Consider the following 57,671-nt stretch of genomic DNA (forward strand, 5'->3'; position numbering starts at 1 on the left):
ACCCGGAAGCTAAGCCTCGGAGCGCCGATGGTACTGCAGGGGGGACCCTGTGGGAGAGTAGGACGCCGCCGAACAATCATTGAAAGAGAAGCCCCGCCCGGGGACCCCGGGCGGGGCTTCTCGCATTTCCGGGTTCGGCACGGCCGGCCAGGGGGTGGTGCTAGGTCCACCCCAAAGACGGGTGTCACAGCCAATGTGCTGCGATGGCCACAGCCAGGAAACTGATGCCGTGGCCAGTCGGACGTCGAGGTCGGGAGCAGCACCGTGGCAGTCACAACTTCCCTCGAAGGGATGAAGGTGGTCGGGCGGGGAGCGTCGGGGCGGCTCCGGGCGAGCGTCCGGGCGGTGGGCCGGTCCGCGATCGCCGCCGGCGGCGCGAGCCTGAGCGTCCTGTTGCCGTTCATGGTCGTGGTCGTCACCGGCGGTGTGACGGCCCGGATCTTCGAGACCTTCGAGTTCTTCCCGTTCTGCGTGTTCGTGACGGTGATGACCACCGGTCTGCTGGCGGTCTACCAGTGCTCCCGCCACAGCGCGGGCTGGACGAGGGCGCAGGTCCGGCGCTGGTGCGGGACCACCGTCCGGGCGGAGTACTCGCCCATGCCACCGCTGGAGCGTGACGAGCGCGGCCACTGGTGGACGGGTTTCTCCTATCACCGCCGGCACGGTGTGGCCCGGGTGGCCCGTTTCGTGCACTGGAGCGTGCGGGACGCCACGACCAGGCGGGACGCGATCTGGTGGCTCCTCAACCCCTGGTCCGCGACGTTCTTCCTGGTGCCGCCGGTGCTGATACTCGGCGGTGGGGCGGTCTTCGCACTCGTCTCCGCCGTCGACAGTGGGCTGGGCAGCAGCCACCCGCTGAAGTCCGTCATGTCACTCCTGCTCGGCCTGCTGGTGTCGGTGGTGGGCCTCCTGGTCACGCCGTACGCACTGCGTGCCCATCTCGACGTCGCCGCACGGGTGCTGGAGCCGGGGCGGTGGGCCAGCAACACCCAGCTGAAGCGCCGGGTCGAGGAGCTGACGCTGACCCGTGCCGATGCCCTGGGCAACCAGGCGGCGGAGCTGCGACGGATCGAGCGGGACCTGCACGACGGCGCCCAGGCGAGGCTGGTGGCGATCGGCATGACGCTCGGCACGATCGAGCACCTGATGGAGACCGACCAGGCCGCGGCCCGCGAGTTGCTCTCCGAGGCCAGGCAGTCCTCCGCCAAGGCGCTCCAGGAGCTGCGCGACCTCGTGCGGGGCATACACCCGCCGGTCCTGGCCGAGCGCGGGCTGGGTGATGCGGTGCGGTCGCTGGCCCTGGACAGCCCGCTGCCCACCGAGGTCACCGTCTGCCTGCCGAAGCGGCCCGAGCCGCCGGTGGAGGCCGCCGTCTACTTCTGCATCAGCGAACTGCTCGCCAACGCCGCCAAGCACTCGGGGGCACGACGGGTCTGGGTGGACATCCTCCACCGGGCCGGCCTGCTCCGGGTCACGGTCACCGACGACGGCTGCGGGGGCGCTCAGCCCGGCCGGGGGAGTGGGCTGCGCGGCATCGAGCGGAGGTTGGGTACCTTCGATGGCACGCTCTCGCTGAGCAGCCCGCCCGGCGGGCCGACGACCATCACCATGGAGTTGCCGTGCGCGTTGTCCTCGCCGAGGATCTCTACCTCCTCCGACAAGGGCTGATCAAGCTCCTGGAGGTGCACGGCTTCACCATCGCGGCGGCGGTCGAGACCGGTCCCGAGCTCTTGGAGGCACTGCTCAACGAGAAGCCCGACGTCGCCGTGGTGGACGTCCGGCTTCCGCCCACGCTGACCGACGAGGGGCTGCAGGCGGCGCTCGCGGCCCGGCGGCAGGTCCCCGGCCTGCCGGTCCTCGTCCTGTCGCAGCACGTCCAACAGCTCTACGCGCGGGAGCTGTTGGCCGACGGCTCCGGCGGCGTGGGGTACCTGCTGAAGGACCGGGTGTTCAACGCCGAGCAGTTCGTCGACGCCGTCCGCCGGGTGGCGGCCGGCGGTACGGCGATGGACCCGGACGTGATCGCCAAACTGATGGAGAGCCGGGCCGGTTCGGGCCCGCTCCAGCGGCTGACACCCCGGGAGCGGGAGGTGCTGGAGTTGATGGCGGAGGGTTGTTCCAATTCCGCCATCGCCGCCCGACTCACCGTCAGTGACGGTGCGGTGGCGAAACACATTGCCAATATCTTCACGAAGTTGGAGCTGGCACCGGCCGAGGATGCCAACCGCCGTGTCCTGGCGGTGTTGGCGCACCTCAACGGCACCCCACAGCGGACACCGGCGTCCGGGCGGGAGGCGTGATGAAACGCGTGTACGAGTAGTATCCGGTGGGCCGAGACGGTCCACAGCACGGAGACCCCGTGTCCGGCCGAGGGTGGATTCGGCAGTAACGGTCGCTTACGGCAGCAGCCGGTCCCCAGGGGTTGATCTACTACATGGCACGCCCGTCCCTCACTCGCGCTCATCGGGCACTACTCGGCGTGGTCGCCGCCGGTGCCTGCCTGATTTCCGGCATCGGTTTCGCCGGCTCGTACAACGCGGTGCGCGAACTCGCGATGGAGAAGGGCTTCGGTGCCTTCTCCTACGCCTTCCCGATCGGCGTCGACGCCGGCATCGTCGTGCTGCTCGCGCTGGACCTGGTCCTGACCTGGCTGCGCATACCCTTCCCGCTGCTGCGGCAGACGGCCTGGCTGCTCACCGCCGCGACGATCGCGTTCAACGCGGCGGCCTCCTGGGGCGACGCCCTCGGCATGGCGATGCACGCGGTCATCCCGGTGCTGTTCGTCGTGGTCGTCGAGGCTTCCCGGCACGCGGTGGGCAGGATCGCGGCGATCACCGCCGACCGCCACATGGAGTCGGTGCGCCTGATGCGCTGGGTCCTCTCGCCGGTGCCGACCTTCCGCCTCTGGCGCCGCATGAAGCTGTGGGAGCTCCGTTCCTACGACGAGACGGTCCGGCTGGAGCAGAACCGGCTGGTGTACCGCGCGCAGCTGAGGTTCCGGTACGGCCGCGGCTGGCGCCGGTCCGCTCCCTTCCAGGCGCTCCTGCCGCTCAAGCTGGCGAAGTACGGCGTGCCGCTCGACCCGGGCATCCTCGACCGGATCGACGGTCCGCTGGAGGTGACGAAGGGCGAGGCCTCGCCCGCCGGTCCGGCTGCGGTGTCGGCCGCCGTGGCGGTGCCGACGCTGGCCAAGCTGGCCGCGGTCCGGCTGCGGGACGCGCAGGAGCCGGAGCACGACGGCACGCCGGTCTCCGAGCCGGAGGCCGCCCAGGCCAACGTCTGGATGGCCCGGGCGGTCCGCAGCTACTCGCAGCCGTCCGACGACGCCGAGGCGCCGGGCGCCCGGATGTCCCCGTGGTTCAAGCCGCCGCGGGCGGCGGAGCCGCGGCCCGTCGGAGCCCAGGCCGGCCCGATGGGCGACCTGCCGCCGTCCGGCCCGCAGGTCCTCGGCGGTCCGGCCCAGGGCGAGCGTCCGGGCCGTCCGGTGCCGGGTGCCGTGGGCCGTCCCCAGGCCGGGCCGCAGCAGGGCACGGCCCGTCCCGTCCCCGGGCAGGTGTCTCCCGGTCGGCTCGGTCGTCCGATCCGCCTGGAGCAGACCGTCCACGCCGAGTCCGAGCAGTTCCAACAGGACGTGCGCCGCTTCGCGCGGGACGGGGCCGCGGCGGAGCCGCTGCCCTTCGACCAGGCCGAGGCCGACCGTGCCGAGCTGGCGGGGCTGGACTTCGATGCCGAGGGTGTCGAGTCCGCCGGAGGGCCGGGCGGCCGCCGCTCCGGTGCCGACCCGCTCGACCCGGACGTCTGCTTCGACGCGCTGATCTCGTACATCGACACCTACGAGCAGCAGCCCGACCCGCAGAGCCTCGCCGAGTTCCTGACCTCCGAGTACGGGGTCACCGGCTCGCGCCCGGACGGTTCGGTGAACCCCGCGGACGTGAACCGCATCTGGGCCCAGCTGCAGAACCGCTACGTCAGCTCCGGCCGCGAGTAGCCGCCACCGGCTGCGGGCACACGCCGGGTCACCGGCGCAACCGTGCATCACCACAACCCCACGCACCCCCCGGAGGACTCCGACCGGGGGGTGTGCCATTGACGCCCCGGCGCGGCGAACACTACCGTCGCCTCAACAATTTGTTGAAGCGCTGGTGCGGGTGTGCGGCCGGCGCGTCGTGGAGGAGTTCTGATGGCGCAGGTCGAGCTGGACGGCACCGTTCCCGCAGGTGGAGCCTCGTTCTCCGACGCGGCCCGGACGGCCGTGGCCGCCCTGCTGGCTCCGATCGACGCCGAGCTGGCCCGCCGCTACCCGGGGGACTCCGGCAGCCGGCAGCCCGTCCACACCGTGTACGTCCCGGCCGACGCCTTCGGCGCCGACACGGTGGACGACTGGGGACGCCGGGCGCTGGAGGCGTTCGACGCGCACGCCGCGACGCCGGAGCAGCTCGCGCAGGCGCTCGGTGTCCCCGCGGACGCCCTGCTCGCCGACGTGCACGCCCGCGTCCGGGCCAAGCTGGAGCGGGAGCCCGTCGAGGACCTGCGGATCGACTTCGAGGACGGCTACGGCCCCCGGCCGGACGCCGAGGAGGACGCGGCCGCGGTACGGGCCGCCCGTCTGGTGTCCGAGGCGGTGGCCGGCGGGACGGCCCCGCCGTACATCGGCATCCGGATCAAGTGCATGGAGGCGGCCGTCCGCGACCGCGGCATCCGCACCCTGGAGCTGTTCCTCGCCACGCTGCTCGCCGGGGGCGGTCTGCCCGACGGGCTGGTGCTGACCCTGCCGAAGGTGACCTACGCCGAGCAGGTCACGGCGCTGGTCCGGCTGCTGGAGGACTTCGAGCGGCGGGCGGGGCTGCCCGCCGGCCGGATCGGGTTCGAGATCCAGATCGAGACCACGCAGGCGATCCTCGGCGCGGACGGCCGCGCCACGGTGGCCCGCATGATCGACGCCGCCGAGGGCCGGGCGACCGGCCTGCACTACGGCACCTTCGACTACAGCGCCGCCTGCGGGGTCAGCGCGGCGTACCAGAGCATGGACCACCCGGTGGCCGACCACGCCAAGGCGGTGATGCAGGTCGCCGCGGCCGGCACCGGCGTGCGGCTGTCCGACGGCTCCACCAACGTCGTCCCGACCGGCTCCACCGAGCAGGTCCACGCGGCCTGGCGGCTGCACCACGGCCTCGTCCGCCGTTCGCTGGCCCGCGCCTACTACCAGGGCTGGGACATGCACCCGGCGCACCTGCCGACCCGCTACGTCGCGGTCTACGCCTTCTACCGCGAGGGCCTGGAGGCCGCCGCGGCCCGGCTCGCCGCCTACGTGGCCAAGGCCGGCGGCGACGTGATGGACGAGCCGGCGACCGCCCGCGCGCTCAGCGGCTACCTGCTCCGCGGCCTGGACTGCGGGGCCGTCGACCCGGCGGAGGTCGCCCGGCTCACCGGCCTCGACCGCGCCGCGCTGGACGCACTCGCCGGGCGCTGACCGGCGGCGTCCGGCAGCCCGGGCGGGGAGGCGGCGATCCTGCGGCGGGTCCGGCACCGAACCGGCGCAGGACCCGGAGCGTTAGGCTGGCGGGACACCCGTGCGGGACGACCGGTGCGCCGCCGCGGCAGCGCCGTCGCCTGCCGCCCGCCGCCACCCACCTGCCCGGAGACCCGTCCCGCCATGTCGGAGCCCAGCCCGAAGCCGTACCTGACCGTCCGGGGCGCCGGCAGCCACGAGATCGAGATCAAGAAGTCCCGCTTCATCTGCCACCTCGCCCGGGTCGCCGACGAGGACGAGGCGCAGGCCTTCATCGCCGCGATCCGCAAGCGGTACTGGGACGCCCGGCACAACTGCACCGCCTTCGTGGTCGGCGAGGACCAGCGGCGCGAGCGCTCCAACGACGACGGAGAGCCGAGCGGAACGGCCGGTGTGCCGATGCTGGAGGTCCTCCGGCGGCGCGGTCTGACCGACACGGCGGCGGTGGTGACCCGCTACTTCGGCGGGATCAAGCTCGGTGCGGGCGGACTGGTGCGGGCGTACGGCAGCGCGGTCTCCGAGGCCGTCGACGCGATCGGCCTGCTGGAGCGCCGTCCGGTGGCCCTGTTCACCGTTCGGGCCGACCACACCAGGGCCGGACGGCTGGAGAACGACCTGCGTGCGGCGGGGTACGAGGTGCGTGACCTGACCTACGAGGCCGCCGGGGCGCGGATCGAAGTGGGGGTGCCGGAGGCCGGGGTGACGGGCTTTCACGCCTGGCTCGCCGAGGCCACCGGCGGCTCCTCCAGCGCGGCGCCGGCGGGGTGGAGCCACCGCGAACTGCCGATTGAGTGACACTCGAACGAATTAACCATGCCCGGAGTCGGAACTTCCGCTCCGGGCGTCTCCGTTTCCAGCACAAGGACGTCGCGCCGGCACCCGCCGGCCGATGCCGGACATCCAGCCCATCGATGGAGGACCGCAGACCCGACCCCTGCACCACGGGAGGTACCGAGCATGACGTCAGACCACGCCCCGACCTCCGGCCGCCCAGCCGAACCACCGGGCCTGCCCAGGCAGGCCGACCAGTCCGGACGCGCCATTCCCTACCGGACGACCCTCACCACCGCGCTGCCCTTCGACGACGTCCTCGCCCTGGTGGACGAGGCACTCGCCGTCTGGCTCAAGCAGGAGGGCCACGACGAGCCCCCGCCGGCCGACCGGTCCCCGAGGACGGAACGGCTCAGACTCGGCGAGCGCGTGCTCCTGGACCGCGACACCGGGCCACTGCCGGTGTCCGCCGAGACGCCGACTGCATCCACACCTGCCACTGCTTCCGACACCACCACCCCCGACCGCGACACCGTCCCCGGCCCTGACCACGGCCCCGGCCAGGGCCTTGCTTCCGGTGGCACCCCTCCGGTGGGCCCCACCGGCCGCTACGCCCGACGCCGGCTGCGCACCCCGGACGGCGCTCACCGCACCCACCTGCTGACCGTCACCATCGCCACAGCCGCTCCCACAGATGCTCCCGCAGTTGCTCCCACCGGCACTCCGACGACCGCCGGCGGCGAGGAGCCCCTCGTGCTCCGGCTGGAGGCGGAGCACCTCACCTCCGGTCCGCCGGTCCGCAGCCCCGGCCGGGTGCCGGTGCCCGAGGTCGCACGGATCCTGCTGCCCCTGCTCGACGCCCACGACGGCCCCGCACCGCTGACGGCCCAGCCGCGGGTCGTCACCCCCGCCGAGGTCGACGACCTGATCGACCAGCTCTGCGACCCGGAGCGGCGCCTGGCCGCCGTCGTCGCGAGCGTGCCCCCGTCCACCCCGCTGGAGGAGTGGCTGGCCGACCGGGTGCAGCCGGTGCTGCACCAGCTCACGGGCCTGGCCTCGCTGCACGTCCTCGACCACGCCGCCCTGCCGCTGTTCAACGTCGCCTTCGAGTTCCACAAGGTCTACGGGGGTGCGGTGCGCACGTACCTCCCCGAGGTCGACCCGGCCTCCCGCGCGGACGCCGGACGGCACCAGGTGCTCGCCACCCGCCGGATGTCGGAGGACACCCGCCGGGCGGCCGGGCTGCTGGCCCGCGAGCCCCGGCAGATCGCCGCCGAGATCCCCGTGCCGCCGGCCCTGGCCGCCGTCCCCCCGCTGATCGTGCCGCCGGAGCACCGGCAGCCCGTGCGCTCCGGGACGGCCTCCGAGGCGCCGCGGTCCCGGGCCGACGAGCGCCGCCGTCGCAGCGTTCCGCGCCCGGCCCGCTCCGGCAGCAGGCTCTGCGTGGCTCCGGTGGCACCCGTCGCGGTCCTGGCGGAGGCCGCACTGCCCTCGGCGGCCGCGCTGCGCGCTCCCGCCGAGGCGGCGTTCGCCCGCCTGGCCAGGGACACGGCCGCGGACAAGGAACTGGTGCCCGAGAGCTTCGGTGAGCTGGTCTGCCGGTTCGCCGAGTTTCCGCTGCTGCAGTTCACCGGGGACGAGAAGGAGACCGTCGCACTGGACGGGCAGCCCGACGGCTCCGGCTGGGCGCGCCTCGCCTGGGACGGGTTGACGGCCCTGCAGGAGTACGCGGCGGCTGCCGTCCGAGGTGAGGCCGGCGGTGACTTCAAGGCGTGGTGCGAGCACACCCCGCCCGGCTGCCACCACTTCCCGCCGCGCAAGGCCGTCCGCTGGGAGTCCCGCACGGTCGAGAGCCACGCCAAGTGGAAGCGCGAACGGATGCTGCCGGTGCCGCCCTGCGTGGACGCGTCCCGACGCGCCTTCATGGGAGCCCACCTGCGGATCGGCGGCGGCTCGACCGCCCCCCGACTGCACTACCTCGACGACTGCTCCGGCAGCGGCCGCATCTACGTCGGGTACATCGGACAGCACCTCACCAACACCCGCACCAACTGACACCCGCACCGACTGACCCACCGCCGGAGGGAGCCGAGGGCACAGCGCCGACACCGACCGAACCGAACCGAGACCTGACGGCGGCACCAGGGTGGCCGACGGGCACCCCCCAGGGGTGGCTCGGTCGGTGCACTGCGGTGGCCAACTCCCGTTGTTGGCTGACCATCGCATCCGAACGGTGGAGAATGCTCGCAGGGACCGCGGCCGAGCGGCCCCTGCGAGCGCGCGCGGGCTGGTCCGGGCCTCCGCGATCTCGCCGGACGACCAGTGATGCAGTGACGCAGTGGTTCAGTGACGTAGAGGCTCAGTGACGTAGTGGGGGATCGACCGCTGATGCAGCATTCACCCGACAGCCGCCCGGACGGTACCCCGTCGGCCGCCTCCTCGGCCCGGACACCATCGGCCCAGGCATCATCGGCCCGGGCGTCCGCCGCGGCCCGGACATTCCCGGAGGCGGCCGAGCCGCTGCAGGCCGGGTTCCTCGCCACGCTCTTCCGCGACCTCGGGGCGGAGGCTCCCGACGGCCCGTCGGAGGAGGACACCGTCGCCGTGCACGCCCGCGCGGCCGCCCTGACACACCATCGGACCCTCACTGTGCAGGCCGAGCACGAACACCTCGCGGACCTGCTCCGCCGCGCCGCGCTCCCCGTCTCCGCGATGGACTTCGAGAGCCAGCTGCGCAGCTACGAACCGCGGCCCTTCCCGGCCGACGCCGACCTCCCGCCGGTCGAGGCCGAGCCGCGCTGGGCCGACTACGCCCCGCCGCAGCCGCCGGCCGCCGCCCCCGACGAACCGGCCTCCCGCCGGCTGCTCGACTCCGGCTACCAGCGCGAACTCGCCCAGGCCCGGCTGCGCCACCAGCGCGACCTGCGCGAGTGGCGGGCCCGTCAGGCCGAGGGTGCCGCGGCCGAGTCCCGGGCCGCACGGGCCGCCCACGAGGAGACCGAGCAGGCGAAGGCCCGGGCGGTGCGCGAGTACAACGAGAGCCTGGAGGAGTGCCGACGGGCGTACCGGCTGTCCGAACCGGCCGCGGTGGAATCCCTGCTGGAGCGCGCCCTCGCCGCCGCCGAGGTCGCCACCCGCGACATCCCGTCCCCCTGTCGGGCCCTGTTCCGCCCGCTGACCCGGACGGCCGTCCTCGACCTCGACCTGCCGCCGCTCGACGTGGTGCCCTCGCTCTCCGGCTACCGGCTCGCCGAGGACGGCACGCCCGAAGCCGTGCCGCGGGCTCCGGCCGAGCGGTCCTCCGACTACCTCCGCCTGGCCGCCCGGCTGGCGCTGCGCGCGCTCCAGGCCGCCGACGCCGTGGACACCGAGGGGATCCTCGCCGGCGTGGTGCTGAACGGCTGGCTGCGCCGGCCCGGCGCCGACCCGGTCTGTCTGCTCAGCGTGGACGCCGACCGCGACGCACTCGCCCGCACCCGCCTGGTGGCCGACCCGGCCGACCCGGCAGGCCTGGCGGACCCGGCAGGCCCGGCAGGCGCCCGGAGCCCGGTCGTGGACGACGACGAGCCGGCCCCGGGTGTGTACGCCGACGCGGAGCACGACGAGGCGCTGTTGCGGCTGCGCGAGCTGTCCGCCGTGGTCACGCCCGACCCGTACGGGCCCGTGCCGGTGGTGCCGAACGGCACCGCCGGTGCGACGGTGCCCGCCCCGGCCGAGCTGTCGCCCAACGAGTTCGCCCAGCTGGTGCGCGAGTTGCTCACCCGGGGCGGGCTGGGCTCCTGGAGCGTGCGGCTGCGCGGGCCGATCGGGCTGGTCGCCACCGCCGAGGGCACCGCGGACAGCGCGCTGCCCGGCCGCTGGGTGGTCTGGGCGTCCCGGAACACCGATCCGGTGGCCGAGGACGAGGTGCGCACCCTCGCCGAGGCGGTCCGCGAGGAGGGCGCCGAGCGCGGGCTGCGCCTGACCACCGGCAGGTTCGGCGAGGCGGCGCTCGACCTCGCCGCGGAGGAGGGCTACCGGCGCATCCACCTGATCGACGGCGAGGGCGTACGGGAGCTGTCCCGCACGCACCTCGGCCTGCCCCTGGCAGCGGGCTGAGCGGACCGGGCCCGCCCCGCCGCGCCGGGCGCGGCCCCGGCCCGCTGCACCGACACGGCGGCCCTGTCAGTCTGGAGGGATGGGAATCGGGTTCCTGGACAGGTGGCGTGCCCGGCACGTCCACCACCCGGGCGGCATCCCGCCGCAGCCGGACGAGCCGACGATGGCCGACCTGCTCGCCGAGTGCGGGCTGCTGCGCGAGCTCGCCGACGACTCGGGCGTGCGGCTCGACGACGGAGTGACGTCGCTGACCCAGCTCGACCAACTGCTCCCGCGCTGGCGCGACGATCCGGAGGTCTCGGAGTGGCTGGGCAACGACGCCGGCCTGTATCTCGGCACGGTGCTGCACCGGCGCGTGCCCGGCACGGTCTGGCGGCTCGACGAACACGACCGCCCGCTGGTGGTGTTGCCCGGCGGGCGCGAACTCGACGTCACGGCGATCGGCCACAGCTGGGCGGTCGAGGGCTCGCCCCAACTCGCCGCGGCCTACCTCGCCGCCACCGACGGCTGAGACCGCCGACCGTGCCCGCCCCCGTAGCCGTGCGCCCGCCCAGGACGGTGCCCGCCCCGGATTCCGGGTGCATCCCCGGTTCCGTGTGCGCACCGGGGTCCCGCCGCCCGTCCTTCCCGGCGCCGCGAGCGGCGGAGGCCGACCGGTGACCGCCGTCCTCGTCGCCGCCGCGGCCTTCCTGATGACGCTGGTCGGCGGCTGGGTCGCCCAGCGGACGGGTGACCGCCGGCACCTGGTGCTCGGTTTCGCCGCCGGGCTGATGCTCGGTGTGGTCGCCTTCGACCTCCTGCCGGAGGCGGTCCGTGCCGCGCCGGACGAGATCCACGGTGTGCCGCAGGCCCTGCTGATGTTCGCGGCGGGCTTCCTGACGATCCACATCATCGAGCGCGCGGTGGCGATCCACCGCAGCCACGAGGGCGAGTACGCCGCCCACACGCACGGCCACGGGCACCACGACCACGCCCGGCAGGGCATCGGCCTGACCGCGGCCGGAGCCCTGGTCGGGCACAGCCTGATGGACGGCTTCGCGATCGGGGCCGCCTTCCAGGCGGGCACCACGGTGGGCACGGTGGTGGCCATAGCGGTGGTGGCGCACGACTTCGCGGACGGCTTCAACACGTACACGATCACCCGGATGTACGGGAACGACCGTAGGCGGGCGCTCACACTGCTGGCGGCGGACGCGGTGGCGCCGGTGACCGGGGCGGCGATCACGCTGCTCTTCACCATCCCGGTCGAGGTGCTCGGCCTCTACCTGGGCTTCTTCGCCGGCTTCCTGCTGTACCTCGCGACCTCGGACATCCTGCCCGAGGCGCACAGCCCGCACCCCTCCCGGACCACGCTGCTCTGCACGCTGCTCGGTGTGGGCTTCATGTGGCTGGTGATCGGCTTCGCCGACTGAGAACCGTCGCCGGGACCTCGTCGGACGAACCGCGGCGGACGGGCGGAGCCGGGGCGCGGCCGGCTAGCCGGGCTCGCCCGCTCCCGCCGCCGGGGAGGCCGCCTCGACCAGGGCCCACTGCTCGCGGATCGCCCGCAGGGCGGCCGTGATCGCCGGACGGCGGGAGGCCTGGCTGCGCCACAGCGCGTACACCCGGCGGGTGGGCTCGGGGGAGACCGTCCGGGCGACCACTCCGGCGGGCAGCGGCGCCCGGCCGAGCCGGGGCACCAGGCCGAGCCCGAGACCGGCCCGGATCAGCGCGATCTGGGTCTCGAACTCTCCGACCTGGTAGAGCACGTCGGGTTCCTCGCCGGCCTCGCGGAGCGTGCGCACCAGCCAGTCGTGGCAGATGTTGCCCGGCGGGACGCTGATCCACCGCTGCCCGAGCAGCCGCTCCACCGGGACGGTGGCGAGCGCGGCGAGCGGATGACCGGCCGGCAGCAGCAGGTCCACCGGGTCCAGACCCAGGTCCAGGCGGGAGACCCCGTCCTGCACGGGCAGCGGCACGGTCGGCCAGTCCTGGACGAGGGCGAGGTCGACCTCGCCTCGGGTGACCAGCTCGACGGCCGGGTACGGGTCGGTCTCCAGCAGCCGGACGTCGAGGTCGGGGCAGTGTTCCCGCAGGTCCGCGAGGGCACCGGGCATCACCCCGCGGGCGCCGGTCGCGAACGAGGCCACCAGCAGCCGGCCGACCGCCTGCCCGCGCCGCTCCTCCAGCGTCACCTCGGCCTGTTCGACCAGGGCGAGCAGTTGCCGGGCGGTGTCGGCCAGCCGTACGGCCGCGTCGGTGAGCACCACGCCGCGGCCCTGGCGTTCCAGCAGCACGGTGCGGGTCTCCCGCTCCAGCTTGGAGATCTGCTGCGAGACGGCGGAGGGCGTGAACCCGAGGGCGGCCGCCGCGCCGCCGACAGAGCCGTGCACCGCCACCGCGTGCAGCGCGCGCATCCTGCCGAGATCCAACATGACGGCCATGGTAAAGCGTTGCTGAACGGTTCGGTTCAGAATTCATCGCTGGTGCTGAACGGTGACCACCCGCCAGGCTCGACCCATGCCACCGACCACCGCTTCCGTCCCCGTTCCCCCCGTCGCCGCGGGCCGCTCCGCGTCCTCCGTCGGCGCGGGCCCCGCCGGTGCTGCGATGGCGCCGCGCGACATCGGCCTGGCGGTACTGGTCGCCGCCGTCTGGGGCCTCAACTTCGTGCTGATCCACGTCGGCCTGGAGAACTTCCCGCCGCTGCTCTTCTGCGCCCTGCGCTTCGCCGTCGTCGCCGTGCCCGCCGTCTTCTTCGTCGGGCCGCCGCGGGTCGCCTGGAAGTGGGTGGCGGCCGTCGGGTGCACGCTCGGCGTGGCCAAGTTCGGCCTGCTCTTCCTCGGCATGCACGCGGGGATGCCGGCCGGCCTGTCCTCGCTGGTGCTGCAGAGCCAGGCGGTGTTCACGGCGCTGTTCGCGACGGTGCTGCTGCGCGAGCGGCCCACCGGGCAGCGCACGGCCGGTCTCGCCGTCGCCTTCGGCGGCATCGCGCTCGCCGCCGTCGACCACGGCCTCGGCGGCCCGGTGGGTGCGTTCGTGCTGGTCATCGCGGCGGCCGTGTTCTGGGGGCTGTCCAACGTGCTGACCCGCAGGGCGGCCCCGGCGGACGCCCTGCGCTGGATGGTCTGGGTCAGCGCGGTGCCGCCGCTGCCGCTGCTCGCGCTGTCCCTGCTGGTGGAGGGTCCGGATGCCGACCTCAGGGCGCTCGCCGGGATCTCGGCGGCGGGCATCGGCGCCATCGCCTACGTCGGCCTGGTCTCCACCCTGTTCGGCTTCGTCGCCTGGAGCCACCTGCTGCGCCGGTACGACGCCTCCGCGGTGGCGCCCTACTCGCTGCTGGTGCCGGTGTTCGGGATGTCCTCGTCCTGGCTGCTGCTCGGCGAGCGGTTCAGCGCGCTCGCCGGGGCCGCGGCCGTCCTGGTGATCGCCGGGATCGGGCTCACCGCGGTGCCGGCCGACCGGGCGGCGTCGCTGATTCGTGCGCTGCTTCGGCAGCCCGCAGCGCCCGCAGCAGGACCTCCTGCTCCGCGCGGCTGACCGGCTCGAAGTAGTCCCGGGCGACCTCGTGGCGGACCTGACCGATCCGCTCCAGCGCGGCCCGGCCGGCATCGGTCAGCACCACCCGGACGGCCCGGCGGTCGGCCGGGTCCGGGGTGCGGGCGACCAGGTCGGCCTCTTCCAGGGCGTCCACCACCGCGGTCGCGGAGCGGGGGGCGATCCGCAGCCGTTCGGCCAGGTCGCTGAGCCGCATCGGGGCGCCCGGCCCCTCGTCGCAGCCGGGGGCGTGGGCCAGCGTGCGCAGCGCGCGGGCCTGGGCGGGGGTGATGCCGTAGGGCTCCAGCCGGTGCATGGTCTGCCGCCGGATCCGCTTCATCGCCCGGGTCAGCGCGTCGGCGAGCTCCGCTGCGGTGTCGGCGGTCGGCGGCGTGGTCATGGGGGCTCCCGGCTCGGAGTGCCCCGGCCCGGCCCGGGGCGGGCGGGGCCAGGGTATCGGTGAGGCAGTCCCGAAAATTTGTTGAGTCAACCTCACTATTCGACTTACCGTAGTTATGGACGGTCCGGAGCCTGCCCGGCGGGCCCCCGTCCGACGGGTGCCCGCATGCGCGGAGCGCCCCCGATTCCCGTACCCGGCACCCTGGAGATCCCGTGTCCCGATCCGAAGCCCGCGTCGCCACCGACCGCCCCGGCCGCTACGGCAAGCAGCTCGCCGCCCACCTCGGGCGCCGGGTGACCGCCGACTGGTCCGAGGAGACCGGCCGCGGCACCGTCACCTTCTCCTACGGCACCGCCGTCCTCACCGCGGAACCGGACGGCCTGCTGCTGGTCGTCGACGGCGAGCCCGACCGCCTCGCCGACCTCGAGGACGTGGTGGGCCGCCACCTCGTCCGGTTCGGCACCCGCGACGAACTGGTCGTCGAGTGGCACCGCGACAACGGCGAGCTCGGCCTCGTCCACCGCAACCAGGACGAACCCCCGGCCGACAGCTGAGCCGACCCGCGCCGGCCGCGCGGGCCGGTCAGCCGGACCCCCAGCGCGGCGGGCCGCCGCCGTCGGCCGGTACGCGGGGCAGCGTGCGCCGCACCAGCAGCGCCGCCGCCCACAGCAGCAGACCGGCCAGGCACCAGCTGGCGACCACGTCCAGCAGCCAGTGGTAGTCGCTCCACACCAGGCCGGCCCCCACGCCGAGGCAGAGCATCGCGGTGCAGGTGTGCAGCACGAGCCGGGCGTCGGCCGCGAGCGTTCCGCCGAGCAGCAGCGCCGCCGTCCCGTAGGCGATCGCCGAGGTCGCGGTGTGCCCGGACGGGTACCAGCCCCACTGGTCGGGCGCGAGCGGCAGCCCGTACGGCCCCGGGCGGGCGAACCAGGCCTTGGCGGGCACCACCAGCAGCGGGATCAGGGCCGCGGCCGCCGCGGCCAGCGGCAGCGGCAGCCACCAGCGGGCCGGCGCGGCGCGGCGCAGGCGCACCGCCGCCAGGGCCCCCGCGGCCAGCAGCACCGGTACGGCCGGTACCGCGCCGCCCAGGTCGGACAGGCCGGCGCCGAGGTGGTTGACCAGTGTGCTGTGCAGCGCGTGGCGCAGCTCGTGGACGGTGTGCCGCGCCCCGGTGTCCAGTCCGAGCAGCGGTCCGCCGACCGCGACCTGCCAGGAGATCAGCACCAGCAGCACCGCGAGCATCATGGGCACGACAAGCAACGAAAGCCGCCCCGGAGCAGGGGGGAGAGCTCCGGGGCGGCCGAGGTGATCGCCGCTCCGCACGGCCCGGGGGGTGTGGGCCCGGCGGTCGGTCGATCGGTCTGGATGCTCTGCCGCCCGCGCCGGGGCGGCGGAGGACGTCGCTAAGGGTCGCGGCTCGCTGTCCATCTGTCATGACAGTACGTCAAAGGCAGTGCCCGAGCAGAGATGCGCAAGTGGTTTCGCACAGCATCTTCACCAGCGGGAGTACAACCTCCACGCGGTGGTACCCGTCCCACCGCCGCTCGCGACGGCGCACGGCCCGCGGTCGGCCCGCAGGAGGCCCGTGGACGGCCCGCGGGGGCCGATGGAGGGAACGCGGAGCGGCCCGGTCCTGGTCGGACCGGGCCGCTCCTGCGGGGCGCTGTCCACCGCCCCGGGCTCGTCAGACGCCGGCGAAGGCGCCCTCGATGATGTCCAGGCCCTCGGTGAGCAGGTGCTCCGGCATCACCAGTGGCGGCAGGAAGCGCAGCACGTTGCCGTAGGTGCCGGCGGTCAGCACCACCAGGCCCTCGGCGTGACAGGCCTTCGCCACGGCGGCGGTGACCTCCGGGTTGGGCTCCTTGGTGCCCGGCTTCACCAGCTCGATCGCGATCATCGCGCCGCGGCCGCGGACCTCGCCGATCACGTCGAACTTCTCCTGCATGGTCCGCAGGCGGCCCAGCATGACCTCGCCGATGCGCTGCGCCTTGGCGTTGAGGTCCAGCTCCTTCATGGTCTCGATCGAGCCGAGCGCGGCGGCGCAGGCCACCGGGTTGCCGCCGTAGGTGCCGCCCAGGCCGCCCGCGTGCGCGGCGTCCATGATCTCGGCGCGGCCGGTGACGGCGGCCAGCGGCAGACCGCCGGCGATGCCCTTGGCGGTGGTGATCAGGTCCGGGACGACGCCCTCGTCCTCGCACGCGAACCACTGGCCGGTGCGGCAGAAGCCGGTCTGGATCTCGTCCGCGACGAACACGATGCCGTTGGCCTTCGCGTACTCCACGATCGCCGGCAGGAAGCCCTTGGCCGGCTCGATGAAGCCGCCCTCGCCCTGGATCGGCTCGATGATGATCGCCGCGACGTTCTCGGCGCCGATCTGCTTGTTGATCATGTCGATCGCCTGCGCGGCGGCCTCGGCGGCGCAGTTCTCCGCACCGGTCAGCCAGCGGTACGGGTAGGCCACCGGCACCCGGTAGATCTCCGGCGCGAACGGACCGAAGCCCTGCTTGTACGGCATGTTCTTCGCCGTCAGGCCCATGGTCAGGTTGGTGCGGCCGTGGTAGCCGTGGTCGAACACCACGACGGCGGTGCGCTTGGTGTACGCGCGGGCGATCTTCACCGCGTTCTCGACGGCCTCGGCGCCGGAGTTGAACAGCGCGGTGCGCTTCTCGTGGTCGCCCGGGGTCAGCTCGTTCAGCTGCTCGGCCACAGCCACGTAGCCCTCGTACGGGGTCACCATGAAACAGGTGTGCGTGAACGCCGCGAGCTGCTCGGACGCCTTCGCGACGACCGCCTCCGCGCTGTTGCCGACGTTGGTCACGGCGATGCCGGAACCGAAGTCGATCAGGCTGTTGCCGTCCACGTCCTCCAGCACGCCGCCGTTGGCACGGGCCACGTACACGGGCAGGGTGGTGCCGACACCCGCGGCCACCGCACCGAGCTTGCGGGCCTGCAGCTCCTGCGACTTCGGGCCGGGGATCGCGGTGACCAGGCGGCGCTCCTGCGGGAGCGGGGTTGCAGCGCTCATGGCGGGTTTCTCCATATCTCAGTGCTCGGTCCTCGAAGGCTACGACCGAGCCCGCGACCCGAGCATGCGCCACTCGGTAGCAGTGCGCCGCCCGAATTGTCCGGCGCGGCCAGCGCGCCCGGTTCAGCGAACACGCGCCCCTGCTCCACTACATTGAGCGCGGGCGTGTCGTCGGACCGGCGGCATGGGTATGGCATTGCCGGCGGTGGGACAGGGAGTGGGGCCGGGATGGGACTGGACGGCACTCGGGGGCAGCAGGCGCCGCAGGCGCAGCGGACATCGTCCGTCCCCCCGCAGCGGACCCTCCCCTTCGACCTCGCCGCCTGGGCGACCGAACCCCGCCCCGACACCCCGCCCGGCGTCTTCCGCCTCGGCCACCGCCCCCACGACGAGACCCGCGCGGAACAGGCCGCCGTCCCCGCCCGCCCCCTCCTCCTGCGCGCCGCCCTCAACTTTGTGGTTGCGTGGCTGGCATTCATCTACGGGCGAGGGCTCGCGCTGTCGGTCATCGCCTTCACGGTGAACTGGATGGAGATTGGCACGCCGGTCCTCGACGAGCACCAGAACGTCAAGCAGTACGTCGTGCCCTACGGCCAGCAGGACCTCGTGCTGCTCGCCGTCAATGTGCTGCTGCTCGTGGTCGTGATCCGCGTCTTCGGCCGCATGGGCCGCTGGAAGGAGGTCTACCACCGGTACGCCAAGCCGCTGCTGTCCAGGACGGTGACGCACGAGGAACCCCCGGCGGACGCCGAGACCCCCCTCACCACCGACCCCTGGGCCGGGATCCGGGGGGCTGCGCCGCAGGCGGCGCGGCGGTTGGACGGCGAGCCGGTCGGTGACGTCGACTACGCGCGGATCCGCCACGCCTGGGAGACCGTGCTGGCGGACCCGGAGCTGCTGCCGGCCTTCGCGGAGCAGGTCGAGGTCCGCGGTGCCGCCGCCTGCGCCCACCCCTCCGAGGCGCGGGACCTGCCGGGCCGCAGCGGCCGGCACGACCTGCTGACCCGTCAGGTCCGCCTCGGCACCGCGCAGAACGTGGTGAAGAACCCGCCCGCGCACCGCAGCGCCGGGTTCGCCCTGGACCCGCAGCTGATCGGCACCTCCCTGCTGGCGGTCGGCCCGGCCGGCACCGGGAAGACCGCCCGGCTGGCCCGGCCGGTCGCGGAGGCGCTCTGCCTGCAGGCGCTCGCCGGCACGGCCTGCGCGGTGGTGATCGGCGCCGCCGAGTCGGACCTCGGTCCGGACGCCTGGTACGACGTGGTGATCGCGCCGGGCGACCCGGCGTCCCCGTACGGCCTCGACCTGTACGGTGCCGCCGCGGACCCGGACGAGGCCGCGGCCCGGCTGGCCGACGCGCTGCTGCCGGACGAGCTGGCGGCGCGCGCCGAGACCGCGCGCACCGCGCTGCAGCAGGTGGTCGGCCCCTACCACGCGGCGTACGGCCGCTACCCGGGGGTGCGCGAGCTGCGGGCGCTGCTCGGCGGGGACCAGGACGCCTGGGCGGTGCTGCGCAAGGCGCTGCAGGCGGGCGGCCTGCTGGCGGTGCACGAGGCCGACCTGCTGCACCGCGAGAGCCGGCACGGCCGGGTCGACGACCCGGGCACGCTGCTGGCCGACCGGCTGGCGCTGCTGGACCGTCCGGTCTTCGCGCGCAGCTTCGCGGGCGGCCCGGACGCGCTGCCGCCGTTCGCGATGCGGGCGCTGGAGCACCCGCTGCGGGTCCGGGTGAAGCTGCCGGAGCGCAGCCACCCGGAGGTCGCCCGGATGCTGTCGCGGCTGGTGGTCGCCCAGTTCGTGCAGGCCGCGTCGGCGCGCACCGAGCGGTCGCTGTTCGCCGGCCTGGTGGTGGACGACGCCTCGGCGGCGGTGGACGCGCAGATCGTCCGCGGGCTGCAGCGGATGCGGGCGGCGAACGCGGGCGCGGTGCTGCTGCTGCGCACCCTGGTGGACCTGCCGGAGCCGCTGCGGGCGCCGCTGTTCGGCGCGGTCGGCTGCCGGATGGCCTTCCCGGGGATCGCCCCGTGGGACGGCCGGCTGTTCTCCGAGGCCTGGGGCACCCACCTGGTCACCGAGACCGCGGTGACGCACACGCCGGACACCTCCGGCGGGCTGGTCCGCAAGGCCGCCCGGGCGGGCCGCAAGGCGCTGTCCGGGACGACCGCGCAGACCGAGTCGGTGACCACCCGGGACGTCGAGCGGCACCGCTGGTCGCCGTCCGACCTGGCGCACGCGCTGCCGAGCGGGCACGCCGTGGTGTCGCTGACGACGGTGGACGGGGACCAGGTCCCGCCGCTGCTGGTGGACCTGCGCGACTGACGGCGGTCCGGCCCCGCACGGATCCGCAGGTGGCGCCGGCCGCGGCGCGGCTCCGCGGGTCACCGTGGCGGGCCACCGCGGCGCTGACTCCGCGGCGGAGGATTCCGTGCTGCCGCTTGTCCGGGGCGTACATAATGGAGTCAGCCCCCCAACCCCTCACCTGCGCGGTCGCAACGGCGCGACCGCGTCGTACCAGCGAAGGTGCCATGCCCCCCACACTCGCCTCCGTCGTCCGCAACACCGCGCTCCATCTGACCGTGCTGGCGGGGACGGACCACTTGGAGCGGCAGGTCCGCTGGGTGCACACCAGCGAGCTCGACGACCCGACGCCCTTCCTCGAGGGCGGCGAACTGCTGCTCACCACGGGCATCAAGCTGGGCAAGACCGCGTCGCGGCTGCAGGCGTACGTGCACCGGCTGGCCGACGCGGGGGTGGTCGGGCTGGGCCTGGGCGTCGGCCTGTCGCACACCGAGGTGCCGCAGGCCCTGGTGGAGGCGGCGGCGCAGCGCGGCCTGCCGCTGCTGCGGGTGCCGGAGGCGACGCCGTTCATCGCGATCAGCAAGGCCGTCTCGGCGGCGCTGGCGGCCGAGCAGTACGAGGCGGTGACCACCAGCTTCGAGGCGCAGGAGGAGCTGACCCGGGCCGCGCTCGGCAAGGACGGCACGACGGCGGTGGTCCGCCGGCTCGCGGCCAGGCTCGGCGGCTGGGCGGCGCTGTACGACGGGTCGGGCGCGCTGTCCGCGGTGGCGCCGGACTGGGCGGCCCGGCGGGCCGGCCGGCTGGCGGCGGAGGTGGACCGGCTGCGCCGCCGCCCGGCGCCGTCGAGCGCGGCGCTGCAGGGCCGCTCGCCGGGGATCGACACCGCGGACGAGGACTTCGTGGTCGTCCAGTCGCTCGGTGCGGACCGCCGCCCGCGCGGCTTCCTGGCGGTGGGCACCGAGGACCGGATCACGCCGACCGAGCGGTACGTGCTGAACGCGGCGGTGGCGCTGCTGACGCTGACCCTGGAGCGGTCGCGGGAGCTGCGGCAGGCCGAGGAGCGGATGGGCGCCGCCCTGCTGCACATGGTGCTCGCGGGCGAGGTGGCGACCGCGCGGCAGGTGTCGGCGGGCGTGTTCGGCGGTCTGCCGGAGGGCGAGGCGCGGGTGATGGTGGCCGGTGCGGGCACCGGCCCGGAGGCCGCGGAGGCGCTGAGCGAGCTCGGCGACCGGGCGGAGCAGGCCGGCGGCCGGGTCGGCGAGCGGCTGCTCGTCTCCCGCGAGGACGGCCCGCACGGGCCGCGGCTGCTGGTGCTGGCGCAGGACAACGGCGCCGCCCACCGGGCCTGCCTGGGGGCGGTCGAGGAGCACGAGGGCCTGGCGCTGGGCGTCTCCGCGCCGACCTCGCTGGAGGACGCCGGCACGGCGTACGCGCAGGCCGAGCGGGCGCTGGCGGTGGCGCTACGCGGCGGTCGCCGCTCGGTCGACCACGAGGAGGTCGGCGCCGGTTCGCTGCTGCCGCTGCTCGGCGAGGAGGCGGTGACGGCGTTCGCCGAGGGCCTGCTGCGGCCGCTGCGCGAGCACGACCGGACGGCCCGCGGCGACCTGGTGGCGAGCCTGCGCGCCTGGCTGTCCCGGCACGGGCAGTGGGACGCGGCCGCCGCCGACCTGGGCGTGCACCGGCACACCCTGCGCTACCGGATGCGCCGCGTCGAGGAGCTGCTGGGCCGGTCGCTGGACGACACCGACGTCCGGATGGAGCTGTGGCTCGCCCTGCGCGCCGGCGAGGAGTGATCGCCTCCGGGTGATGGGCGGGGCCGGGTCCCCGACGGTCCGCAACACGCCACTGTGTACTTCGGCCGGCGGGGTCCACTCCGCGGTGTCCAATCCGGTTGGTGTTCCGGCCGCCCTACCGTGGGCTGGTATCCACCAATCGAGGGAAGGGCCGGTACGACCGTGACCACCACCCATGAGTTCTGGCTGGCCGGCCGCCGGGCGAGCGGCGAGTCGGACTTCGAGGTCCGCCACTCGTTCGACGGCAGCCTGGTCGGCAAGGTCAGCGTTCCGACGGACGCCCAGGTCGAGGAGGCCGTCGCCGCCGCGGCCGCCGCCGTACCGGTCTTCGCCGCGACCCCCGCGCACGTCCGCGCGGCCGCCCTGGACCACGTGTCCAAGCGGCTGGCCGAGCGCACCGAGGAGATCGCCCGTCTGATCACCGCCGAGAACGGCAAGCCGATCAAGTGGGCGCGCGGCGAGGTCGGCCGTGCCGTCTCGGTGTTCCGCTGGGCCGCCGAGGAGGCCCGCCGCACCAACGGCGAGACCATGCGGCTGGACACCGACCCGGGCGGCGCGGGCCGCTTCGCGGTGGTGCGCCGCTTCCCCAAGGGCGTGGTGCTGGGCATCGCCCCGTTCAACTTCCCGCTGAACCTGGTGGCGCACAAGGTCGCCCCGGCGATCGCGGTCGGCGCCCCGATCATCCTCAAGCCCGCCCCGGCGACCCCGATCTCGGCGCTGGTGCTCGGCGAGATCCTCGCCGAGACCGACCTGCCGGCCGGCTCCTGGAGCGTCCTGCCGGTGCCGAACGAGAAGATGCCGGCCCTCGTGCAGGACGACCGGCTGCCGGTCATCTCCTTCACCGGCTCGGACCGGGTCGGCTACCAGATCATGGACTCGGTGCCGCGCAAGCACGTCACCCTGGAGCTCGGCGGCAACGCCGCCGCCGTGGTCCTCGCCGACTGGAACTCCGACGCCGACCTGGAGTGGGCGGCCACCCGGATCGCGATGTTCTCCAACTACCAGGGCGGCCAGTCCTGCATCTCGGTGCAGCGCGTGATCGCCGACGCCACCGTCTACGACGCGCTGGTGGAGAAGATCGTCGCCAAGGTTCAGGACCAGGTCACCGGCGATCCGACGGACGACGCCGTGGACGTCGGCCCGCTGGTCGACGAGAACGCCGCCAAGCGCGTCGAGTCCTGGGTGGACGACGCGGTCGCCAAGGGCGCCAAGGTGCTCACCGGTGGCGTCCGCGAGGGCGCCTCCTACGCCCCGACCGTGGTCGCGGACCTCTCCGGCGACGCGATCCTGGCCACCGCCGAGGTCTTCGGCCCGGTGCTGTCGCTGCACAAGGTGGACTCCACCGACGAGGCCTTCGCCGCCGTCAACGACTCCTCCTTCGGCCTGCAGGCCGGCGTGTTCACCCACGACGTGCAGGCCGCGTTCCGCGCCCACCGCGAGCTGCAGGTCGGCGGCGTGATCATCGGCGACGCGCCCTCCTACCGCGCCGACCAGATGCCCTACGGCGGCGTGAAGGACTCCGGCGTGGGCCGCGAGGGCGTCAAGTACGCGATGGAGGACTTCACCTACGAGCGCGTCCTGGTGCTCACCGGCCTGGACCTCTGACGGTCCGCACGGCTGCGGGCGACTGACGTCCGACCACCCCGACGCCCCGTCACCGGCTCCCGGTGACGGGGCGTTTCCGCGTCCGCGCCCCCTCCGGCCCTTGCCTTGACAACCCCCGGAGGGGCGTAGTCCGGAAGGAGAGGAAGGGAGGTCGACCATGCTCGGCGACCTCATCGGAGAGGAACAGGCACAGGTCACCGGCCAGCGGGTGGTCCGCAGCGACCACGGGCTGCCGCCCGTCGTGGAGACCTCGTTCACCGGCACCGGACAGCTGCTCGGCGTCACCGTCAACGACACGGGCAGCTACACCGGACGGCTGCGCCCCGACGGCACCCTGTACGGCGAGGGGCAGGGCGTCATCATGAGCCCCACCGGCGCGCACGCCTCCTGGCAGGGCGGCGGGGTCGGCCGCTTCACCGAGGGCGGCGGCACCAGCTGGCGCGGCACCATCGTCTACAGCAGCGACTCGCCCGAGTTCGCGGACCTGCGGGGCGTCGCGGGCGCCTTCGAGTGGGAGGTCGGCGCGGACGGCAAGGCGGTGGGGAAGATCTGGGCCTGGAAGTAGGCCCGGGAGCGGTCCGTACCGCACGACCCCGCGCCGGGCACCGCCCTCCGCACGACACAATGGGGGGCATGAACTCGCTCGCCCACCCCCAGCTCCGTTACACCCCGGCGGTCAAGGACCCGGACGGTCCGCGGGAGCTCGTGATCCTCGGCTCCACCGGCTCGATCGGCACCCAGGCCATCGACGTGGTGCTGCGCAACCCCGACCGCTTCCGCGTGGTGGCGCTGTCCGCCAACGGCGGCCGGATCGCGCTGCTCGCGGAGCAGGCGCTGCAGCTCGGCGTGCGGACGGTGGCGGTGGCCGACGAGAGCGCCGTCCCGGCACTGCGCGAGGCGCTCGCGGCCGGGGCCGCGGGCCGCCCGCTGCCGGAGATCCTCGCGGGCCCGGACGCCGCGACCGAGCTCGCGGCGACGGAGTGCCACTCGGTGCTCAACGGCATCACCGGCTCGATCGGCCTGCGGCCGACCCTGGCCGCGCTGGAGGCCGGCCGGGTGCTGGTGCTCGCCAACAAGGAGTCACTGATCGTCGGCGGCCCGCTGGTGAAGGCCGTGGCCGCGCCCGGCCAGATCGTGCCGGTCGACTCGGAGCACGCCGCGCTCTTCCAGGCGCTGGCGGCCGGCACCCGGGCCGAGGTCCGCAAGCTGGTGGTCACCGCGAGCGGCGGCCCGTTCCGCGGCCGCACCCGGGCCGAGCTGGCCGGGGTGACCCCGTCCGACGCGCTCGCCCACCCGACCTGGGCGATGGGCCCGGTGGTGACGATCAACTCGGCCACCCTGGTCAACAAGGGCCTGGAGGTCATCGAGGCGCACCTGCTCTACGACGTCCCGTTCGACCGGATCGAGGTCGTGGTGCACCCCCAGTCGGTCGTCCACTCGATGGTCGAATTCACCGACGGCTCCACCCTCGCCCAGGCCAGCCCGCCGGACATGCGGATGCCGATCGCGCTCGGCCTCGGCTGGCCCGAGCGCGTCCCGGACGCGGCCCCCGGCTGCGACTGGACGAAGGCCGCGACCTGGGAGTTCTTCCCGCTCGACGACGAGGCCTTCCCGGCCGTCTCGCTCGCCCGCGAGGTCGGTACGCTCGGCGGCACCGCCCCCGCGGTGTTCAACGCGGCGAACGAGGAGTGCGTGGACGCCTTCCTCGGAGGCCGGCTGCCCTTCACCGGAATCGTGGACACTGTGGCGAAGGTCGTCGCCGAGCACGGCACCCCCGCGCGGGGAACTTCGCTCACGGTCGCGGACGTCCTCCAGGCGGAGGACTGGGCCCGAGCCCGGGCCCGCGAGCTGGCGGCGGGCTGAGAGCACGACGGCGGCGAGCGGAGCGACGACGGCATGGCGGAGGGCGAGCGGTGAGCAATCTGATGTGGGTGCTCGGCATCCTGATCTTCCTGATCGGGCTGCTGTTCTCGATCGCGTGGCACGAGCTGGGGCACCTGTCCACCGCCAAGCTGTTCAAGATCCGCGTCCCGCAGTACATGGTCGGCTTCGGCCCGACCGTGTGGTCGCGCAAGAAGGGCGAGACCGAGTACGGCATCAAGGCGATCCCGCTCGGCGGCTACATCCGGATGATCGGGATGTTCCCGCCGGGCGCGGACGGCCGGATCACCAAGCGCAGCAGCTCGCCCTGGCGCACCATGATCGAGGACGCCCGGGAGGCCTCCTACGAGGAGCTGCAGCCCGGTGACGAGCACCGGCTCTTCTACACCCGCAAGCCCTGGCAGCGGGTCATCGTGATGTTCGCCGGCCCGTTCATGAACCTGATCCTCTCGGTGGCGCTCTTCCTGCTCCTGTTCATGGGCATGGGCGTGCAGACGGCGGTGCCCACCGTCTCCACCGTCAGCCAGTGCGTCGTCAAGGCCGGCCAGCCGACCGACACCTGCCCCACCGACGCGCCGAAGTCCCCGGCCAACCTGGCCGGGCTGCGGGCCGGCGACCGCTTCGTCTCCTTCGACGGCGACGAGATCCACAGCTACAAGCAGCTCCAGGCGGACATCCGCAAGTCGCCCGGCAAGCAGGTCCCGATCGTCGTCGAGCGCGGCGGCCAGCGGCTGACGCTGACCGCCGACATCACCAGCAACACGGTGAACCCGGTCGACAAGGACGGCCGCACCGTCAAGGGCGACCCGGTCACCGCGGGCTTCCTCGGCTTCACCCCGACGACCGGCGTCGTCCGGATGAGCCTCGGCGAGTCCACCGACGAGATGTACTCGATGGCCGAGCACGGCGTCTCCTCGCTGGTCGCGCTGCCCGGCAAGATCCCCGGCCTGTGGCACGCCGTCGTCGACGGCACCCCCCGCTCCACCGACTCCCCGATCGGCATGGTCGGCGCCGCCCGCCTCGGCGGTGACGTCTTCGCGATGGACATCCCGGCCACCCAGCAGCTCGCCTTCTTCGTCCAGCTGCTGGCCGGCATCAACCTGTCGCTGTTCCTGTTCAACATGCTGCCGCTGCTGCCGCTGGACGGCGGCCACATCGCCGGTGCGATCTGGGAGTCGGTCCGCCGCCGCCTGGCCGGGCTGCTCAAGCGCCCCGACCCCGGCCCCTTCGACGTGGCCAAGCTGATGCCCTTCGCGTACGTCGTCGCCACCGTCTTCATCTGCTTCACCGTGCTCGTCATGGCCGCCGACGTGGTCAACCCGGTCAAGCTGAACTGACCGCCGACGGCCCGCCCGGGCCCGGCGCACCGCCGGATGTGCTGGGGCCCGCGGGCGTGCCGTACCGTTGTGTGCCGGGTGCGACCTCATCGACGTGCCCGGCCCGGCCCGAGCAAATACGGCCGGCTCACCGACCTCACCCTGGGGAACCCTGCGCACATGTCCGCGATCTCGCTCGGTATTCCGTCCCTGCCGCTCAAGCCGCTCGCCAAGCGCCGCTACTCGCGTCAGATCATGGTCGGCAACGTCCCGGTCGGCGGCGACGCCCCGATCTCGGTCCAGTCGATGACCACCACGCTGACCAGTGACGTCAACGCCACCCTCCAGCAGATCGCGCAGCTCACCGCTTCCGGCTGCCAGATCGTCCGGGTCGCCGTCCCCTCCCAGGACGACGCCGACGCGCTGCCGATCATCGCCAGGAAGTCGCAGATCCCGGTGATCGCCGACATCCACTTCCAGCCGAAGTACGTCTTCGCCGCGATCGACGCCGGCTGCGCCGCCGTCCGGGTGAACCCCGGCAACATCAAGGCCTTCGACGACAAGGTCGGCGAGATCGCCAAGGCCGCCAAGGACGCCGGCGTCCCGATCCGGATCGGCGTCAACGCCGGCTCGCTCGACAAGCGCCTGCTGGAGAAGTACGGCCGCGCGACCCCCGAGGCCCTGGTCGAGTCCGCCCTGTGGGAGTGCTCGCTCTTCGAGGAGCACGACTTCCGCGACATCAAGATCTCGGTCAAGCACAACGACCCGGTCGTGATGATCAACGCCTACCGCCAGCTCGCGGCCGCCTGCGACTACCCGCTGCACCTCGGCGTCACCGAGGCCGGTCCCGCCTTCCAGGGCACCATCAAGTCGGCCGTCGCCTTCGGCGCCCTGCTCGCCGAGGGCATCGGCGACACCATCCGGGTCTCCCTCTCCGCCCCGCCGGCCGAGGAGATCAAGGTCGGCAACCAGATCCTGGAGTCGCTCGGCCTGCGCCAGCGCGGCCTGGAGATCGTCTCCTGCCCGTCCTGCGGCCGCGCCCAGGTCGACGTCTACAAGCTCGCCGAGGAGGTCACCGCCGGCCTCGAAGGCATGGAGGTGCCGCTGCGCGTCGCCGTCATGGGCTGCGTCGTCAACGGCCCCGGCGAGGCCCGGGAGGCCGACCTCGGCGTCGCCTCCGGCAACGGCAAGGGCCAGATCTTCGTGAAGGGCGAGGTCATCAAGACCGTCCCCGAGTCGAAGATCGTCGAGACCCTCATCGAGGAGGCCCTCAAGCTGGCCGAGCAGATGCAGGAGCAGGGCGTCGAGTCCGGCGCGCCCGTCGTGGTCGCCGCCGAGTGACCCGGTAGCGACCGCTGACTCCTGGGCCGTCCGCACGACCCCCGCACCCCCGTCCCGGGGGCCGCGGGGGTGTACGGACGGCCCTCGCGTTCCCTGCCGCGCCGCCCGGGGGAGTAGGGTGCGGCAGAAGTCCCGTGGGGCGTGTCTAGTGAGGTGCCTGTGCTCGATAGAGGTGTGATGCTCCCCGGACCCTTCCAGGTCGCCCGGGCCCTGGCGGCCACCCGCGTGCTCGACGCCCCGGATCTCGACGACGCCCTGGAGGTCCTGCACCGGGACCCGGTCGCCAATGCCTTCGTCGCCACCCGCGTCGAGGCCGTCGGCCTCGACCCGTGGCGGCTCGGCGGCGAGATGTGGGGCTGGTACGGCGAGGACGGCCGGCTGGAGTCGCTCTGCTACGCCGGGGCCAACCTCGTCCTGGTCGGCGCCGGGCCGGAGGCCGTCCGGGCCTTCGCCGAGCGCGCCCGGCGCCAGGGCCGCCGCTGCTCCTCCATCGTGGGCCCGGCCGGGCCCACGGCGGAGCTCTGGGCCTTGCTGGAGCGCAGCTGGGGCCCCGCCCGGGACGTCCGGGCCCACCAGCCGCTGATGGCCGCCACCGCCCCCTCCACGGAGGTCGAGGCCGACCCGCTGGTCCGCCGGGTGCGGCGCAACGAGATCGAGACGCTGATGCCGGCCTGCGTCGCGATGTTCACCGAGGAGGTCGGCATCTCGCCGCTGGCCGGCGACGGGGGCCTGCTCTACCAGGCCCGGGTGGCCGAACTCGTCTCGGCCGGCCGCTCCTTCGCCCGCTTCTCCGAGGACGGCGAGGTGCTCTTCAAGGCGGAGGTCGGCGCCGTCACCGAGGGCGCCTGCCAGATCCAGGGAGTCTGGGTCGCCCCCGAGCACCGCGGCCGGGGCCTGTCGAAGACCGGCATGGCCGCCGTCCTGGACATCGCGCTGCGCGAGGTCGCCCCCGTCGTGTCGCTCTACGTGAACGACTTCAACCTGCGCGCCAGGGCCGCCTACAAGCGGGTCGGCTTCACCGAGGTCGGCGCCTTCATGAGCGTCCTGTTCTGACCTCCGGCGGATCCCGGTCTTCGCAGGTCACGGCGGGCCCTCGAGGAGTAACGTCCCGGTCATGGAGCAGCTCACCGGGGTGACGATCGAGGCCATCGACCTGGCGGCCTGGGCGCCGTACGCGCTGGAGGTCCAGGCGCTCGCCTTCGGGCTGACCCCCGAGGAGGTCGCGGTGCGGCTGCACATCGTCGGACGGCACGCCCAGCAGCCCGGTGTGCTCGCCCTCGGCGCGATGAGCGGCGGCCGGCTGGTCGGCTTCGGCTACGGCATGCCGAACTCCCGCGAGCACTGGTGGTCCACCGTCATCCAGCCGTACCTGGAGGCCGGCGGGTACGGCGACTGGCTGGACGGCGTCTTCGCCGTCACCGAACTCCACGTGCTGCCCGGCTACCAGGGGCGCGGCCTCGGCAGCTCACTGATCCGCGGCCTGTGCGAACGCTCCGGCAAGGACCGCAGCATCCTGTCCGCGATCGACGCCGAGACCCCGGCCCGCCGGCTCTACCGCTCGCTCGGCTACCGCGACCTCGCCCGCGCGGTGCGCTTCCCGAACACCGTCCGCCCGTACGCGGTGATGGGGGCCCGGCTGCCGCTCGCCGCGGTTCACAGCCAGGCCGCGAACTCCAGGTAGAGCTCCGCCGCCGCCCGGTCGCCCGTCGACAGGTGCCACAGGCCGGCCTCCACGGTGCGGAAGAGCGTCCAGCCGCGCAGCCGGTCCCGGTCGACCTCCAGCGCGCCGGAGAGCTGCTGCAGCCGGCGCCGGACGGCCGCGCGGGGGCCGGGGGAGCCGGCCAGGGTGTCCATCCGGTCCTGGGCCAGCCAGGCCAGGTCCCAGGCGCGCTCGCCGACCACCGGCTTCGGGTCGATCGCCAGCCACGGCGAGCGGTCCGCCGCGAGCACGTTGCCGTGGTGGAAGTCCCCGTGCAGCAGGAACCGCTCGGGCTCGGACCCGGCCAGCGCGGCGGCCGTCTCCAGCGCCTCGTCGACCAGCGGCCCGGCCGCCTCGGCGCCCGGCAGGACACGGCGCTCGGCGATCCGCCCGGACAGCTCGGCGGCCACGTCCACCACCAGCCGGAAGGGATGCCCGTCCGCGGGCGGCACCCACAGCCGCTGCAGCAGCCCGGTCGCCTCCAGCATCGCCTTCGACTCGGCGAGCGAGCGCAGCGGGATGTCGCCGTGCAGCCGCTCCAGCAGCAGCACCCCGGCCGCCGGGTCGGCGTCGACCAGCAGCACGGCGCCGCGGCCCGCCCAGTGCCGCAGCGCGGCGTGCTCCCGGTCCGTCTCCGGGGTCACCAGTCCGGCCTTGAGGACGGCCGGGGCGAGGTCGTCGTCCCGGTGCACGAAGCCGATCAGGCTGATCGGGCCGCCCGGGTCGGCGACCCGCTCCAGGGTCAGCCCCCAGCGGTCCAGGTACCCGGCGACCAGTTCGGGCAGGGCGGCCAGCCAGGCCAGCCCCTCCTCGCCCGCCCAGAGCCGCACGGTGTCCGCGAGCCGCTCGGGGACGGTGATCTGCTGGCCTGGCAGTGCCGACATGGTGGCCTCTCGCTCGGTGCGCCGCACAGGGGTGCGGCCCGTCCATTGTCGGCCATCGGCGGGAAGCCGCTGGTCAGCCGCTCGCCGACGCGCTCGTGCCGGGCGTCGTGCCCGCCCCGTCGGCCGCGTCCTGCTCCGGCAGGCCGGGCAGTGCCGACAGGTCGGCGCCCCACTGCGCGGCGCGCAGCGCGGTCTCCCGCAGGGCGGTGGCGGCGGTCTGCCGCAGCGCCCCACCGGTGCCGGCGACGGTGTCCGCCCACACCGCGGTCAGCTGGGTCTCGATGTGCGCGGCGAGCTGCCCGGCACCGGCGGCGTCGGAGACCGCGAACGGCAGCCGGTAGCCGGCCGCGGCGGCGGTGGGGGTGGCGCCCGCACCGTCGAGTTCGCGCTGCAGCGCGTCCCGCCGGGCCTGGTGGGCGGCGTACCCGGCGCGGGCGGCGTCCCGCTGCGGCCCGGCCGGCGTCCGGGCGCCGACCACGCCGTAGCCGTAGACCGCGGCGTGCTCGGCCGACAGCGCGGCCTGCAGGGCGGCCACTGCGCCGGTCGGCAGCGGTGCGGGCCGTCCGCTCGCCGACCCGCCCGCCGACCCGGACGGCGCGGCCCCGGTCGGTGGGGCACCGGCCGGGGCGGCCGACGGGGACACGGGGACGGAGGCCGAGGCGCCCGGGGCGGTGGCCGTGGGGGCCGGCGGGGCGATCGGGCCCGGGTCGCCGAGTGCCCTGGCGTGCAGGGCGCCGGAGGCGGCCACGGAGGCCAGCAGCCGGGCGAGCGCGGGGGAGGCGGCCTCCAGGTCGGCCAGCCGTTCCGCGGCGGTGCGGCGTTCGGCGGCGGCCAGGGCGGCGACACCGGCTGCGGGGGCCGCCGTGGCGGACGCGGTGGCCGAGGACGGCGTGGAGCCGGACGGCGACGGTGTCGGCAGCCCCGCGGCCAGCGCGGCCCGGTGCTCCTCGACGTCGGCCCGGAGATCGCGCAGCGCCGCCGCCCGGTCGGCGCCGGGGCCGGCGATCACCGCGTCGTAGTCGGTGAGCAGGCGGTCGGTCGAGGCCACCGCGCGCAGCCGCAGCGGGAGGTCGGGGTCGGGCCGGTCGGTGCGGTCGGCGTCCCGGTGGTCCTCGGAGCAGCCGGCCGCCAGCAGCGCTCCGGCGAGCGCGCCGAGGGCCAGGACGGTCCGCCGGGTGGGGGACGGCATCGACGCGCTCCCGCTCGTCTCGCGGGGCGGGGTGCCCCTGGTCACCGTGAGGTCACCGTGCATCATCGCAGGGCCTCCCCGGCCCCGGACGGGCGGGCGGGTCCGACCGGGGGGTGTGAGCTTGCTCGCAGGCGCCGCTGTCACCCGGGCGGGCGGCACGGTCGGAATCGGCGGTTGCCCGGTGGACCGGATAGGCTGCGCCGTGAGTTAGCACCTGACAACAGCAGACGCGGCCGAGGAGTCACCCGGATGAGCACCCCCCAGACCGACCGGCTGCGTGCGCTGCTGGAACCCCTGGCCGCCGAGGCGGGCCTCGACCTGGAGGACGTCAGGATCACCCGGGCGGGCAGCCGCCGGCAGGTCCAGATCGACGTGGACGCCGACGGCGGTGTGGACCTCGACGCGATCGCGGACTTCAGCCGCGAGGTCGGCCGGGCGCTGGACGACTCCGACCTGATGGGCAGTGCCGCGTACCTGCTGGAGGTCGGCTCGCCGGGTGCTGAGCGCCCGCTCGTGCTGCCGCGCCACTGGGCCCGTGCCGAGGGCCGGCTGGCGAAGATCCAGCTGGTCGACGGCGGCGAGATCACCGCCCGGGTGCTGGAGAGCGACGAGGAGGGTGCGCTCGTCGAGGTGCAGCCGGTCAAGGGGCGCGGCCGTCCCAAGGAGCGCCGGCTGGCCTTCGCCGAGGTCGCCAAGGCCCGGGTCCAGGTCGAGTTCAACCGCAAGGACGACGCGCTGCTCGACGAGGCCGAGGACATCGTCGACGCGGACGACGTCGACGACACCGCCGACACCGCCGACACGGACGGCGCCGGCGACGAGGGCTCGCACGGCGCGTAGCCGGGGCGTTGCCCCGATCATGAACCTGAAGAGAGAAGAGGAGGCGTAGCCGTGGACATCGACATGAGCGCCCTGCGTGGGCTGGTTACCGAGAAGGGCGTTCCGTTCGACCTGCTGGTCGAGTCGATCGAGTCGGCGCTCCTCATCGCGTACCACCGCACCGAGGGCTCGCGCCGCCGCGCCCGGGTCGAGCTGAACCGCAAGACCGGCCACGTCACGGTCTGGGCGCTGGAGGACTCCGCCGAGCTGGAGGAGGGCGTCGAGCCGAAGGAGTTCGACGACACCCCGAGCGGCTTCGGCCGGATCGCCGCGTCGACCGCCAAGCAGGTCATCCTGCAGCGCCTGCGGGACGCCGCCGACGACCAGACCTTCGGCGAGTACGCGGGCAAGGAGGGCGACATCGTCACCGGTGTCGTCCAGCAGGGCAACGACCCCAAGAACATCCTGGTCGACATCGGCAAGCTGGAGGCGATCCTGCCCCCGCAGGAGCAGGTGCCCGGCGAGGAGTACAAGCACGGCACCCGGCTGCGCTGCTACGTGGTCGGCGTGCGCCGCGGCGTCCGCGGCCCGTCGGTGACGCTCTCGCGCACCCACCCGAACCTGGTCAAGCGCCTGTTCGCGCTGGAGGTGCCGGAGATCGCGGACGGCTCGGTGGAGATCGCCGCGATCGCCCGCGAGGCCGGCCACCGCACCAAGATCGCGGTGTGGTCGCGCAAGCAGGGCCTGAACGCCAAGGGCGCCTGCATCGGCCCGATGGGCGGCCGGGTGCGCAACGTGATGGCCGAGCTGCACGGCGAGAAGATCGACATCGTCGACTTCTCGGAGGACCCGGCCGAGATGGTCGCCGCCGCGCTGTCGCCCGCCCGGGTGACCAAGGTGGAGATCGTGGACTACGCGCAGCGGTCCGCGCGGGTGATCGTGCCGGACTACCAGCTGTCCCTGGCGATCGGCAAGGAGGGGCAGAACGCCCGCCTGGCAGCCCGCCTGACGGGCTGGCGGATCGACATCCGGCCGGACACCGAGGCCCCCGCCGGGGAATCCCCGGACCAGTAGTCGGTGTTGTAGGAGTCCCCCGGAGATCGGCGGGGCGGCGCCATGTCCCATCGGAGGGGTAGACTTGAGGTTGTCTGGCCGGACGCATGTCCGCGCATGCCCTGAACGTACCTGCGTGGGCTGCCGCAAGCGCGCGGCCAAGCACGAGCTGCTGCGTGTCGTGGCGGTCGAGGGCGAATGCGTCCCCGATCTTCGCGGCGCACTGCCGGGGCGGGGTGCACATCTGCACCCCGATCCCGCCTGCCTCGACCTCGCGGTCCGCCGTCGGGCGTTCCCCAGGGCCTTCCGGCTCCAGGGTCCGCTCGACACCGATGCACTGCGGTCACACGTCGAGCAGCGGGCGGGCGCGGCCCCGGCGTCCTGATGACTCAGGCGCGGCGGAGCACCGTAGGAACTGCACGGCACACGTTCGTCGTGTGCGGTGCGCAACGTCAGGTACCTCGCGAGATGGAAGTAGGTCGAGATTGCGATGAGCACTCGATGAGTACGCGATGAGTACGCCCATGAAGTAGCGACAGTCCGGCGGACGATGACCCCGGACGGATAGACAGGAGCGAAGTGGCTAAGGTCCGGGTATACGAGCTTGCCAAGGAACTTGGCTTGGAGAGCAAGGCCGTCATGGCCAAGCTCACCGAGCTCGGTGAGTTCGTGCGTTCGGCGTCCTCGACGATCGAGGCGCCGGTCGTTCGCAAGTTGACTGACGCTTTGGGAGCGACGCCGCCTGCCGGTGGTTCCTCCGCGAAGCCTGGCCCGCGGAAGCCCGCGGCGCCCCAGCCCGCCGGCGGTGCCGGCGCGGCTGCACCCAAGCCGGGTGCGCCCACCCCCGGCCCGCGTCCCACCGGGACGCCGGGCCCCCGTCCCACCCCCGCCGCCGCGGCCCCGTCCGCGCCGGCCGCCCCCGCGGCTTCCCGCCCGGGCGGCGCGCCGACGCCCGGTCCGCGCCCGGCCCGCCCGGCCGCGCCCGCCGCTCCTGCGGCGCCGGCGGCCGAGTTCTCCTCCCCGGCCCCGGCCGGCGAGGCCCGTGAGTCCCGTCCGGCCGCTGCGCGTCCGGCCAACCCCTCGGCCCGTCCGGGCCCGCGTCCGGCCGGCCCGCGTCCGGGCAACAACCCCTTCACGTCGAGCAACACCGGCATGGCCCGGCCCGGCGAGCGCCGTCAGGGCGGTCCCGGTGCCGGTGCCCCGCGTCCCGGTGGCGACCGTCCGCGTCCGGGTGCCGGTGCGCCCGGTGCCGGTGGCGCCCCGCGTCCGGGCGGCGACCGTCCGCGTCCGGGTGCCGGTGCGCCCGGTGCCGGTGGCGCCCCGCGTCCCGGTGGCGCACGTCCGGGTGCTCCCGGTGCCGGTGCTCCGCGTCCCGGTGGTGCTCCGCGTCCGGACGGGCTGCCCCGTCCCGCCGCGCCGCGTCCCGGTGGCCCGAGCCCCGCGGGCATGCCCCGTCCCAACCCCGGCATGATGCCGCAGCGTCCGGCCGGTCCGGGCCCGCGTCCGGGCCCGCGCCCGGGTGGCGGCCCCGGTGCCCGTCCGGGTGGCGGCGCCGGTGGCGGCCGTCCCGGCTTCGCCGGTCGTCCGGCCGGTCCGGGCTCGCGTCCGGCGGGCGGCGGCTTCGGCGGCCCGCGTCCGGGTGGCGGTGCCGGCGGCGGTGGCGGCTTCGGCGGCGGCGGTGCCCGTCCCGGTGGCTTCGGCGGCCGTCCCGGCGGTCCGGGTGGCCGTGGTGGCACGCAGGGTGCCTTCGGCCGCGGTCCCGGTGGCCGTCCGGCCCGCGGTCGCAAGTCGAAGCGGGCGAAGCGCCAGGAGTACGAGGCCATGCAGGCCCCGTCCGTCGGCGGCGTGATGCTTCCTCGCGGCAACGGACAGACCGTCCGCCTGTCGCGCGGTGCCTCCCTGACGGACTTCGCGGAGAAGATCAACGCCAACCCGGCGGCGCTCGTCTCGGTGATGTTCAACCTGGGCGAGATGGTCACCGCGACCCAGTCGGTCTCCGACGCCACCCTCGAGCTGCTGGCCGGCGAGATGGGCTTCGTGCTGGAGATCGTCAGCCGTGAGGACGAGGACCGCGAGCTGCTCGAGTCCTTCGACATCGACTTCGGTGCCGACGAGGGCGACGAGGAGATGCTGGCGCCGCGTCCGCCGGTCGTGACCGTCATGGGTCACGTCGACCACGGCAAGACCCGCCTGCTCGACGCCATCCGCAAGACCAACGTGGTGGCGGGCGAGGCCGGCGGCATCACCCAGCACATCGGTGCCTACCAGGTGCAGACCGAGGTGAACGGCGAGGAGCGCCGCATCACCTTCCTGGACACCCCGGGTCACGAGGCGTTCTCCGCCATGCGTGCCCGTGGTGCCAAGTCGACCGACATCGCGATCCTGGTGGTCGCGGCCAACGACGGCGTCATGCCGCAGACGATCGAGGCGCTGAACCACGCCAAGGCCGCCGGCGTGCCGATCGTGGTCGCGGTCAACAAGATCGACGTCGAGGGTGCCGACCCGACCAAGGTCCGCGGCCAGCTGACCGAGTTCGGCCTGGTGGCCGAGGAGTACGGCGGCGACACCATGTTCGTCGACATCTCCGCCCGCCAGGGCCTGCACATCGACCAGCTGCTGGAGGCCGTGGTCCTCACCGCGGACGCCTCGCTCGACCTCCGGGCCAACCCGGAGCAGGACGCGCAGGGCATCGCGATCGAGGCCCACCTGGACAAGGGCCGCGGCGCCATGGCGACGCTGCTCGTCCAGCGCGGCACGCTCCGCGTCGGCGACTCGATCGTCGTGGGCGACGCCTACGGCCGCGTCCGCGCGATGCTGGACGAGAACGGCAACAGCCTCAACGAGGCCGGCCCGTCCCGTCCGGTCCTGCTCCTCGGTCTGACCTCGGTGCCCCGCGCCGGCGACAGCTTCATCGTCGTCGACGAGGACCGCACCGCCCGCCAGATCGCCGAGAAGCGCGCCGCCCGCGACCGCAACGCGTCCATGGCCCAGCGCCGTGTCCGCGTCTCGCTCGAGGGTCTGGAGGCCGCCCTGGCCGCCGGCTCCATCGAGAAGCTCAACCTCATCATCAAGGGTGACGTCTCCGGTTCCGTCGAAGCCCTCGAGGACGCCCTCGTCAAGCTGGACGTGGGCGAGGAGGTCGAGCTCCGGATCCTGCACCGCGGTGTGGGTGCCATCACCGAGTCCGACGTGGACCTGGCGATGGGCTCGGACGCCATCATCATCGGCTTCAACGTGCGCGCCGAGGGGCGTGCCCGTACCGCGGCCGACCGCGAGGGCGTCGACATCCGGTACTACTCGGTCATCTACCAGGCGATCGAGGAGATCGAGGCCGCGCTCAAGGGCCTGCTCAAGCCCGAGTACGAGGAGGTGCGCCTCGGCTCCGCGGAGATCCGCGAGGTGTTCCGCTCCTCCAAGTTCGGCAACATCGCCGGTGTCCTGGTGCGCGAGGGCGTCATCCGACGCAACACCAAGGCCCGCCTGCTGCGCGACGGCAAGGTCGTGGCGGAGAACCTCAACATCGAGGGCCTGCGCCGCTTCAAGGACGACGCGACCGAGGTCCGCGAGGGCTTCGAGGCCGGTGTGACCCTGGGCTCGTACAACGACATCAAGGTCGACGATGTCATCGAGACCTACGAGATGCGCGAGAAGCCGCGCTCGTAACGGCTCACTGTCCGGGGCCGGCCGACGGGTGCATAACCCGTCGACCGGCCCCGGTCTCGCTGTGTAGGGTCCTCGTACATCCCCGAGTAGGGATCTCTCCGAGGCCTCCAGGTCGGCTCTGACCTGCCACACATGTTCGTAGGAACACTCACGTTCGACCTCCTCCTGGGTGACGTCCACTCGTTGAAGGAGAAGCGCTCGATCGTGCGGCCCATCGTGGCCGAACTGCAGCGCAAGTACAGCGTGTGCGCTGCCGAAGTCGGGAACCAGGACCTGCACCGCCGGGCCGAGATCGGCCTCGCGGTGGTCTCCGGGGACGCCTCGTACGTCACCGAGGTCCTGGACAGCTGTGAGCGGCTCGTCGCCGGCCGCCCCGAGGTGATGCTGCTCTCCGCACGGAGGCGGTACCACCACGACGACGATGAGTGACCACCGGTCGGGCGGGACGCCCCCGCGGGAGCGGGAGTCGCCACCGTCACACCGATCAGGACCGAGAGCGCCCACAAGGCTGGGCGCGGGCAGGTACGTTGGGGCAGGGGCCCCACCGGGTGCGCGACCGACCCGGGTACCGGGCCCATCGCACGAGGAGGCAACGTGACCGACACCGCAAGGGCGCGCAAGCTCGCCGACCGCATCCAGGTGGTCGTCGCCGAGACCCTGCAGCGCCGGATCAAGGACCCGCGTCTGGGCTACGTGACCATCACCGACGCCCGGGTCACCGGGGACCTGCGCGAGGCCACCGTCTTCTACACCGTCTACGGTGACGAGACCGAGCGTCAGGCCAGCGCCGCCGCCCTGGAGAGCGCCAAGGGCGTCCTGCGCTCCGAGGTCGGCCGGCAGACCGGGGTGCGCTTCACGCCCACCCTGACCTTCGTCGCGGACGCGCTGCCGGACAACGCCAAGAACATCGACGACCTGCTCGACCGGGCCCGCCAGTCCGACGCGGCGGTGCGCACCGCCGCGGCCGGCGCCAGCTACGCCGGCGAGGCGGACCCGTACCGCAGCAGCACCCGCGACGACGACGCGGACGAGGACGAGTAGGCATGACCGGCGAGCCGACGGCGGCCGGTACCGCGGGGGCGGTCTCCACCAGCACGGTGGAGCCTGCCCTCGCGGTGCTTCCGGGGCCACGCACGGAGGCCTCCGGCCTCGACCACGAGTGGCAGCGCGTCGTGGCGGAGATCGGGCGGGCCACCGACATCGACCTGATCTGCCACATCAACCCGGACGGCGACGCCCTGGGCTCCGCGCTCGCCGCGGGCCTCGCGCTGCGCTCGCTCGGCCACCGCGTCCGGGTCTCCTTCGGCGACGACCCGCAGATCGTCCCCGAGTCGCTGTCCTTCCTGCCCGGCCAGGAGCTGATCGTGCCCGCCGCGGACGTCCCCGACGTGCCCGAGCTGGTGCTCTGCTTCGACGTCGCCTCCGAGGGCCGCCTCGGCCTGCTCCGCGACAAGGCCTTCGCCGCCCCGGTCATGGTCGTCCTCGACCACCATGCCTCCAACCCGGGCTTCGGCACCCACCGGCTGATCGACCCGGGCGCCCCGGCCACCGCCGTGCTCGTCGACGAGCTGCTGCGCCGCCTCGGCGTCCCGCTCGACCAGGCGCTCGCCACCTGCCTCTACACCGGCGTCGCCACCGACACCGGCTCCTTCAAGTACTCCGCCACCACGCCGGCCACCCACGAGCTCGCCGCCCGGCTGCTCGCCACCGGCATCCGGCACGACCTGATCTCCCGCCAGCTCTGGGACACCTCCTCGTTCGGCTACCTCAAGGTGCTCGCCGGCGCCCTCGGGCGCGCGGTCTTCGAGCCGGACGCGGTCGGCGGCCGCGGCCTGGTGTGGACCTGGGTGCCGTACCAGGAGCTCGCCCTGTTCGGCGTCACCGTCGAGGAGATCGAGGGCCTGATCGACGTGCTCCGGCGGCCCGCCGAGGCCGAGGTGGCGCTCGTGCTCAAGCAGGACCCGGACGGCACCCTGCGCGGCTCCTGCCGCTCCAAGGGCGCCGTGGACGTCGCCGCGGCCTGCACCGAACTCGGCGGCGGCGGGCACGTCTACGCCGCCGGCTTCGCCGCCCGCGAGGACGTCGAGACGGTGGTGGCCCGCTTCCGGGCCGCGCTGGCCGGCTGACCCCGCCCACCCATTCCGCGAAGAAAGAACCCATGAAGCGCAAGGGAACTGGTCCGGACGGCCTGGTCGTCGTCGACAAGCCGGAGGGCATCACCTCGCACGGCGTGGTCGCCAAGCTGCGATGGCTTGCCGGCACCCGCAAGGTCGGCCACGCCGGCACCCTCGACCCGATGGCCACCGGCGTGCTGGTGCTCGGCGTCGAGCGGGCCACCCGGCTGCTCGGCCACCTGATGCTCACCAGCAAGACCTACGAGGCGACGATCCGACTCGGCCAGACCACGATCACCGACGACCGGGAGGGCGAGGTCACCGCCTCGGCGCCGGCCGACGGCGTCGCCCGGGAGGCGATCGACACCGGGATCGCCGCGCTGACCGGCGAGATCATGCAGGTCCCGTCCAAGGTCTCCGCCATCAAGATCGACGGCAAGCGCTCCTACGCCCGGGTCCGCGAGGGCGAGGACTTCGAACTCGCCGCGCGGCCCACCACCGTGCACTCCTTCACCGTCCACGAGCAGCGGGCCGCGACCGCCGAGGACGGCACCCCGGTGATCGACCTCGACGTCACCGTCGAGTGCTCCTCCGGCACCTACATCCGCGCGCTCGCCCGCGACCTCGGCCAGGCCCTCGGCGTCGGCGGCCACCTCACCGCACTGCGCCGCACCAAGGTCGGCCCGTACGGCCTGGAGCACGCCCGCACCCTGGAGCAGCTGGAGGAGAAGCTGGAGGTGCTGCCGATCGCCGACGCGGCGGCCGCCGCCTTCCCCCGCTGGGACATCGACGCCGAGCAGGCCAAGCTGCTCTCGCACGGCATGCGGCTCAAGGCTCCCGGCCTCGGCACGGACGGCCCGATCGCGGTCTTCGACCCGGAGGGCCGCTTCCTCGCCCTGGTCGAGGAGAAGGGCGGGCACGCCCGTCCGGTGGCCGTCTTCGTCGGCTGACCTGCGGCCTCTTCGCTTGCGCCGCTCCCGGTTCGCTCCGCGTGCTCACCCTTTCGGGCGAGCGCGCGGAGTGAACCGGTGTCGTGAACGGCGCGCGCAGGGTGGTGTGCCGTCCGCCGGGGGCAGACTCCCCGCGGTGAGTACGGCGGCCGGGCCGGCCGCCGGCTGATCCGGCGGGAGGGGCGGCGCGGATGGCGGGCAGACACCAGCCGGGGGCGACGGCAGGGCCGCGCCCGCCCCGACCCGAGGACGCCCTGGTGGGCGTCCTCGACGGAACGGGCCGGCTCCGCGGCCTCGGCTTCACCGCCGACCCGCAGGGCACCGTGGTCACCGCCCACGAGGTCGCCGCGGGGCCCGGAGCCCTGGCCCTCCGACTGCCCGACGGCACCCTCCGGCCGCTCGGCCCGGACGCCGTCGAGCCGCTGCCCGAGCTCGGCCTCGCCCTGCTCCACCCCGCGGCCGACGGCCCGCCCGGGCCGGACCCGGCCAACACGCCCGCCGTACCCGCCGGGCCCCTCCCGGCGGCCCTCCCGATCGCGCAGGACGCCGACCGGGTCGACGGGCGGCCGCTGGCCCTGCTCCGCCCCACCGCGCCGGACGGGACGCCCGCAGCCCCGCACCCCGTCGGCCTGGCCGGCCGCTGTACCGCCGTGCTGGTGCTGCCGGAGGGCCTGCACGCCGTCCCCGGCACCCTCGTCCTCGCCGTACCGCCGCAGGCCGTGCTGCCCGGCACCCCCGTGCTGGACACCACCACCGGCGCCGTCCTCGCCGTCCTCGCCCCGGCCCTGCGCGGCGAGCGCCCCGACACCGTCGCGGCCGCCCCGCTCACCGGCACGGGCCTGCACCGGCTGCTGCGGCGCAACGCCGAGAGCGTCCCCGCGCACGGCACCGCACTCAACCTCGGCGGAGTCCTCCAACTCGCCGCCGCCCAGCTGCACTCCGCCGGCCCCGGCCCGTCCCGGACGGCCGAGCTCGCCGCCGACCGCACCGACCGGGCCGACGGCCTCACCGGCGAGGAACCCGACGACCTGCTCACGGTGCTGGTCGGCGCCCCCGGCAGCGGACGCAGCACCGAGCTCGCCGCCCTGGCCGTGCGGCGCGGCGCGGGCGCCCGCCCGCTGCCCACCCTCCGGCTGCGCGGCGCCGACCTCGCCCCCGGCGACACCTCGCTCGCCGACCCGGTCGCCCGCGCCCTCGCCGGCGCCGCGGACCGGCTCGCCGTCCCCGCCCCCGCCGCCGACCGGGCCGCCCGCCTCTGCGCCGACGACGCCCGCCCGCTGCTCGTCCTGCTGGACGCCCTCGAGGAGGCCCCCACCGTCCCCTCCCGCGCCTGGTGGGCCGCCACCGCGGCCTGGCTCGCCGAGCACCGCGTCCGGCTGCTCACCGCCTGCCGCCCGGAGACCTGGGACGGCCCCGACACCCCCGTCGGCCGTCCCGTGGGCCTCGGCCCGCTGCCCGCCGACGCCGCCGCCCGCGCCGCCCGCCGGCACGGCGCCGAGGCGGTCGCCCTCGCACCCGCCGACGCCCGCCACCCCGAGGCGCTGCGCACCGCCGGCGAACTGCGCGCCGCCGGCGCGCACGGCGCACCGGCCGGCCGCGGCGAGCTCTACGCCGCCCACCTCGACCTGGTCTGCCTGCGGGCCGCCCGCCGGATCCGCGCCGCCGAGGACCGCCGCCCCGGCGCCCACCGCCGTGGTGCACCGCCGCTCGGCGGCGAGGACACCGGCCGGCTGCGCCGCACCGCCGCCGCCCTCGCCGGACGCGTCCACGAGGCCGCCAGGCTGCTGCTCGGCGCCGGCCACGCGGGGCTGACCGCCGCCGAGTTCGAGCGCCTCTTCCCGGCCGCCGGCGGCTGGGGCCAGGCCGTCCTCGCGGAGGGCCTGTTCGTCGCCGCCGGGGACGGCCACCGGTTGGCCCGCGAGGACCACGCCGACTGGCTGCAGGGCCGCCACCTGGACCTCGACCGCGCCCTCGGCCTGCTGCTCGACCCGGGCCCCGCCGCCCCGGCCGCTCCGGCCGGCCACGGCGACCCGGCCGGCTGCGGCGACGCGAACGGCCACGGGGTGCCGCGGCACCGGCTCGGCCCGGTCGCCGCCGCACTGCGCAGATGCGCCGAGAACGGCGAGGAGGCCGCCCTGGCCGGGCACCTGCAGCGGCTGCAGCACACCCTGGCCACCGCCGCACCCGGCAGCGAGGCCGCCTGGTGGGCCGCCCGCCTGCTCGCCGCCGTACTGCCCGCGCTGCCCCGCCCCGGCGCCCACCGGACGCTGCTGGCCCGGCTCGCCGGCCACCCCGCCTTCACCCCCGCCTGGTGGGCCGCCCTGCCGCTCGACCCCGCCGAGCGGATCGACCTGCTGCGCGGCCTCGTCCGCACCGAACCGCCCGGCGGGCCGTACCGGGCCGCGGCCGCCGCGCTGCTCGCCGCCGACCCGGTCACCGTGCAACCGCTGCTGTGCGCCTGGTTCGCCGACACCGGCCCGCTCGCCGACGGCACCGGCGCCACCGTCGCCGACCTCGCCCACGACCTGCTGCACGCCCACCGCAGGCTGGCCGTCGACGAGTTGACGGACACCCTGGCCGGCGCCGCCCACCCGCGGGCCGACGCCCTGCTCGCCCGGCTCGCCGAGGACGAGCCCTCCGCGCTCTGCCGCGCCGTCGACCGGTGGAGCCACGACCCGCGCCCCGAACGGCACATCGCCGCCGCCGTGCACGCGCTGCGCACCGCCCCGCACGCCAACCCGGCCGGCCGGCGGCTGCTGCGGTTCACCGCGCTCACCCTGCTCGGCCGCGAGGACGAGCCCGCCCTGCACGGCGCCGCCCTCGCCCTGCTGCTGCACGACCCCCAGGACCGGGCCGCGCACCTGCCGCGCGCCCTCGACGCCTACGCCGCCGACGACCCCTTCCTCGGCGCCGCCGCACTCGCCCCCGCGCTGGACGACCACCCCGGGGCCGTGCTGGCCGCCGTCCGGCGCAGGCTCGCCGCCCCCGCCGCGCCGGTCGCCGACGGACTGCGCCTGCTCGCCGGTGCCACCGACCCCCGGACCGTCCGCGAGGGCGTCCTGCTCGCCGCCCGTCAGCTGCGCGAACACCCCGAACGTGCCGGGCAGTTGGCCGCCCACCTGGAGGTCCTGCTGGCCGCCGGGCACGACGCCCGGCCGCTGGTCGCCGAGCTGGTCACCGCTCCCGCGACCGTCCGCAAGGTCTTCGCCCCGGTGCTCGCCGCGCAGGGCGGCCCCGACGCCGCCGCCCGGGCCGGCCTGCTGGACGCCCTGCTCGCCGCCGAACGGGACCCCGGGGTGCTCGGCGCCGTCCTCGACCGCTTCGCGGACGGCTGCGCCCGTACCGATCCGGAACGGGCCCGCGCCCTCGTCCGCCGGATCGCCGGACGGTGGCCCGCGGCCGACGCCGCCCTCGTCCGGGCCGCCGGCCGGACGGCCGCCTTCGCCCGGCTGCTCGCCGACTGGCCGGACACCGCACCGCCGCCCCCGGACGGCCCGCTGACCGCCCGGCTGCGCGAGCTCGCCGCCGCCGGCCGGGACCCGCAGTACGCCGCGGCCGAGGCCGAACGGGCCGCCGACCGCGCCGAGGCCATTCCGGTGCCGAAGCAGGGACGGGCTCATGGCACGCTATAGGGGTTCGGGTTGAGTGTTCGAGCGCCTCCCGAGGCGCGGCAGAGGAACAAGGAGCGGTCAGGTGCAGCGCTGGCGTGGCCTGGAGGAGATCCCCGGGGACTGGGGGCGCAGCGTCGTCACCATCGGATCGTTCGACGGTGTGCACCGCGGCCACCAGCTGATCATCGAGCGGGTGGTGGAGCGGGCCCGCGAGCTCGGCGCCAGGTCCGTCGTCGTCACCTTCGACCCGCACCCCAGCGAGGTCGTCCGGCCGGGCAGCCACCCGGCCCTGCTCGCCCCGCAGCCCCGCCGGGCCGAACTGATCGAGGGGCTCGGCGTCGACGCCGTGCTCGTCCTCCCGTTCACCCTCGAATTCTCCCAGGAGTCGCCGGAGTTCTTCGTCCGGTCGGTGCTGGTGGACGCGCTGCGCGCGAAGGCCGTCGTCGAGGGCCCGAACTTCCGCTTCGGCCACCGGGCCGCGGGCGACGTCGCGCTGCTCACCGAGCTCGGCCGCACCGACGACTTCGAGGTCGAGGTGCTCGACCTGCAGGTGAGCGGCAGCGCCGGCGACGGCGAGGCGTTCTCCTCCAGCCTGTGCCGGCGGCTGGTCGCCGCCGGGGACATGGCCGGCGTCGCCGAGGTGCTCGGCCGCCCGCACCGGGTCGAGGGCGTGGTCGTCCGCGGCGCCCAGCGCGGCCGCGAACTCGGCTACCCCACCGCCAACGTGGAGACCGTGCCGCACAGCGCCGTCCCCGCCGACGGCGTCTACGCGGGCTGGCTCACCGCCGACGGCGAGCGCATGCCGGCCGCCATCTCGGTGGGCACCAACCCCACCTTCGACGGCACCGCCCGCACCGTCGAGGCCTACGCCATCGACCGGGTCGGCCTCGACCTGTACGGCCTGCACGTGGCCGTCGACTTCCTCGCCTACCTGCGCGGCATGGAGAAGTTCGACTCGATCGAGGACCTGCTGGAGCGGATGGCCGACGACGTCAAGCAGGCCCGCGTGCTCACCGACACCGCAGGCTGACGCACCCGAGCGCGCCGCAGGCCCCCGACGGGTGATGTCGGGGGCCTGCTTGCGTGCTGTGCGCCGCCGGGCTCAGTGCTGCGGCGGCGGGTAGCCGTACCCGGGCGGCGGGGGCTGCTGGCCGTCCTGCTGCGGCGGGTAGCCGTACCCCGGCTGCTGCGGCTGCTGCCACTCCTGCGGCAGCGGCTGCGCACCGGGCTGGGCCTGCGGCGGCTGCTGGCCCCAGCCGGGCGGCGGTGCCTGGCCCGGCTGCGGGGTCCACGGCGCACCCGGCGCGGGCTGCCCCGGGTAGCCGTAGCCCGGCTGCTGCGGCTGCTGCTGCGGGTAGCCCTGCTGCTGGTACGGCTGCGGCGGCTGCTGCCCGTAGCCCTGCTGCTGCGCCCAGGCGGCCTGCTGGGCCTGCTGGGTGCGGGCGATGTCCTCGCCGACCAGGGTGGCCAGCTCGAAGTACGCGTCGCGGACCTTGGGCTTCATCATGGCGAGGTTGACCTCGGCGCCGGCCGCCAGGCTCTCGTCGAACGGCACCACCACGACGCCGCGGCAGCGGGTCTGGAAGTGCGCCACGATGTCCTCGACCTTGATCATCTTGCTGGTCTCGCGGACCCCGGAGACCACCGTGATGCTGCGCTGCACCAGGTCCGCGTAACCGTGCGCGGACAGCCAGTCCAGCGTGGTCGAGGCACTGGAGGCACCGTCCACGCTGGGCGTCGAGACGATGATCAGCTGGTCCGCGAGGTCCAGCACGCCGCGCATCGCGCTGTAGAGCAGCCCGGTGCCGGAGTCGGTCAGGATGATCGGGTAGTGCTGGCCGAGCGTCTGGATGACCTGGCGGTAGTCCGAGTCGTCGAAGGTGGTGGAGACCGCCGGGTCGACGTCGTTCGCCAGGATCTCCAGGCCCGAGTGCAGGTCCTGCGAGGTGAACTGGCGGATGTCCATGTAGCTGCGCAGGTGCGGGATGGCCGTCACCAGGTCGCGGATGGTCGCGCCGGTCTGGCGCTTCACCCGGCGGCCGAGCGTACCGGCGTCCGGGTTGGCGTCGATCGCGATGACCTTGTCCTGGCGCTCGCTCGCCAGCGTCGCACCCAGCGAGGTCGTCGTCGTGGTCTTGCCGACGCCGCCCTTGAGGCTGATCACCGCGATCCGGTAGCAGCTCAGCACCGGAGTCCGGATGATCTCCAGCTTGCGCGCCCGGTCGGCCTGCGCCGCCTTGCCGCCGAACTGGAACCGCGGCTGCTGGCGCTGGGCCTTCGGCTGCCCCCGCAGCAGCCGGTCCGAGGACAGCTCGACCGCGGCGGTGTAGCCCAGCGCCGCGCCGTGCGCCTGCGCCTGCTGCGGACCGGCCTGCTGGAAGGCGGCCGGGGCCTGCGGGACACCGCCCTGCTGCGGGTACGGCTGCTGGTACGCCTGCGGCTGCGGCCAGCCGCCCGTCCGCGGGTCGACCGGCGGACCGGGCACCGGGGCGGGGCCGGGCGCCGGAGCGGGACCGGGGCCGGGAACCGTCGGGGGGACACCCTGCTGCTGCGGCTGCTGCTGCCAGGGCCCCGGCTGCGGCGCACCCGTCTGCTGGTACGGCTGCGGGCCCGGCGGCACCGGCTGCTGCTGCGGCGGGGTGTACGGACCGGGCTGCTGGGGCTGCTGCGGCTGGGTCTGCTGCGGCGCGGGCGGCCACGGCTGCGCGGCCTGCTGCTCGGGCGCAGGCGCAGGCGCAGGCGCGGGAGCGGGCACGGGAGCGGGGGCCGGCGCGGGCACCGGCTCGGCCGGCGGCACCGCGGCGGACTGCACCTCCACCACGGGCTCGGCCACCGGCTCCGCCACGGGCACGGGCTCCGCGACCGGGACGGGAGCGGGCACCGGAGCGGGCGGCTGCTCGGCGACCGGCTGCCGGGCCGCCTCCGGAGCGTCGGGCTGCGGCGGCATGACCGGCGGCTGCTCGGCCACCGGCGCGGGGGCGGGCACGGGAGCGGGCGCCGGCGCCGGAGCCGGCTCCGCGGCCGGCGCGGGAGCGGGCACCGGTGCGGGCGGCTGCGCCACCGGAGGCTGGACGGCGACCGGCGGCTGCGCCACCGGAGGCTGGACGGCGACCGGCGGCTGCGCCACCGGAGGCTGGACGGCGACCGGCGGCTGCGCCACCGGGGGCTGCGCGGACGGCGGTGGGGACGGCGCGGGCGCCGGTGCGGGCTGCTCGGGCGCGGCGCTCTGCGTGTACCAGGACGGGGGAGCGTAGTCGGGCTCGTCCGACCAGTCGTCGTCGTCCTCCGCCGCGTTGTCGCCGACGTAGACGCCGTCCCGATCGCTGCTCACTGGGGCTCCCTCGTTTTCGTCGCCGCTGTTCGCGGTGGGTCGGGCAACAAGACTAGGACGTGATCCGCGGTCACCTGAAGGCGGTACCGGCTGCCGGACCGCGGCGGGCACGGCGGATCGTCGCACCGGGAACCGTCCAAAGGGTGAACGCCCGACGTGCGCCCTCCTGCCTCCCGTCCCCGGCCGTGACCGCTCGAAACGGTGGCGGCCGACACGGGTGTCCGTGCCGGCCGCGGCGGGCACGGACCGCCGTCCGTGCCGTGAGGTGCTGTCAGTCCATCCGGCGGGGGCCGCCCAGCACCTGGGCCTCGGCCTCGCCCGGATTGGTCATCACGTACTGCTGGCGCATCCGGGTCGCCCACAGGGTGATGTTGTCGCCGAGCGTGGGCAGCGAGGCGACCTCCTGGTCGCCCAGCGAGAGCACCCGCGCGACGACCTCCGCCTCCTGCGGCGAGATGCGCTGCACACCGACCAGGTCGGCCGCGTTGAGCACCCGGCTCGCGTTCGGGCCGAGGTACGGCAGCAGGGTCAGCGTGGTCTGCCAGGGCGCCGCCGACAGCCGGCTGCGCGACGGGCGGGCGCCGAGGTCGCGGACGACCAGCACCGGCGAGGCGACCGAGGCGCCCTGCGGGCCGAGCCGGCCGACCTGGTGGACCGTCACGCAGGGCTGGCCGCCGCCGGCGGCCTGCGCCATCGGCGCCCAGGTCTGCGGACGGCCGGTCTCCACGGCCACCCGGGCGCCGGTCGCGGCCGCGCGCAGCGCGATGACCTGCGCCGTCCACACACCGCCCACCAGCACCACGTCGTAGGCGTGCGGGCGGAACAGGCCGATCACGGCGGGCTGCTGGTGCGGGTCGACACCGATCACCACGCCGTCGTCGCCGACCGGGAAGGACAGCGCGGCGAGGTCCTCGGTGGTGAGCACGTGCTTCTCGCGGCGCGGGCCGCGCAGGCCGAAGCCGGGACGGATCCGGGCCGGGCGGGCGGGCTCGGCGGCAGGCTGCGGCGCCTGGGTGGGGTAGGACTGATAGGCCATCAGGACGTCCCTCCCAGGGGAAGCGTGGCGAGCAGGCCCGGTGCCTGCTCCTGGTCGAGGCGGTTCAGGCCGACGCCGGCGCTCTGCGCCCGCGACTCCACCAGGCGGCCCACCTGGGCGACCTCGCTCTCGCTGCGGCCGGTCACCCGGACGTGGCCGCTGAGCGCGACCGAGCCGCCGGTGCCCCGGCTGGCGGTCAGGCTGAAGGTGCTGGCCAGCGCGGGCGTGCCGGTGACCAGGTTGACCAGGTCCGGCGCGGAGATCCGGCCCGGCGCGCCGCCCGGACGGCTGAGCTGCGGCCACTTGGAGATCCAGAAGGTGCTGTGCCAGCGGTCGTCGATCCGCCAGAACTTGCTGCTCTCCTGGGTGCGGCGGGCGGCCGCACCGCCGCCGCCGCTGCCCTGGCGGCCGGCCACGGCCACCGGGTTGGCGCAGATCGAGATGGCCAGCGCGGCGATCAGCTCGCGCTCGTCCAGCACGGTGGCGGTGAACCCGGCCGCGTTCAGCCGGCCGGCCAGCTGGTCGGTGACCCGCTGGAGGGTCTTGCGGACGCCCTCCTCGCCGCCGCCGCGGGCGAGCACCGCGGTGGACGAGGTCTCCGGGTTCAGCTTGAGCGCGACCCAGGTGAGCCGGAGCGCCGGGGTGGCCGGGCCGTCCTGCAGCTGCTGGTAGGCGCGGGCGGCAAGCGACTGGTCCGGCAGGTGCGGGGCCGGCGCGGGCTGGGTGTGCTGCACCAGCTGGACGGACTCCAGGGCGATGTCGTCGACCTGCAGGGCCGAGCAGACGATGTCGAGCGGCAGCGGCAGCGCGGTGCGGGCGGGGCGCAGCGGCTGGTCCTTCGCCTGCACCAGCAGCACCGAGGTGTAGAAGGTGCCGTCGCCGACCATGCCGGTCTCCCGGCGGATCGGACGGCCGTCGCCGAGGTCGGTCTCGGTGACGTGGGTGCAGGTGCGCAGGGCCGGCTCGACCTCCAGCGCTGGGGCCAGCGCCGGGTCGGTGCCCGGCGGCGGCACGTTGTACTGCGCCTCCTTGCGGCGGGCCTTCATCGCCGAGCGGACGCGCATCGCCTCCGGCAGGCTGCGGCCGCCGAGCGGCAGCAGGGCCACCACGGCGAGCAGGACGGCGGGGACGGCGAAGGCGCCGGCCATCGCCGGGGCGATCGTCCACCCGACCGCGACCAGGGCCGCGGCGACCTCCAGCAGCACCAGCTGCTGGAGCCGCAGCCGGCTGCCGAGCAGCCCGGGTCGGGGGTGGACGCGCAGCGGCACCGGGGCGGTCGCGGGGGCCGCGGACCGGGCCCGACGACCGCCGGGGTCGGCACCCCGGCCGTCCTGCCGGCGGCCGTGCGAGGCGCTGCGTCGAGCTGGAGCGGTCTGGCTTGGCATCCCCCGATGGACCCTCTCTGATCAGATGTCACGGCCCGGCTGGCCGGGCGGTGAACCGTACCCGTTACGGTACTCACCGTCTGCTGCGGCATCGTAGAGGGTTCGGCGCACGCGGTGCCCGCCGGGTGGCAGACTCACGCACGGCGAACGCGCGTTGACGGCAGTACGGGCGCGGACACACAGGGGAGACGGGGAGCATGGCATCACGCAGGGACGAGCTGAACGCGTACAACTTCGCGCGGCGGCGGACGGTGGGGGCGTTCCTGCAGCCCGGGGGCGGCGGCAACGACGAGGACGCGCCGCGTCCGGTGCGTGCCGTGCTGCCGAGCTTCGTCGTCGCTGCGGTCGCGGTGGCCGGCTTCGGCATGTGGGGCGTCATCAAGCCCAGCGCGCCGCTGAACTGGGACGACGGCAAGAACATCATCCAGGGCAAGGAGTCCACCACCCGGTACGTGGTGCTGGAGGACCCGCAGACGCACGAGAAGGTGCTGCACCAGGTCCTCAACATGTCGTCGGCGAAGCTGCTGCTGCCGGCCGGCTCCAAGGTCGTCCAGGTCGCCGACAAGGTGCTGGACAACTACAAGAACCACGGCGCCACCATCGGCATCCCGTACGCGCCGGACAAGCTGCCGTCGGCCGCCGACGCCGGTGAGGCGAAGCTGTGGTCGGTCTGCGACCGGCCCGGTGTCGACAAGACCCAGGCGGGCATCAACCAGGCCGTGTTCATCGCGGCCGGTGACGAGGCGAAGACCCTCTCCGACCCCGCGAAGGTGCTGCAGGAGGGCCAGGGCCTGTTCGTCCAGGCGCCGCCGCTGACGAAGGACGACGTCCCCAGCAAGTTCCTGGTCGACATGAACGGCGTGAAGCACGCCGTGGGCAAACTGAACCTCTCGGCCCGCGACCGGAAGGCCCTGGAGTCCGGCCTGTTCGGCGTCGACGTCGTGCCGCAGCAGGTGACCAAGGCCTGGCTGGACACGCTGGAGACCGGTGAGGTCGTGGAGTTCCCGAAGAACCCCGACCTGACCCAGACGAAGATGAAGTCCAACGTCAAGCTCACCAACACCGAGGACGCCTACGTCGGCCGGCTGCTGGTCTTCCAGAACACCTACTACTCGGTCGGCAAGGACAGCCTCTACCAGGTGACGCCGTTCCAGGCCGAGCTGATGCGCAACGACCCGGCGCTCGACGCCGTGTACGACGGTGCCAGCCCGAAGGCCGCCGAGATGTCCCCGCGGGACAACGCGGACCTGGCCGGGAAGATCAGCCCGAGGATCCTGGACAAGACGAACCTGCCGGACGCCAAGCCGCTGCCGCCGCTCAACACCGGTGACAAGGCCACCCGTTCGGTGATCTGCAGCACCTTCGCCGGCTACGACAACGGTGTGCCCAAGCGCACCGTGTGGGCGCACACCGATTACCCGGCCAAGGTGCCGCTGGGTTCCGCGAGCGCCCATGTGACGCCCGGACACGGCCTGTTGTACCGCGCGGTGGACGGTCAGGCCGGTCCGGAGACCCAGGACACCTCCGGCACCACCTTCCTGATCACCGAGACCGGTCTGCGGTACTCGCTGCAGGCCAACAACGACGGCGGCACCGGTCCTTCGCCCGCCCCGAGCGCGGGGCAGCAGCAGGCGCAGGGCAAGGACGAGGAGAACGGTTCGCAGGCCCGCCTCGGCTACAAGTCCGTTGCGCCGGGCCGGGTTCCGCTGCAGTGGTCGATCCTGGTGCCGGCCGGCGGCGCGCTCAGCTCCAAGGCGGCGGAGACCGCGCAGACCGCGTGACGTACCGTCAGTGCAGGTGTGCGGTAGGCCGTGTCATGGTCTGGTAACTACCGGTACTCCGGTGTTGGGCCGCTTGCAAACGGCGGCTAAAGTGCTGGGGACACCGCAACGTGGTGTCACCGGGTGGGCCGTACCAGGACCATCCGAAGCAATTGTCTGTCTCATGGGGGACGGTGGATCATGGCTGGTCAGTTCAAGACGACCGCTGAGGAAATGAATGCCTTCGCCAACCGCATCGGTGAGGTGAACGCGCAGGTCCAGGGCGAGATTCAGCGGCTCAACGCGCTGGTCGACTCGATCAAGTCCGGCTGGCAGGGCCAGGCGGCCCAGGCCTACCAGCAGATGCAGACCCGGTTCAACGAGGACGCGACCGCGCTCAACAAGGTGCTCGACGAGATCAAGCAGGCGATCGAGACGACCACCAAGCTCTACGCCCAGACGGAGCAGGAGCAGCAGTCCTCGATGTCCGGACTCGGTCACTGAGTTCTCGGGTCCGCAGGACCTCGGCCGTAGTGCGGCCGGTTCGCCGGTCCGCGCAGATTCCATCGACTAGGAGACACCATGGGTGACCACATTCTCGTCAATTTCTCGACGATCCAGAACGCGTCGTCGGAGATCCGCCAGACCGCGCAGCGCATCCAGTCGCAGCTCGACGAGCTGAAGGCCGGCGTGCAGCGCATCGCCTCCACCTGGGAGGGTGCGGCGCAGGAGGGCTACCAGGCCCGCCAGCAGGAGTGGGACGCCAAGGCCGCCGACCTGCAGCAGGTCCTGGGCCAGATCGCCACCTCGCTGGACAACGCCGCGCAGAGCTACCAGTCGACCGAGTCCAAGAACACGGCCGTCTGGGGCTGAGGCCCGGCCGCCGTGCGACACGGCGACAGCGTGGGCGGGCGTCCGACCGGGCGCCCGCCCCTCGCGCGTACTGACGCGCACGGCATCGGGATCATGAGGGGAAGACAGGTGTCGTTGGGTACGTTCCGCAGGGCGGCCGCCGCGTCCGTGGTGCTGGGGGTGGTCGGCTCGCTCGTCGCGGGTCCGGCGTACGCGGCCACGCCGACGCCCGCGCCGTCGGGCTCAGACAGCGCGCCGCGCTGGTCTCCGATCGGCATAGCCGCGGCCGGCGAGTGCAAGTTCCCGTCCGAGAACGTCCAGGGCACCCCGTGGGCGCTCCAGCGGGTGCTGCTGAACGAGCTCTGGAAGGACGGCCGGACGGGCAGGTTCGCCAAGGACGGGCCCGGCGGCAAGAAGGGCGAGCCGGTCAAGGTCGCGGTGATCGACACCGGCGTGAACGACCGCAACCCGCAGCTCGCCGACAAGGTGGAGGACGGCAGCTCGCTGCTGCCCCCCAAGCAGCAGGGCGAGAAGGACGACGGCAAGAACGACACCGTCGGCCACGGCACCAAGGTGGCCGGCATCATCGCCGCCAAGCCGATCGCCGGGACGGGCTTCGTCGGCCTCGCGCCGGACGCCGCGATCCTCTCGATCAAGCAGAACGACGACCAGGGCAGCGGCTCCGTGCAGAGCCTGATCACCGCGATCAACCTGGCCGTGGCGAAGGGCGCCGACGTCATCAACATCTCGCAGGACGTCCGGGCGGAGGGCGACTCCAACGACTTCGCGCTGAAGGACCAGTTGAAGGCGGCCGTGGAGGACGCCGACCGCAAGGGCGTGGTGGTGGTCGCCTCGTCCGGCAACGACGGCCGCGAGGGCGACACCTTCCCGGCGGCGTTCGAGACGGTGCTGGCCGTGGGGGCCTCGGACCGCAACAACGAGCGCGCGCCGTTCTCCGAGTACGGCCAGTTCGTCGACATCGCCGCCCCGGGCGTCGACATGCTGTCGACGGTGCCGGCCGGCGGCCAGTGCGTCGACAACGGCACCAGCTTCTCCTCCCCGTACGTGGCCGGCGTGGCGGCCCTGCTGAAGGGCGCCTACCCGGACTGGACCCCGGCGCAGATCCGGGCCCGGATCGAGCAGACCGCCCAGCGCACCCAGCGCGGCGCGAACAAGTTCATCGGCTGGGGCGTCGTCGACCCGGTCAAGGCCGTGCAGAGCGGCGACGAGCAGGCCGCCGAGCCGCACGAGGACCCGAAGCTCGCCATCGACCGGGCACCGGTCGTGGCCCAGCCGCTCGGCCTCGCCGAGACCCAGGCCGACCGGGACCGCCGCACCGGCACCTTCGTGCTCGGCGGAGGCGTGCTCGCGGTCGCCGCGCTGGCCGGCGGCTCGGTCGTGCTGCGCGACCGCCGGCGCCGCCACGAGGGCTGAGCGCCACCGGACGGACGGAAGCGGCCCGGCCCCCCTGCTGAGGGGGCCGGGCCGCTTCCGTCGTGCGCGGGGCCGGGTCAGACCTGCTCGTCCTCGGGCAGGGTGATCACCCAGCGGTCGGCCTGCCGGGGCCGCAGGTAGAACAGCCAGTAGAGGCTGGCGACCACGGTGATGCCGCCGGTCCACTTGAGGGCGGTGACGTCGAGCTGGGTCAGCAGGTAGACCAGGCCCACGGTCAGCAGGACCGGCAGGACGGGCCACAGCGGCTGGCGCCAGGCCGGCGCGTGCTTGTGGTGGGCCCGGCGGGAGAACAGCGCGGCCACGGCCACCAGCAGGTACAGGGCGGTCACGGCGACGCCGGTGATGTTGGTCAGCTGCTCCTGCGGGACGAAGCAGAGCACCGCGCCGGGGACGCCGACGGCCAGGGTGGAGACCCAGGGGGCGCTGAACCGGTTGAGGGTGCCGAAGGCGCGGTTGACCGGCTCGGGCCAGGCCTTGTCGCGGCCGGAGGCGAACAGCACCCGGGAGTTCTGGATGACCATGACGATGCCGGCGTTGATGATCGCCAGGGCGACGCAGAGGCTGATGAAGGTGCCGACCGCGGAGTTGCTCCAGCCGGTGACCAGGTCGGAGATGTTGCCGGCGCTCAGGGCGGCGAGGTCCGGGGCGCCCAGGGTGATCGCGACCACCGGGAGGATGATGATGACGACCGACAGGGCCAGCGTCCACAGCACGGTGCGGGCGACGTTGCGCCGCGGGTTCTCCAGCTCCTCGGAGAGGTAGATGGCGGTGGAGAAGCCCTGGGTGACGAAGAGCGCGGTGCCCATCGCGGCGACGATCGCGCCGAGGCCGACGACCCCGGTGGCGCCGTCCGTGACGACCGAGCCGTGGAAGAGGCTGCCGGCGCCGCGCTCGGCGTGGCCGAAGCCGAGGAAGGCGACCACGCCGGCGGCGATGACCTCGAGGACGAGGAAGATACCGGTGATCCAGGCGTTGGCGCGCAGGTCCAGCAGGCCGGCGACGGTGGCGGCGATCATCACGGCCGCGCCGGCCCAGCGGGCGTCCACGTGGACGATGGGGGCCAGGTAGTCGGCGGTGCCGATGGCGATGAGCGAGGGCACGATCATCACGACGATCAGCGACTGGATGAACACCAGCCAGCCCGCGAAGCGCCCGGCCAGGGTGCCGACCATGGCGTACTCGCCGCCGGCGCTGGGGACGAGGGTGCCGAGCTCGGAGTAGCAGAAGGCCACCGCGATGCAGATCAGCGCGCCGATGGCGATCGACATGGCGGTGAAGGTGCCGAGCGAGGAGAACAGCTCGGGCACGATGACGAACAGCGAGGACGCCGGTGTCACGCAGGAGAGCGTGAGCAGGGTTCCACCCACGACACCGATCGAACGGGTGAGCTTCTTGGGGCCGCCGTCCGTCGGAGTCTCGACTACGGCGAGTGGCGGGCGAAGCGTGTCGGTCATGGGGCATCCGATCGACGTGCGGGGGGTCTGGGGGTGGGAGCGCTATCGCCTCCGAGGGCGTTCGCTGACGTGGTGTTTCGGTCGCTCCCGAGACGCCATGGAACCGGTCCGTTTTGCCTTCGTCAACGCGCGATCAGCTTCGGAATCCGTTGCCTTCCGCCGTATAAACATGCGATCCGGTGGCCGCCTGTGGCAATGCTCACCTTTGTCCGCTTCTGTCAACTCTGATGGATGAAGATTGAATCAAAGATGAAATATGGGTGTTGATCTATGAATCAAAGGCTACGGTGCGATTCATTCACGTGAATGAAGGTAGCCTCTCCGGGGCCCGGAGGCCGTCCCGGCCGGTGCGGGAACCGCAGCAGGGCGCGGCAAAAAAGTAGGTAACGTTCTGGCACCGTCCAAGGCCTGGAATGCCGGAAGGGCCGGACTCCGAGGAGTCCGGCCCTTCCGGTCACACGACGTCACCACTACGGGGTCGGCAGCCAGCCCGTCTGCAGGGTCTGGCCGGCGGCGATCCGCCGGGAGACGAACACACCGCGGCCCGGCGGCAGCGGCTGCGGCTTGACCGTGCCGAGCAGCGCGCCCTCGTTCTTGTCGCCCGAGAGCAGCACGCCCTGGCCGCCCAGCTCGCGCATGCGCTGCATGACCGGCTCGAACAGCGAGCGGCCGGCACCGCCGGCGCTGCGCGCGATGATCACACGCAGGCCGATGTCGCGGGCGAACGGCAGGAACTCGGCCAGCGGCGCCATCGGGTTGCCCGAGGAGGTGGCGACCAGCTCGTAGTCGTCCACGATCACGAACATGTCCTTGCCGCTGTACCAGCTGCGGTTGCGCAGCTGCTCCGGCGTGACGTCCGGGCCGGGCAGGCGGCGCGAGCAGGCGCCGCGGAGCATCTCCACGGCCGCCGACATCGCGGGCGCCGCCGCCGCGTACTCCACCAGGTACTCCTGCGGCACCACGCCGAGCAGTGAACGGCGGAAGTCGCCGACCACGATGCCCGCCTGGTCCGGGGTGTACCGCTCGGTGATCTGCTTGACCAGCATCCGCAGCAGCGCCGACTTACCGGACTCGCTCTCGCCGAAGACGATGAACAGCGGGTCGGTCTCGAAGTTGACGAAGACCGGCGCGAGCTCGACCTCGTCCACACCGAAGGCCACACCCAGCTCGGGGTGCTCGAAGCCCTTGGGCAGCGCGTTGCCGTCCAGGACGGCCGGCAGCATGCGGACCTGCGGGGCGCGCGGGCCCGTCCAGGCGGCGTCGATCTGCGCCACCAGGTCGGCCACGCCGTCCGCCAGGTCCTCGGTCGTCGACGCGCCGTCCAGGCGCGGCAGGCCGGACAGGAAGTGCAGCTTCGCCGCGGTCAGACCGCGACCGGGCGAGCCCGCCGGAACGTTGACCGCGACCTTGCGGTCGATCTCCGACTCCATCGAGTCGCCGAGCCGCAGCTCGGTGCGGTTCTGCAGCAGGTCCTTGAGGGCCGGCCGCACCTCCGCGTAGCGGGCCGCGGTGACGACCACGTGCACGCCGTAGGTCAGACCGCGCTGCGCGATGTCGTTGATGACCGGTTCGAGGACCTCGTACTCCTGCTTGAAGGTCAGCCAGCCGTCGATGATCAGGAAGACGTCGCCGAACTGCTCGTCCGGCAGCTGGCCGGCCGCGCGGCGCGAGCGGTAGGTGGCGACGGTGTCGATGCCGGCCGTGCGGAACAGCTCCTCACGCCGGTTGAGCACCCCGTGCACCTCGCTGACCAGGCGGCGCACCTTCTCGACGTCCAGACGGCCGGCGACCCCGCCGACGTGCGGCAGGCCGGACAGCGCGCCGAACGCGCCACCGCCGAAGTCCAGCAGGTAGAACTGCACCTCGGCCGGGGTGTGCGTGACGGCGAAGCCGGAGACCAGGGTGCGCACCATGTTGGACTTGCCGGACTGCGGACCGCCGACGATCAGGCCGTGGCCGGCCGCACCCGAGAAGTCCTGGTACAGCACGTCGCGGCGCTGGTCCCGCGGCTTGTCGACGATGCCGACCGGCACCACGAGGCGGCCGAGCGCACCGTACTCCGGCGAGGTCAGACCGCGCTCGGCGGTGACCTGCAGCGGCGGCACCAGGCCGTCGATGCTCGGCGCCTCCTCCAGCGGCGGCAGCCACACCTGGTGGGCCGGCGGGCCCTGGCTGATCATGCGCTGCACGAAGACGTCCAGCATGGTGTCGAGCAGCGAGTCGTCGATCTCCTCGACCTCCTCGACCACCTCCTCGACCACCGGTTCCACGACCGGCACCTCGGCGGCGGTGAACAGCACCGGCTGCGCGGTGATCACCTGGCCGCCGCTGGTCCGCTGCTGGCCCGGAGGCCGGTACGGGCCGGAGACGTACGCGGCCCGGAAGCGCTCCATCACGTCGGAGCCGAACTTCAGGTAGCCGACACCGGGGATCGGCGGCAGGTGGTAGGCGTCCGGCACGCCGATCGCGGCCCGCGACTCGGCGGCCGAGAAGGTGCGCAGACCCAGCCGGTAGGAGAGGAAGGTGTCCAGACCGCGGAGCTTGCCCTCCTCCAGTCGCTGCGAGGCCAGCAGCATGTGCATGCCCAGCGAACGGCCGATGCGGCCGATCTGGATGAACAGGTCGATGAAGTCCGGCTTCGCGGTGAGCAGCTCGGAGAACTCGTCGATGATCATCAGCAGCGAGGGCAGCGGGTCCAGCGCCGCACCCGCCGCGCGGGCCCGCTCGTACTCGTTGATGTTGGCGTAGTTGCCCGCCGCGCGCAGCAGCTCCTGACGGCGGTTCATCTCGCCCTCGATCGCGTCGCGCATGCGGTCGATGAGGGTCGCCTCGCCCTCCAGGTTGGTGATCACGGCCGCGGTGTGCG

45 protein-coding genes (1 of these 45 running past the window's edge) are annotated in these 57,671 nt (G+C 74.1%); 34 read left to right on the forward strand and 11 right to left on the reverse strand.

Annotated elements, in window-relative coordinates:
* Positions 1–264: 264 nt before the first annotated feature.
* From AB0442_RS23925 to AB0442_RS23965, 9 genes are all read left to right on the forward strand, one after another.
* Positions 265–1,668, forward strand: a complete 1,404-nt coding sequence (locus AB0442_RS23925) for a sensor histidine kinase (RefSeq protein WP_366165207.1) — start codon at positions 265–267, stop codon at positions 1,666–1,668.
* Positions 1,620–2,300: a response regulator transcription factor gene (locus AB0442_RS23930; RefSeq protein ID WP_363550191.1), complete on the forward strand. Its 681-nt coding sequence runs from the start codon at positions 1,620–1,622 to the stop codon at positions 2,298–2,300. The genes AB0442_RS23925 and AB0442_RS23930 overlap by 49 nt, the downstream gene beginning before the upstream one ends.
* Before the next feature lie 134 nt (positions 2,301–2,434).
* Positions 2,435–3,988, forward strand: coding sequence for a DUF2637 domain-containing protein (locus AB0442_RS23935; RefSeq protein WP_366165209.1), 1,554 nt, complete (start codon positions 2,435–2,437; stop codon positions 3,986–3,988).
* 192 nt (positions 3,989–4,180) lie between these two features.
* A complete protein-coding gene (locus AB0442_RS23940) occupies positions 4,181–5,470 on the forward strand; it encodes an aldolase/citrate lyase family protein (protein ID WP_366165210.1) in 1,290 nt (429 codons plus the stop codon).
* A gap of 183 nt (positions 5,471–5,653) precedes the next feature.
* Positions 5,654–6,304 carry a YigZ family protein gene (locus tag AB0442_RS23945; RefSeq protein ID WP_366165212.1) on the forward strand — a complete coding sequence of 217 codons (651 nt, stop codon included), beginning with the start codon at positions 5,654–5,656 and terminating at the stop codon, positions 6,302–6,304.
* Positions 6,305–6,466: 162 nt separating this feature from the next.
* Positions 6,467–8,335, forward strand: coding sequence for a hypothetical protein (locus tag AB0442_RS23950; protein WP_366165213.1), 1,869 nt, complete (start codon positions 6,467–6,469; stop codon positions 8,333–8,335).
* Positions 8,336–8,668: 333 nt separating this feature from the next.
* On the forward strand, positions 8,669–10,378 hold the full coding sequence (locus AB0442_RS23955) for a restriction endonuclease (RefSeq protein ID WP_366165215.1): 1,710 nt from the start codon (positions 8,669–8,671) through the stop codon (positions 10,376–10,378).
* A 79-nt stretch (positions 10,379–10,457) separates the two neighbouring features.
* Entirely contained in the window at positions 10,458–10,889 is a 432-nt protein-coding gene (locus AB0442_RS23960; protein ID WP_366165216.1) for a DUF6278 family protein, read from the forward strand.
* Between the two features lie 181 nt (positions 10,890–11,070).
* Positions 11,071–11,790 carry a ZIP family metal transporter gene (locus AB0442_RS23965; protein ID WP_263108094.1) on the forward strand — a complete coding sequence of 240 codons (720 nt, stop codon included), beginning with the start codon at positions 11,071–11,073 and terminating at the stop codon, positions 11,788–11,790.
* Positions 11,791–11,853: 63 nt separating this feature from the next.
* On the opposite strand, the gene AB0442_RS23970 is transcribed toward AB0442_RS23965, so the two are convergent.
* The gene (locus tag AB0442_RS23970) at positions 11,854–12,792 is read right to left on the reverse strand and encodes a LysR family transcriptional regulator (RefSeq protein WP_366165218.1); all 939 of its coding nucleotides are present in this window, start codon (positions 12,790–12,792) and stop codon (positions 11,854–11,856) included.
* A 175-nt stretch (positions 12,793–12,967) separates the two neighbouring features.
* Between AB0442_RS23970 and AB0442_RS23975 the strand changes: the two genes are divergently transcribed.
* A complete protein-coding gene (locus AB0442_RS23975; RefSeq protein WP_366165262.1) occupies positions 12,968–13,897 on the forward strand; it encodes an EamA family transporter in 930 nt (309 codons plus the stop codon).
* Here AB0442_RS23975 and AB0442_RS23980 read toward each other — a convergent pair.
* Positions 13,800–14,294 carry a MarR family transcriptional regulator gene (locus AB0442_RS23980; RefSeq protein WP_363547527.1) on the reverse strand — a complete coding sequence of 165 codons (495 nt, stop codon included), beginning with the start codon at positions 14,292–14,294 and terminating at the stop codon, positions 13,800–13,802. The genes AB0442_RS23975 and AB0442_RS23980 overlap by 98 nt on opposite strands.
* A gap of 212 nt (positions 14,295–14,506) precedes the next feature.
* Between AB0442_RS23980 and AB0442_RS23985 the strand changes: the two genes are divergently transcribed.
* On the forward strand, positions 14,507–14,848 hold the full coding sequence (locus tag AB0442_RS23985) for a DUF2218 domain-containing protein (RefSeq protein WP_366165221.1): 342 nt from the start codon (positions 14,507–14,509) through the stop codon (positions 14,846–14,848).
* A gap of 28 nt (positions 14,849–14,876) precedes the next feature.
* On the opposite strand, the gene AB0442_RS23990 is transcribed toward AB0442_RS23985, so the two are convergent.
* The gene (locus tag AB0442_RS23990) at positions 14,877–15,539 is read right to left on the reverse strand and encodes a phosphatase PAP2 family protein (RefSeq protein WP_366165264.1); all 663 of its coding nucleotides are present in this window, start codon (positions 15,537–15,539) and stop codon (positions 14,877–14,879) included.
* Between the two features lie 439 nt (positions 15,540–15,978).
* Positions 15,979–17,319: a 4-aminobutyrate--2-oxoglutarate transaminase gene (gene gabT / locus AB0442_RS23995; RefSeq protein ID WP_359979552.1), complete on the reverse strand. Its 1,341-nt coding sequence runs from the start codon at positions 17,317–17,319 to the stop codon at positions 15,979–15,981.
* Between the two features lie 228 nt (positions 17,320–17,547).
* On the opposite strand from gabT, the gene AB0442_RS24000 reads away from it, so the two are divergent.
* The 9 genes from AB0442_RS24000 to AB0442_RS24040 all read left to right on the forward strand — a co-directional run bounded on the left by AB0442_RS24000 (position 17,548) and on the right by AB0442_RS24040 (position 29,231).
* Positions 17,548–19,635: an ATP-binding protein gene (locus AB0442_RS24000; protein ID WP_366165222.1), complete on the forward strand. Its 2,088-nt coding sequence runs from the start codon at positions 17,548–17,550 to the stop codon at positions 19,633–19,635.
* Positions 19,636–19,841: 206 nt separating this feature from the next.
* Positions 19,842–21,407 (forward strand): PucR family transcriptional regulator, encoded by a 1,566-nt coding sequence (locus AB0442_RS24005; protein WP_363547518.1) that lies wholly within the window; start codon positions 19,842–19,844, stop codon positions 21,405–21,407.
* Positions 21,408–21,569: 162 nt separating this feature from the next.
* Positions 21,570–23,012 (forward strand): aldehyde dehydrogenase family protein, encoded by a 1,443-nt coding sequence (locus tag AB0442_RS24010; RefSeq protein WP_363547515.1) that lies wholly within the window; start codon positions 21,570–21,572, stop codon positions 23,010–23,012.
* A 157-nt stretch (positions 23,013–23,169) separates the two neighbouring features.
* Positions 23,170–23,577, forward strand: a complete 408-nt coding sequence (locus AB0442_RS24015; RefSeq protein WP_366165224.1) for a hypothetical protein — start codon at positions 23,170–23,172, stop codon at positions 23,575–23,577.
* A 68-nt stretch (positions 23,578–23,645) separates the two neighbouring features.
* A complete protein-coding gene (gene dxr, locus AB0442_RS24020; RefSeq protein WP_366165225.1) occupies positions 23,646–24,875 on the forward strand; it encodes a 1-deoxy-D-xylulose-5-phosphate reductoisomerase in 1,230 nt (409 codons plus the stop codon).
* 50 nt (positions 24,876–24,925) lie between these two features.
* Positions 24,926–26,230, forward strand: coding sequence for a site-2 protease family protein (locus tag AB0442_RS24025; protein ID WP_366165226.1), 1,305 nt, complete (start codon positions 24,926–24,928; stop codon positions 26,228–26,230).
* A 159-nt stretch (positions 26,231–26,389) separates the two neighbouring features.
* Positions 26,390–27,550, forward strand: a complete 1,161-nt coding sequence (gene ispG / locus AB0442_RS24030; protein ID WP_363547506.1) for a flavodoxin-dependent (E)-4-hydroxy-3-methylbut-2-enyl-diphosphate synthase — start codon at positions 26,390–26,392, stop codon at positions 27,548–27,550.
* 177 nt (positions 27,551–27,727) lie between these two features.
* Positions 27,728–28,603: a GNAT family N-acetyltransferase gene (locus AB0442_RS24035; protein ID WP_366165229.1), complete on the forward strand. Its 876-nt coding sequence runs from the start codon at positions 27,728–27,730 to the stop codon at positions 28,601–28,603.
* A gap of 61 nt (positions 28,604–28,664) precedes the next feature.
* Positions 28,665–29,231 carry a GNAT family N-acetyltransferase gene (locus AB0442_RS24040; protein WP_366165231.1) on the forward strand — a complete coding sequence of 189 codons (567 nt, stop codon included), beginning with the start codon at positions 28,665–28,667 and terminating at the stop codon, positions 29,229–29,231.
* Here the strand turns inward: AB0442_RS24040 and AB0442_RS24045 are convergent.
* Positions 29,204–30,133 carry an aminoglycoside phosphotransferase family protein gene (locus AB0442_RS24045; RefSeq protein ID WP_366165233.1) on the reverse strand — a complete coding sequence of 310 codons (930 nt, stop codon included), beginning with the start codon at positions 30,131–30,133 and terminating at the stop codon, positions 29,204–29,206. The genes AB0442_RS24040 and AB0442_RS24045 overlap by 28 nt on opposite strands.
* Positions 30,134–30,206: 73 nt before the next feature.
* Positions 30,207–31,322 (reverse strand): ferritin-like domain-containing protein, encoded by a 1,116-nt coding sequence (locus tag AB0442_RS24050; protein ID WP_366165235.1) that lies wholly within the window; start codon positions 31,320–31,322, stop codon positions 30,207–30,209.
* Positions 31,323–31,571: 249 nt separating this feature from the next.
* Between AB0442_RS24050 and rimP the strand changes: the two genes are divergently transcribed.
* The 10 genes from rimP to AB0442_RS24100 all read left to right on the forward strand — a co-directional run bounded on the left by rimP (position 31,572) and on the right by AB0442_RS24100 (position 44,562).
* Positions 31,572–32,162 (forward strand): ribosome maturation factor RimP, encoded by a 591-nt coding sequence (rimP, locus tag AB0442_RS24055; RefSeq protein WP_366165236.1) that lies wholly within the window; start codon positions 31,572–31,574, stop codon positions 32,160–32,162.
* 51 nt (positions 32,163–32,213) lie between these two features.
* On the forward strand, positions 32,214–33,215 hold the full coding sequence (gene nusA, locus AB0442_RS24060; protein WP_030274800.1) for a transcription termination factor NusA: 1,002 nt from the start codon (positions 32,214–32,216) through the stop codon (positions 33,213–33,215).
* A gap of 70 nt (positions 33,216–33,285) precedes the next feature.
* Entirely contained in the window at positions 33,286–33,579 is a 294-nt protein-coding gene (locus AB0442_RS24065; protein WP_344626980.1) for a YlxR family protein, read from the forward strand.
* Between the two features lie 194 nt (positions 33,580–33,773).
* A complete protein-coding gene (infB, locus tag AB0442_RS24070) occupies positions 33,774–36,857 on the forward strand; it encodes a translation initiation factor IF-2 (protein ID WP_366165238.1) in 3,084 nt (1,027 codons plus the stop codon).
* A gap of 132 nt (positions 36,858–36,989) precedes the next feature.
* Positions 36,990–37,286 (forward strand): DUF503 domain-containing protein, encoded by a 297-nt coding sequence (locus tag AB0442_RS24075; protein WP_030274794.1) that lies wholly within the window; start codon positions 36,990–36,992, stop codon positions 37,284–37,286.
* Between the two features lie 165 nt (positions 37,287–37,451).
* Positions 37,452–37,898, forward strand: coding sequence for a 30S ribosome-binding factor RbfA (gene rbfA / locus AB0442_RS24080; protein WP_363547488.1), 447 nt, complete (start codon positions 37,452–37,454; stop codon positions 37,896–37,898).
* A 2-nt stretch (positions 37,899–37,900) separates the two neighbouring features.
* Complete coding sequence (locus tag AB0442_RS24085) at positions 37,901–38,983, forward strand: bifunctional oligoribonuclease/PAP phosphatase NrnA (protein ID WP_363547485.1); 1,083 nt, start codon at positions 37,901–37,903, stop codon at positions 38,981–38,983.
* Between the two features lie 32 nt (positions 38,984–39,015).
* Positions 39,016–39,921, forward strand: a complete 906-nt coding sequence (gene truB / locus AB0442_RS24090; protein ID WP_366165241.1) for a tRNA pseudouridine(55) synthase TruB — start codon at positions 39,016–39,018, stop codon at positions 39,919–39,921.
* Positions 39,922–40,178: 257 nt separating this feature from the next.
* Complete coding sequence (locus AB0442_RS24095; RefSeq protein WP_366165242.1) at positions 40,179–43,553, forward strand: serine protease; 3,375 nt, start codon at positions 40,179–40,181, stop codon at positions 43,551–43,553.
* A gap of 61 nt (positions 43,554–43,614) precedes the next feature.
* The gene (locus AB0442_RS24100) at positions 43,615–44,562 is read left to right on the forward strand and encodes a bifunctional riboflavin kinase/FAD synthetase (RefSeq protein WP_366165244.1); all 948 of its coding nucleotides are present in this window, start codon (positions 43,615–43,617) and stop codon (positions 44,560–44,562) included.
* 72 nt (positions 44,563–44,634) lie between these two features.
* On the opposite strand, the gene AB0442_RS24105 is transcribed toward AB0442_RS24100, so the two are convergent.
* The 3 genes from AB0442_RS24105 to eccE form a co-directional block, all read right to left on the reverse strand.
* Complete coding sequence (locus tag AB0442_RS24105; RefSeq protein ID WP_366165246.1) at positions 44,635–46,863, reverse strand: MinD/ParA family protein; 2,229 nt, start codon at positions 46,861–46,863, stop codon at positions 44,635–44,637.
* Positions 46,864–47,134: 271 nt separating this feature from the next.
* Positions 47,135–47,899 carry a hypothetical protein gene (locus AB0442_RS24110; protein ID WP_363547474.1) on the reverse strand — a complete coding sequence of 255 codons (765 nt, stop codon included), beginning with the start codon at positions 47,897–47,899 and terminating at the stop codon, positions 47,135–47,137.
* Entirely contained in the window at positions 47,899–49,284 is a 1,386-nt protein-coding gene (gene eccE, locus AB0442_RS24115) for a type VII secretion protein EccE (RefSeq protein WP_366165248.1), read from the reverse strand. The genes AB0442_RS24110 and eccE overlap by 1 nt, the downstream gene beginning before the upstream one ends.
* 197 nt (positions 49,285–49,481) lie before the next feature.
* On the opposite strand from eccE, the gene AB0442_RS24120 reads away from it, so the two are divergent.
* From AB0442_RS24120 to mycP, 4 genes are all read left to right on the forward strand, one after another.
* Positions 49,482–51,065 (forward strand): type VII secretion protein EccB, encoded by a 1,584-nt coding sequence (locus tag AB0442_RS24120; protein WP_366165250.1) that lies wholly within the window; start codon positions 49,482–49,484, stop codon positions 51,063–51,065.
* Between the two features lie 180 nt (positions 51,066–51,245).
* On the forward strand, positions 51,246–51,548 hold the full coding sequence (locus AB0442_RS24125; protein WP_366165251.1) for a WXG100 family type VII secretion target: 303 nt from the start codon (positions 51,246–51,248) through the stop codon (positions 51,546–51,548).
* Between the two features lie 78 nt (positions 51,549–51,626).
* A complete protein-coding gene (locus AB0442_RS24130; RefSeq protein ID WP_344627249.1) occupies positions 51,627–51,917 on the forward strand; it encodes a WXG100 family type VII secretion target in 291 nt (96 codons plus the stop codon).
* A gap of 108 nt (positions 51,918–52,025) precedes the next feature.
* Entirely contained in the window at positions 52,026–53,330 is a 1,305-nt protein-coding gene (gene mycP, locus AB0442_RS24135) for a type VII secretion-associated serine protease mycosin (RefSeq protein ID WP_366165253.1), read from the forward strand.
* 77 nt (positions 53,331–53,407) lie between these two features.
* On the opposite strand, the gene AB0442_RS24140 is transcribed toward mycP, so the two are convergent.
* Positions 53,408–54,805 carry an APC family permease gene (locus tag AB0442_RS24140; protein WP_366165255.1) on the reverse strand — a complete coding sequence of 466 codons (1,398 nt, stop codon included), beginning with the start codon at positions 54,803–54,805 and terminating at the stop codon, positions 53,408–53,410.
* 470 nt (positions 54,806–55,275) lie between these two features.
* On the reverse strand, positions 55,276–57,671 hold the 3' portion of the coding sequence (eccCa, locus tag AB0442_RS24145) for a type VII secretion protein EccCa (protein WP_366165256.1). It continues 1,558 nt past the right edge of the window; 2,396 of the gene's 3,954 nt are visible here — the last part of the coding sequence; its start codon lies off the right edge, out of view; it ends in the stop codon at positions 55,276–55,278.

Source organism: Kitasatospora sp. NPDC085895 (genome assembly GCF_040702125.1).
GTDB lineage: Bacteria > Actinomycetota > Actinomycetes > Streptomycetales > Streptomycetaceae > Kitasatospora > Kitasatospora arboriphila.

Coding starts and splice junctions, on each gene's coding strand:
- dxr (WP_366165225.1), top strand. CDS start 23,646: ATGAACTCGCTCGCCCACCCCCAGCTCCGTTACACCCCGGCGGTCAAG.
- AB0442_RS23950 (WP_366165213.1), top strand. CDS start 6,467: ATGACGTCAGACCACGCCCCGACCTCCGGCCGCCCAGCCGAACCACCG.
- AB0442_RS23970 (WP_366165218.1), bottom strand. CDS start 12,792: ATGTTGGATCTCGGCAGGATGCGCGCGCTGCACGCGGTGGCGGTGCAC.
- AB0442_RS24075 (WP_030274794.1), top strand. CDS start 36,990: ATGTTCGTAGGAACACTCACGTTCGACCTCCTCCTGGGTGACGTCCAC.
- AB0442_RS23960 (WP_366165216.1), top strand. CDS start 10,458: ATGGGAATCGGGTTCCTGGACAGGTGGCGTGCCCGGCACGTCCACCAC.
- AB0442_RS24015 (WP_366165224.1), top strand. CDS start 23,170: ATGCTCGGCGACCTCATCGGAGAGGAACAGGCACAGGTCACCGGCCAG.
- AB0442_RS24125 (WP_366165251.1), top strand. CDS start 51,246: ATGGCTGGTCAGTTCAAGACGACCGCTGAGGAAATGAATGCCTTCGCC.
- AB0442_RS24140 (WP_366165255.1), bottom strand. CDS start 54,805: ATGACCGACACGCTTCGCCCGCCACTCGCCGTAGTCGAGACTCCGACG.
- AB0442_RS24110 (WP_363547474.1), bottom strand. CDS start 47,899: ATGGCCTATCAGTCCTACCCCACCCAGGCGCCGCAGCCTGCCGCCGAG.
- AB0442_RS23935 (WP_366165209.1), top strand. CDS start 2,435: ATGGCACGCCCGTCCCTCACTCGCGCTCATCGGGCACTACTCGGCGTG.
- AB0442_RS23940 (WP_366165210.1), top strand. CDS start 4,181: ATGGCGCAGGTCGAGCTGGACGGCACCGTTCCCGCAGGTGGAGCCTCG.
- truB (WP_366165241.1), top strand. CDS start 39,016: ATGAAGCGCAAGGGAACTGGTCCGGACGGCCTGGTCGTCGTCGACAAG.
- AB0442_RS23965 (WP_263108094.1), top strand. CDS start 11,071: ATGACGCTGGTCGGCGGCTGGGTCGCCCAGCGGACGGGTGACCGCCGG.
- AB0442_RS24085 (WP_363547485.1), top strand. CDS start 37,901: ATGACCGGCGAGCCGACGGCGGCCGGTACCGCGGGGGCGGTCTCCACC.
- AB0442_RS23980 (WP_363547527.1), bottom strand. CDS start 14,294: ATGACCACGCCGCCGACCGCCGACACCGCAGCGGAGCTCGCCGACGCG.
- AB0442_RS24120 (WP_366165250.1), top strand. CDS start 49,482: ATGGCATCACGCAGGGACGAGCTGAACGCGTACAACTTCGCGCGGCGG.
- eccE (WP_366165248.1), bottom strand. CDS start 49,284: ATGCCAAGCCAGACCGCTCCAGCTCGACGCAGCGCCTCGCACGGCCGC.
- AB0442_RS23975 (WP_366165262.1), top strand. CDS start 12,968: ATGGCGCCGCGCGACATCGGCCTGGCGGTACTGGTCGCCGCCGTCTGG.
- gabT (WP_359979552.1), bottom strand. CDS start 17,319: ATGAGCGCTGCAACCCCGCTCCCGCAGGAGCGCCGCCTGGTCACCGCG.
- AB0442_RS24035 (WP_366165229.1), top strand. CDS start 27,728: ATGCTCCCCGGACCCTTCCAGGTCGCCCGGGCCCTGGCGGCCACCCGC.
- AB0442_RS23955 (WP_366165215.1), top strand. CDS start 8,669: ATGCAGCATTCACCCGACAGCCGCCCGGACGGTACCCCGTCGGCCGCC.
- AB0442_RS23990 (WP_366165264.1), bottom strand. CDS start 15,539: ATGATGCTCGCGGTGCTGCTGGTGCTGATCTCCTGGCAGGTCGCGGTC.
- AB0442_RS23945 (WP_366165212.1), top strand. CDS start 5,654: ATGTCGGAGCCCAGCCCGAAGCCGTACCTGACCGTCCGGGGCGCCGGC.
- AB0442_RS24000 (WP_366165222.1), top strand. CDS start 17,548: ATGGGACTGGACGGCACTCGGGGGCAGCAGGCGCCGCAGGCGCAGCGG.
- rimP (WP_366165236.1), top strand. CDS start 31,572: ATGAGCACCCCCCAGACCGACCGGCTGCGTGCGCTGCTGGAACCCCTG.
- AB0442_RS24130 (WP_344627249.1), top strand. CDS start 51,627: ATGGGTGACCACATTCTCGTCAATTTCTCGACGATCCAGAACGCGTCG.
- AB0442_RS24040 (WP_366165231.1), top strand. CDS start 28,665: ATGGAGCAGCTCACCGGGGTGACGATCGAGGCCATCGACCTGGCGGCC.
- AB0442_RS24045 (WP_366165233.1), bottom strand. CDS start 30,133: ATGTCGGCACTGCCAGGCCAGCAGATCACCGTCCCCGAGCGGCTCGCG.
- ispG (WP_363547506.1), top strand. CDS start 26,390: ATGTCCGCGATCTCGCTCGGTATTCCGTCCCTGCCGCTCAAGCCGCTC.
- AB0442_RS24005 (WP_363547518.1), top strand. CDS start 19,842: ATGCCCCCCACACTCGCCTCCGTCGTCCGCAACACCGCGCTCCATCTG.
- AB0442_RS24050 (WP_366165235.1), bottom strand. CDS start 31,322: ATGCCGTCCCCCACCCGGCGGACCGTCCTGGCCCTCGGCGCGCTCGCC.